The 43,509-nt window shown below is 44.9% G+C and carries 35 protein-coding genes; 8 read left to right on the top strand and 27 right to left on the bottom strand.

Annotated elements, in window-relative coordinates; genetic code table 11:
• From map to NTX76_02675, 6 genes are all read right to left on the bottom strand, one after another.
• On the bottom strand, nt 1-795 hold a 795-nt coding region (gene map, locus NTX76_02700), incomplete at its 3' end, for a type I methionyl aminopeptidase (GenBank protein MCX7338179.1).
• Nucleotides 796-867: 72 nt separating this feature from the next.
• Nucleotides 868-1,482, bottom strand: coding sequence for a 30S ribosomal protein S4 (rpsD, locus tag NTX76_02695; protein ID MCX7338178.1), 615 nt, complete (start codon nt 1,480-1,482; stop codon nt 868-870).
• Between the two features lie 47 nt (nt 1,483-1,529).
• Nucleotides 1,530-3,191, bottom strand: coding sequence for a CTP synthase (locus tag NTX76_02690; protein ID MCX7338177.1), 1,662 nt, complete (start codon nt 3,189-3,191; stop codon nt 1,530-1,532).
• 8 nt (nt 3,192-3,199) lie between these two features.
• A complete protein-coding gene (gene secG / locus NTX76_02685) occupies nt 3,200-3,595 on the bottom strand; it encodes a preprotein translocase subunit SecG (protein MCX7338176.1) in 396 nt (131 codons plus the stop codon).
• A 112-nt stretch (nt 3,596-3,707) separates the two neighbouring features.
• Nucleotides 3,708-4,250 (bottom strand): translation initiation factor IF-3, encoded by a 543-nt coding sequence (infC, locus tag NTX76_02680; GenBank protein ID MCX7338175.1) that lies wholly within the window; start codon nt 4,248-4,250, stop codon nt 3,708-3,710.
• Between the two features lie 136 nt (nt 4,251-4,386).
• Nucleotides 4,387-5,046 carry a hypothetical protein gene (locus tag NTX76_02675; protein ID MCX7338174.1) on the bottom strand — a complete coding sequence of 220 codons (660 nt, stop codon included), beginning with the start codon at nt 5,044-5,046 and terminating at the stop codon, nt 4,387-4,389.
• A gap of 263 nt (nt 5,047-5,309) precedes the next feature.
• On the opposite strand from NTX76_02675, the gene NTX76_02670 reads away from it, so the two are divergent.
• Both NTX76_02670 and flhB read left to right on the top strand, forming a co-directional pair.
• Nucleotides 5,310-8,849: a tetratricopeptide repeat protein gene (locus NTX76_02670; protein ID MCX7338173.1), complete on the top strand. Its 3,540-nt coding sequence runs from the start codon at nt 5,310-5,312 to the stop codon at nt 8,847-8,849.
• A gap of 185 nt (nt 8,850-9,034) precedes the next feature.
• Nucleotides 9,035-10,111, top strand: a complete 1,077-nt coding sequence (gene flhB / locus NTX76_02665) for a flagellar biosynthesis protein FlhB (protein ID MCX7338172.1) — start codon at nt 9,035-9,037, stop codon at nt 10,109-10,111.
• A gap of 123 nt (nt 10,112-10,234) precedes the next feature.
• Here the strand turns inward: flhB and NTX76_02660 are convergent, their stop codons facing one another.
• From NTX76_02660 to NTX76_02590, 15 genes are all read right to left on the bottom strand, one after another.
• Nucleotides 10,235-11,206, bottom strand: a complete 972-nt coding sequence (locus NTX76_02660; GenBank protein MCX7338171.1) for an alpha/beta fold hydrolase — start codon at nt 11,204-11,206, stop codon at nt 10,235-10,237.
• 40 nt (nt 11,207-11,246) lie between these two features.
• Entirely contained in the window at nt 11,247-12,632 is a 1,386-nt protein-coding gene (locus tag NTX76_02655) for a phosphomannomutase/phosphoglucomutase (protein ID MCX7338170.1), read from the bottom strand.
• On the bottom strand, nt 12,632-13,984 hold the full coding sequence (locus NTX76_02650) for a UDP-glucose/GDP-mannose dehydrogenase family protein (protein MCX7338169.1): 1,353 nt from the start codon (nt 13,982-13,984) through the stop codon (nt 12,632-12,634). Before NTX76_02650 ends, NTX76_02655 begins: the two co-directional genes overlap by 1 nt.
• A 9-nt stretch (nt 13,985-13,993) precedes the next feature.
• Nucleotides 13,994-15,529 carry a F0F1 ATP synthase subunit alpha gene (gene atpA, locus NTX76_02645; protein MCX7338168.1) on the bottom strand — a complete coding sequence of 512 codons (1,536 nt, stop codon included), beginning with the start codon at nt 15,527-15,529 and terminating at the stop codon, nt 13,994-13,996.
• Nucleotides 15,530-15,531: 2 nt separating this feature from the next.
• Nucleotides 15,532-16,095: an ATP synthase F1 subunit delta gene (gene atpH / locus NTX76_02640; protein ID MCX7338167.1), complete on the bottom strand. Its 564-nt coding sequence runs from the start codon at nt 16,093-16,095 to the stop codon at nt 15,532-15,534.
• A gap of 95 nt (nt 16,096-16,190) precedes the next feature.
• Entirely contained in the window at nt 16,191-17,462 is a 1,272-nt protein-coding gene (aroA, locus tag NTX76_02635; GenBank protein MCX7338166.1) for a 3-phosphoshikimate 1-carboxyvinyltransferase, read from the bottom strand.
• On the bottom strand, nt 17,447-18,100 hold the full coding sequence (gene nth, locus NTX76_02630) for an endonuclease III (protein MCX7338165.1): 654 nt from the start codon (nt 18,098-18,100) through the stop codon (nt 17,447-17,449). The genes aroA and nth overlap by 16 nt, the downstream gene beginning before the upstream one ends.
• A gap of 70 nt (nt 18,101-18,170) precedes the next feature.
• On the bottom strand, nt 18,171-19,421 hold the full coding sequence (locus NTX76_02625) for a condensation domain-containing protein (protein MCX7338164.1): 1,251 nt from the start codon (nt 19,419-19,421) through the stop codon (nt 18,171-18,173).
• Nucleotides 19,422-19,486: 65 nt separating this feature from the next.
• Nucleotides 19,487-20,626 carry an ABC transporter permease gene (locus tag NTX76_02620; GenBank protein MCX7338163.1) on the bottom strand — a complete coding sequence of 380 codons (1,140 nt, stop codon included), beginning with the start codon at nt 20,624-20,626 and terminating at the stop codon, nt 19,487-19,489.
• Nucleotides 20,623-21,567 carry an ABC transporter ATP-binding protein gene (locus NTX76_02615; protein ID MCX7338162.1) on the bottom strand — a complete coding sequence of 315 codons (945 nt, stop codon included), beginning with the start codon at nt 21,565-21,567 and terminating at the stop codon, nt 20,623-20,625. The genes NTX76_02620 and NTX76_02615 overlap by 4 nt, the downstream gene beginning before the upstream one ends.
• Nucleotides 21,542-22,411, bottom strand: coding sequence for an HlyD family efflux transporter periplasmic adaptor subunit (locus tag NTX76_02610; protein ID MCX7338161.1), 870 nt, complete (start codon nt 22,409-22,411; stop codon nt 21,542-21,544). Before NTX76_02610 ends, NTX76_02615 begins: the two co-directional genes overlap by 26 nt.
• Nucleotides 22,412-22,482: 71 nt before the next feature.
• Nucleotides 22,483-24,087 (bottom strand): ABC-F family ATP-binding cassette domain-containing protein, encoded by a 1,605-nt coding sequence (locus NTX76_02605; GenBank protein ID MCX7338160.1) that lies wholly within the window; start codon nt 24,085-24,087, stop codon nt 22,483-22,485.
• Nucleotides 24,088-24,421: 334 nt separating this feature from the next.
• Nucleotides 24,422-24,772 carry a tRNA-binding protein gene (locus NTX76_02600; GenBank protein ID MCX7338159.1) on the bottom strand — a complete coding sequence of 117 codons (351 nt, stop codon included), beginning with the start codon at nt 24,770-24,772 and terminating at the stop codon, nt 24,422-24,424.
• Between the two features lie 33 nt (nt 24,773-24,805).
• The gene (locus NTX76_02595; GenBank protein MCX7338158.1) at nt 24,806-25,228 is read right to left on the bottom strand and encodes a type II toxin-antitoxin system VapC family toxin; all 423 of its coding nucleotides are present in this window, start codon (nt 25,226-25,228) and stop codon (nt 24,806-24,808) included.
• 351 nt (nt 25,229-25,579) lie between these two features.
• Nucleotides 25,580-26,077: a DUF721 domain-containing protein gene (locus NTX76_02590; protein ID MCX7338157.1), complete on the bottom strand. Its 498-nt coding sequence runs from the start codon at nt 26,075-26,077 to the stop codon at nt 25,580-25,582.
• Between NTX76_02590 and NTX76_02585 the strand changes: the two genes are divergently transcribed.
• Entirely contained in the window at nt 26,076-27,107 is a 1,032-nt protein-coding gene (locus NTX76_02585) for an A/G-specific adenine glycosylase (protein MCX7338156.1), read from the top strand. The genes NTX76_02590 and NTX76_02585 overlap by 2 nt on opposite strands.
• Before the next feature lie 162 nt (nt 27,108-27,269).
• The gene (gene ileS, locus NTX76_02580) at nt 27,270-30,107 is read left to right on the top strand and encodes an isoleucine--tRNA ligase (protein ID MCX7338155.1); all 2,838 of its coding nucleotides are present in this window, start codon (nt 27,270-27,272) and stop codon (nt 30,105-30,107) included.
• A 161-nt stretch (nt 30,108-30,268) separates the two neighbouring features.
• Here ileS and NTX76_02575 read toward each other — a convergent pair whose 3' ends face one another.
• On the bottom strand, nt 30,269-31,753 hold the full coding sequence (locus NTX76_02575) for an MFS transporter (GenBank protein ID MCX7338154.1): 1,485 nt from the start codon (nt 31,751-31,753) through the stop codon (nt 30,269-30,271).
• Between the two features lie 182 nt (nt 31,754-31,935).
• On the opposite strand from NTX76_02575, the gene NTX76_02570 reads away from it, so the two are divergent.
• Both NTX76_02570 and NTX76_02565 read left to right on the top strand, forming a co-directional pair.
• Nucleotides 31,936-32,982 (top strand): bifunctional UDP-4-keto-pentose/UDP-xylose synthase, encoded by a 1,047-nt coding sequence (locus tag NTX76_02570; GenBank protein MCX7338153.1) that lies wholly within the window; start codon nt 31,936-31,938, stop codon nt 32,980-32,982.
• 260 nt (nt 32,983-33,242) lie between these two features.
• Complete coding sequence (locus NTX76_02565; GenBank protein MCX7338152.1) at nt 33,243-34,724, top strand: leucyl aminopeptidase; 1,482 nt, start codon at nt 33,243-33,245, stop codon at nt 34,722-34,724.
• A gap of 39 nt (nt 34,725-34,763) precedes the next feature.
• Here NTX76_02565 and lptD read toward each other — a convergent pair whose 3' ends face one another.
• Genes lptD through NTX76_02550 form a run of 3 tightly spaced genes read right to left on the bottom strand, consistent with a single transcriptional unit; the run spans nt 34,764 to nt 39,192 of the window.
• Entirely contained in the window at nt 34,764-36,989 is a 2,226-nt protein-coding gene (gene lptD, locus NTX76_02560) for an LPS assembly protein LptD (protein MCX7338151.1), read from the bottom strand.
• On the bottom strand, nt 36,989-38,095 hold the full coding sequence (locus tag NTX76_02555) for an LptF/LptG family permease (protein ID MCX7338150.1): 1,107 nt from the start codon (nt 38,093-38,095) through the stop codon (nt 36,989-36,991). The genes lptD and NTX76_02555 overlap by 1 nt, the downstream gene beginning before the upstream one ends.
• A complete protein-coding gene (locus NTX76_02550; GenBank protein MCX7338149.1) occupies nt 38,092-39,192 on the bottom strand; it encodes an LptF/LptG family permease in 1,101 nt (366 codons plus the stop codon). Before NTX76_02550 ends, NTX76_02555 begins: the two co-directional genes overlap by 4 nt.
• A gap of 123 nt (nt 39,193-39,315) precedes the next feature.
• Here NTX76_02550 and NTX76_02545 point away from each other — a divergent pair, with 123 nt between their 5' ends.
• On the top strand, nt 39,316-40,674 hold the full coding sequence (locus NTX76_02545) for a peptidylprolyl isomerase (protein ID MCX7338148.1): 1,359 nt from the start codon (nt 39,316-39,318) through the stop codon (nt 40,672-40,674).
• Nucleotides 40,675-40,683: 9 nt separating this feature from the next.
• Complete coding sequence (gene rsmA, locus NTX76_02540) at nt 40,684-41,559, top strand: 16S rRNA (adenine(1518)-N(6)/adenine(1519)-N(6))-dimethyltransferase RsmA (GenBank protein ID MCX7338147.1); 876 nt, start codon at nt 40,684-40,686, stop codon at nt 41,557-41,559.
• On the opposite strand, the gene NTX76_02535 is transcribed toward rsmA, so the two are convergent.
• Both NTX76_02535 and NTX76_02530 read right to left on the bottom strand, forming a co-directional pair.
• On the bottom strand, nt 41,531-42,166 hold the full coding sequence (locus NTX76_02535) for an ABC transporter substrate-binding protein (GenBank protein MCX7338146.1): 636 nt from the start codon (nt 42,164-42,166) through the stop codon (nt 41,531-41,533). The two genes, rsmA and NTX76_02535, sit on opposite strands and share 29 nt — an antisense overlap.
• Nucleotides 42,167-42,237: 71 nt before the next feature.
• Complete coding sequence (locus NTX76_02530; protein MCX7338145.1) at nt 42,238-43,266, bottom strand: aspartate-semialdehyde dehydrogenase; 1,029 nt, start codon at nt 43,264-43,266, stop codon at nt 42,238-42,240.
• Nucleotides 43,267-43,509 lie beyond the last annotated feature (243 nt).

Below are 43,509 nucleotides of genomic sequence, written 5' to 3'. Positions count from 1 at the left end.
TCCTGATGCTGTGACGCCGATGCTGTGTTCAAATTGGGCAGACAACGAACGATCACGTGTTACGGCTGTCCATCCATCCTCCAGGACCTTAACGCCGTATTTCCCGGCATTGATCATGGGTTCAATTGTGAAAAACATACCCTCTCTCAATTCGAGGCCTGTGCCTGGTTTTCCGTAATGAACAACGGTTGGGGCAGTATGAAAAATTTTGCCAACACCATGGCCACAAAAATCCCTGACGACTGAAAAGCCATTTTTTTCGACAAAGCTTTGGATTGTGTATCCAATGTCACCCAATGTGGCACCTGGGCGGACGATCTCTATGGCACGCATCATGGCCTCGTAAGTGCAATTGATCAGTTTTTCAGCCCTAAGGCCAACCTTGCCAATAGCGAACATACGGCTAGTGTCGCCATGCCATCCCTCAACAAGCGGAGTCACATCGATGTTGATAATATCACCTGTGACAAGTTTTTTATTCCCGGGAATGCCATGGCAAACAACATGGTTAACAGACGTGCAAATTGACTTTGGAAATCCATTGTAACCAAGCGGGGCAGGGGTGGCGCCATTTTGGATGATGTATTGATGACAGATTTGGTCAAGTTCATCGGTTGTTACGCCGGCCTTAACAAATGGGGCAACATGATCCAATGTTTGCGATGCCAGGCGGCCAGCCTTTCGCATTCCGACAAAATCGTTTGCCGTGTGGATAGTGATGCTTGCGGGGTCTTCCTCGTGAATATGGTGATTGCAATGCTCGGAATGAACATGATCGTGTGTGTGATGGGTCATATAGTTTCCTTAAATAAGCAAAAAAAACCCCGTATGAAACGGGGTTTGTGAATTCATTATGTCCAGATAGGCTTACCTGGAATAAAATTCGATAACCAAGTTTGGTTCCATTTGAACAGGGTACGGAACATCCGTGAACTTAGGTCCGCGAATAAACTTTCCCTTTAATTCTTTGTGATCAACATCCAAATATTCAGGAACGTCACGTTCTTTTGATTGAACAGCGATTTGAACGTTTGCATTTTCTTTCATGCATCCGACGATTTGAATTTCATCGCCATCTGATACTTTATAAGATGAGATATTAACGCGCTTACCGTTGACGCGGATATGACCGTGGTTAACCATTTGACGTGCTGCGAATACCGTGGAAACGAATTTCATCCGATAAACAACGGCATCCAAACGACGTTCCAACAGGTTGATCATATTTTCAGATGTATCCCCACGAAGGCGAACAGCTTCCTTGTAAATATTTCTGAATTGACGTTCGCTGATGTTGCCGTAGTATCCTTTTAGCTTTTGCTTTGCGCGTAGCTGAATTCCATAGTCCGAAGGTTTGGAACGTTGCTGCCCGTGCTGGCCTGGGCCATAATTACGTGAATTAAAAGGGCTTTTTGCGCGTCCCCAAAGGTTAACACCTAACCGACGATCTATTTTATGCTTTGCTTCTACACGTTTTGTCATGAATACTGCCTATTTCTCACTGTGCAATAAATTTTATAAGTACGAAATTATTGACACGAACTGCACTTTTTGTCAATACCTTCTTGGTCTACGGCGATCATATTATGTTGTAGGCACGCCTCAACAAATGATTTAAACAAGGGATGGGGCGAAAATAAGCGCGATTTCAATTCCGGATGAAATTGTACGCCCACAAACCAGGGATGATCGGCCCATTCAACGATTTCTGGTAATTTTCCATCCGGCGAAAGTCCCGAAAAAACAAGACCAGCTTGCTCTAGGCGTTCACGATACGTTGTGTTGACTTCGTACCGATGCCGATGGCGTTCGACGATTTCAGGTTGGCCATAGATTTTTTGTGCCAAGGATCCCTTTGTCAGGGAACAAGGGTAGGCGCCTAATCGCATTGTCCCGCCCAGATTGTCATCCTCTGTTCTGGATTGCGACCCAAAGGATGTTGACCATTCCGTTAACAGGCCGATGACCGGATCTGCCGTGGGCCCAAATTCTGTGCTTGATGCGTTTCGAATGCCAAGCACATTCCGACAGGCTTCAATCACAGCAAGCTGCATCCCAAAACAGATTCCAAGATAGGGGACCTTGTTTTCACGGGCATATTGAATGGCGCTAAGTTTGCCTTCGACGCCTCTCTCTCCAAAGCCACCGGGAACAATAATTCCATCGACATCTTTTAGTTTGTCGAAAACATCATCTATTTCGGAATTAATCCAAACAAGCTCTGCTGTTGTATGCAGGGGTAACCCCCCATGCATAATGGCCTGCATCAATGATTTATAAGCATCGGGCAATGAGACGTATTTTCCAACGATACCAATTTTTATCTTGTGTGTGGCTTTTTCAAAATTCCCAAGGACCGTATTCCATTTGGTCAAATCAGCGCAGGTATTATGAACGCCAAAATACTCACACACGCGGGAATCGAATCCCTCGTCATGATAGAGCAGGGGGACCCGATAGATATTATCAGCATCCAGGGCGGCCACAACAAATTCACTTTTGACGTTACAAAATTGTGCGAGCTTGCGCTTAGCCTCGATTGGTATGGGGCGGTCGCTTCGGCACAGCAAAAGATCTGGCTGTATTCCAACGCTTAGCAGTTCCTTTACAGAATGCTGGGTTGGTTTTGTTTTGAGCTCTCCGGCGGTTGCGATATACGGCAACAATGTCAAATGGATGAACATCGTCCGATCGCGACCCAAATCATTGCGTAATTGGCGGATCGCCTCTAAATAGGGAAGCCCCTCGATATCGCCAACGGTACCCCCAATTTCACAAAGGATGAAATCCGTTTCCTCGGTTCCATAGGTAATAAAGTTTTTAATTTCGTCCGTGATATGGGGAATGACTTGTACGGTGGATCCCAAATACTCACCGCGTCGTTCTTTTGCCAGAACGGTCGAATAGATTTTCCCCGTTGTGACATAATCGGCGGCTGTTGCAGGTACATCCGTAAAACGTTCATAGTGACCAAGGTCCAGATCGGCCTCTGTCCCGTCATCGGTTACAAAAACTTCCCCATGTTGATAGGGGCTTAATGTTCCCGGGTCGACATTTAAATAAGGATCCAATTTCCTGAGGACAACCGAAAATCCGCGCGACTGCAACAAAGCCCCAAGGGCAGCAGAGGCTATCCCCTTACCAAGGGAGGACGCAACGCCGCCTGTAATGAATATGTAACGTGGTAGCATAGCTGAGCCTACTTTCCTGGCACGCTTGGTTTGGCAGCAGGAACATCTGCGTTGGATTTTACGGCTAGACTAGCGGCACTTGTGCTTGGTTTTGGAGCCGGTGTGCTACTTGCCGGTGTTGCAATGGCAGCTGGCTTGCTGGCTGGCGTATCTAAAAGGGAAGTCGCCTCGCGTATTTGTGCACTTGTGATAACCGTCATTAGAATGCAATTTCCAATGAAAAGGGTTGCCAAAACGCCGGTTGCCCTGGTCAGCAAGTTCGATGCGCCGCGTGCTGTAAACATAGTTCCGGGGCCGCTTCCCCCAACAAGGGCGCTTCCCCCATCACTTTTTTGGAGCAAAATAACACCAATAAGTGCGAGCGTAATAAAGATATGCAGTGTCAGTAAAAATGAAAATGTCATGAATTAATCCTTTTTGTATCAACTTTTAGTAAGTTTTCAATCCTTGAGCCAACAGAAATGCCCGGCTCAAGGATTGTGAATTATCGAAAATCACTGATGGCGAGCACGTAATTTACTTTGGCGCCAATACCATTATCATCTGACGTCCTTCAAGTCTTGGTGATGTTTCAATCTTGGCTAGCTCGTCAAAGTCAGTTTTTACCTTTACAAGGACTTCCATACCGATCTCTTGGTGGCTAAGCTCTCTTCCTTTGAAACGCATGCTAATCTTGACCTTGTTGCCCTCTTCAAGAAAACGTTTGATTGCGCGACACTTTACATCCAAGTCATTATCATCAATCATTGGGCGCATTTGTATTTCTTTAAGCTCGACAATCTTTTGTTTTTTCTTGGCTTCGGCTTTTTTCTTTTGGATTTCGTATTTATACTTGCCGTAGTCAAGGATTTTACAAACAGGCGGATCAGCGTTGGGGGATACCTCTACAAGATCCAAGCCAGCCTTAGTGGCCATGGACATCGCATCAAATCGGGTTGTAACACCAATCATTTCTCCATTTTCATCGATTAAACGAACCTTGATAGATGTGATTTCTTGATTCACTCTTGGGCCATCATGTTTTGCGCTATCGCGACCACCATGAGCGTCATATTGCATACGCGCTATATCTCGTCTCCTTATTAATAGGCTTGTATTTTATTTCTGACTCTAACAAGAATATCGTCAGCAGTCTAGCTTCTTTGTGTGCGGGTTCACATCAAATGAGAATTGCTGCACAGATCCACTTGCCTCTTTATAGCGGCAAGCTCTCGTGCATCAACAAGGGGCGTCCGTTGACACCACTGAATCGCCCAATGAGCTGACCCAGGCTTGTTGGGCTTAGGGGATTGCCTCTAAGATTAATTGTTTTGAGGTTACGCGGCATCATGGAATCATGAATCAGCATGTCGGTAACATCATCCCCGATATTATTGTGTTCCAAATTCAGCGTTGTGATGTTGGCGAAATGAAGTCGCAGCCTCCTGGTCAGCAACAAAATCCCCTCCAGGCCGATATTATTGCATCCCAAATCCAATGTCGCTAAATTTCTGATGTGGTGGTTCGAATCCCATTCTAGCAAAGCGCTAATGCCTTCTTTTGTGATGCCTGCATTCCTTATCGTTAGGCTTGTTAGATCCTTGGTTAGGTATTGCAATAAATTACGAAGCCCCATATCCCCCAAGTACTGATCTGTAATGGTGACATTTGTACCAATCTGAACGGTAAGACTGCCGCGATCTGTGCTGATGGTTATTTGTTTTAGGGGGGTGATGGCAGATACTGTCGCATGGGATCCTCGCAATTCACTGTTTCTGCTGGATGCCCAAATGATGGCTCCGTCCAAGGACGATAGGGCACAGACCGCTAAAAGTGTCGCCTTTAGAAAGTGCGGGGCCGTGAGTAATTTTTCCATGATGACACTCCTCTAAAGCATTAAATTACAGAAATGGCAGAAAGGGGGGATAACTAATTAGCCCTTGAATCAAGCCCTTTCTGTGGCAGACCATAGATGATGCCACCGCAAACAACCATAGGAACGTCGTAGGGAAGATGTAGGGATGTGTCCCAGGTCTTTCGTTTTGAGAAAACCTGAAATAAAAAGACCCAAAAAACACTTGCGAATTTTTAATACTTGTGCTTTTTGTTATCAACAACAGCTTATCGCAGTAAAAAGACATGCAACGCCCCGCTGAATTTCCAGAAGTAATCTATGATGCTTTTTTAAGGACAATAAATGGGGTTGCCTTTTCTGCCCGTGAAATAGAAGTCATTGCCGGAATCCTTTTGGGGAAATCCACTCAACAAATCCCTGATATTTTGCCCATCGTTGACGAAACGGATCAGGGTATGATCCTTTTTGGGTGTAGACTTTCCGAAAAAACCGTTTCATCGCATATCGATAACATTTACGAAAAACTATCCCCATTATTAATGGTGCATAAGGACGAATTAAGAAGCAAAACAACCAAGAGAGACAAAATTAAATATGTTGTCGAGCGATCGCAGGAGCATAAATATCTCGAAAAATATTGCGTTGCTTTGCAGATTGAGAATGCTTTTTTACTGCAGCTGGAAAAGATTTTTCGAAAACAGCTGAATCAAGGCCAGCAGTCTGCCCAGAAAAAATCTACCATTGGTCGCTGTCAGATCCATTTCTGGGGCGGAGATTTGATAAGCGAGGATCCTTTCTACACCCACCTCGCCCGACACCTGAATGACAGAAAAAGCAAAAATGATCAAAAAATCATTACAACCATCCTGAAAAAAGTAACGACCGAGAAACCGGTAAACCCAGACAAAGCAGAAAACCCCGGCGCTGATTACATTCTTTATATCGTCCCTGAGGAACTGAGGGACCGTTTTAACAAAGCAGACGATCCGCTCATCGAAACCCTTTTTAAAAACACCAGCCACAGCTTGTTCCTACTAGATCATTGGAAAAACAAGAAACAAATCCCCGATAGTCTTAAAAATGCGGGATACGTCCGCATTGATAAACAAACCCCTTATTATGAATCTGTCTTTGAAATCCTCAAAAAGATGTTTCCGGATATCTCTATTGATGATGCGATTCTGGAATTCACCAAAGCTCGTGCTAGTCTCATCCCTAAAAAACCACCCTTCTATTCAAACATAAAAGCGATGGTTGGGATCGGTCTGGCCAGCTTTGGGATTCTTTGTGGGGGATGGATTTTGTATGTGAGCAGCGATAATCAAGAAAGTTCCATCAGGTCTGATTTGGTCATACCAGACAAAAGTTCGTTTCTAGAGCGACCCAACCTATCATCCCAAATAGAACAAAAACTGGCAGGGGGGAATACTATTAAAACAGTCGCCCTTGTTGGTATTGTGGGTATGGGCGGGGTTGGAAAAACAACGCTGGCTCGGCAGTTTGGGCGATCTCACAAAACATCCGTTGTATGGGAAATTAATGCTGAAACACATGGGCAGTTGATTCGTTCCTTTAAGGATCTGGCCTATTCATTTGCAAAAACAAAAGAACAAAAGGATGAGCTTGATTTTATCCAAGCCGTGCAAAACCAGGATGAAAAGGAAAAACAACTGCTTTCGTTTGTAAAAAAGCATCTAAAAACCCAAAAGCAATGGCTGCTTATTTATGACAACATGAATACATTTTCCGAAATTAAGGATTATTTCCCACAGGATGAAACTGTGTGGGGATGTGGAAAGGTTATCATTACAACCCGGGATGCAACATTTGAAAACTCTGCTTTTATCAATCCAAAAAATGTGATTCATCTGGATTCCTTGACGAAGGGGGAGGCCTTCAAGCTTTTTACGCGCATTTTGTTTGGGTGTGATCCGGATCAATTGAGTAAGGATAAACAGGAAACAGCGACACAGTTTTTGGAACAGATTCCATCGTTCCCCTTGGATGTGTCTACAGCTGCCTATTATATCAAAAACACACAAATACCCTATGATGAGTATCTGAAAAAAACTGCAGGATATAGTCAAGAATTTGAAAAATCCCAGGAATCCCTTGTAAAAGAGGTAAGTCCATATACAAAGACACGGTATGGGATCGTAGCCTTATCGATCCAAAAATTAATTGAACAAAATCCACAGTTCAAGGAATTGCTGCTATTGATTTCCCTAATTGATTCACAAAATATTCCCAAAAAGCTTTTAACATTTTATAGTGACGAAAAAACGATTGATCTCTTTTTGAGGCAGCTAGAAAAACAGTCTCTGGTTGTAAATGTGAATAACCACGATCAAATGACAGAGCCAATGATTTCGTTACATAGGAGCATGCAGGCGATTTGCCTGAGTCATTTATTGCAATCACTATCACCAGACCGGAAAGTGGCGATGATTCAATCAATCTCATCTTCGTTGGAAAACTACATGAAAAAGGTTCTGGATACCGAGGACTGTGAAAAAATGAAGACCGCCATTAGTCATTGGGAGGCTATTTTGGGTCACGCCCCGTTAATATCGGATACTATACAAGGGACACTTAAAGGACAACTGGGAACTATTTATTTTTACATGGCGGATTATAAAAAGGCAAAGCAAAATCTAGAAGAGAGCCAAGCTTTATTGAATCGGGATTATGATCAGAATTTCGAGAGAATTGCACGAGGGTTAAGTGATTTGGCGGAGGTAAACCAAGAAGCCGGTCAATTCGATGAAAATATTGCTTTGTTTGAACGGAGTCTTGCTATATACAAAAAGCATTTTCCTCAAAATCATATCTATATTGCAAGAGGCCTGGCACGTCTTGGAAATTTATACAAAAATATTAATCAGGACGAAAAAGCGATAAATTTATTAGAAAAAAGTCTTTCTATTTACAGAGCATATTATCCGGAAAGTTTTGCACAAATTGTTTGGGTTCTAACCTTTCTTGGAAATTCATACAGAAACCTGGGTCAGTACAGCAAAGCAAAACAATTACTCGAAGAGAGTTTAGCGCTTTATCAACAAAAAATACCAGAAAATAATATCGGAATTGCACGAATGCAGGGAGTTCTTGGGCGTATTTATATTGATATTGGGGATTATAAAAAGGCAGAAGTCTTGCTAGAAAAAAGCACATTGATTCATAAGAAAAAATATTCCAAAAATCATATGTACGTTGGTTGGTCTCTGGGGATATTAGGAAATTGTTATCGGTGCATGGGTCAATATAAGAAATCACAGAAAATCCTTGAAGATAGCCTCAGGATATATCAATTGTATTCCGAAACACACCTGGTTTTAGCCCGGGTTTTCTGGTACCTCGGTGAATTGCATTCAGCAATTGGAAATTACAATCAAGCCCACGATTGTTGCGAAAAAAGTCTAGAAATTATGAAGGAGCGCCGCCGCAACGTAGACCCCTTCGATATCTCTATGGCCTTAAGAGCAAAAGGAGAAATTTATTTTTTGCAAGGCGATTACGATGATGCTGAAAAATATCTTCAAGAATCATTAAGCATACTGCAGTCCAAACAACAGCCTAAACAATATATGCCCTTGGAAGACCTATCTGATCTCTATCTGAAAAAATCAGAAGATGCCACGGTCAATGGGGATGCCCAACAGGCAGCAGATCACAAACTTAAAGCAGCTGACTATATAAAGCAGTCCTTTGAAATTGCACAAGGTCACCTTCCACCCGATTCACCCCATGTTGCAAGGATCGCAGATAAGATGGCGAAATTGGGTGGGGATCCTAAATTAAGAATCCCCAAAATGCCATATTAAGGCTGATGTTTTAAGGTCTGGATTGCTTTGTCGGGCTGCGCCCTCCGCGCAAAGACGTCGCGGCGTGCAGCGCAAGCGACGAAGCAATCCAGGATTATCTGGGAAAACACAAGGTTTTTGGGGATTGTTACGTCGAACTCAGGTTATGATAAAGATTCCCTAATATCCTTCCTTCCGGTTAACGCATGGCTGATGATAACGAAAAAGATGATGACCAAAAAACGCAGGAACCAACGCAGCGACGTCTGGATGATGCGCAAAAGGATGGGCAGGCTCCGAATTCTCGCGAGGTCACCCACTGGTGCATGATCGCGCTTTCGGCAACCGTTTTATTGGGGGTGATGCCCAGCACAGCCAGAAATTTGGGGCAGATTCTGGTGCCGTTTTTATGTGCCCCGCATACATTTGTTGTGACGTACAGTACCCTCAATCAATTGGGATTTCACCTGTTGAAGGAGGTATCGATGGCCCTTTTGTTGCCCATGCTGATACTGTCCATCGGGGCGTTGGTGGTGGGGCTTTTGCAAACGTGGTCCGCCCTTTCGCTTAAAACGCTGGCGCCAAAACTGGATCGCCTTTCCCTGTCAAAGGGGTTTAACAAGATTTTTTCAAAACAGGCCTTGTTGGATTTTTTGAAAAGCTTGCTCAAGGTGATCATCCTGGGGGTGGCGCTTTTCTTTACATTAAAAAAACAACTTCAGCAGCTTGCACATTCATCGTGGTTTTCGATCAATGAACTGGGTACCGTGTTTCGTCAATCGATTCAGGAAATTTTTGTGGTTGTTTTGTGTGTTTTGGCTGTGATTGCCGGGCTTGATTATATTTATCAGCGGTTTCAGTTTACCAAAAAATTACGCATGACGTTGCAGGAGGTCAAGGATGAACATAAAGATTCCGAGGGTGACCCCGCCATTCGTCAAAAATTAAGACAAATGCGCCAAGAAATGATACGGAATCAAATGATGAAGGCTGTTCCATCCGCAACGGCTGTGATCACGAACCCGACGCACTATGCGGTGGCCATTGCGTGGGATCAAGCAGTGATGGAATCGCCAAAGGTTGTTGCAAAAGGAAAGGACCATGTCGCCTTTAGAATTCGCGAGATTGCCAAAAAGAATGACATCCCCATTATTGAAAACCCACCCTTGGCGCGTTCCTTATTCGACAGCGTTGACATTAACAGGGAAATTCAATCCCATCATTACAAGGCGGTCGCTGACGTTATAAAGCTTGTGATGAAGCTAAAGCAACGACGTTTTTAATGCCATAACCCCCGTCACACCGTAGCGTGACCAACGGGGGGGTCCATGGATCCTGCGATCAAGTCGCGGGAGGACGTGTGGGGGGAATGATCTGTATTAGGTATAACAACTCAAGGGGCTTGTCTAGTTCTGGTCGGTCAAAATGTCGATTAGATCCTCGTTGACTCGGTTTCTATCGGAATCAACATGTGGCGCGTGGGCTGAGCCTGAATACACGAATGTCTTGTAAATAAGCCCGCTATCATTAAGTTTTTTCAATCCCGCTTTTGTATCGACAGCCAAGTCTTGCGCCCCATACAGGACGAACAGGGAATCGGTTTTGATTTTTTTAAAGTCCACTTGGTCCTGCAATGTCCATAAAGCTTGTAGGCTTTGCAGGCTTATTGATGTTTGTGAAAAGGCTTGTTCGCCTTCTTTGAGATCGGAAAGATCTGAATACAGCGTTCGTCTTGGTCTGTCGTTTGTTCTTGTAATAGGGTGTGCCCATTTGAGTATTGTCGAAATAATGGGGGTGGAAAGCAGCTTTTTGGTCCCCTTGTCATCATCACAGGGCGCCAGATTTGGTGAAATCAGAACCAGTTTGTGAACGGGGCGTATTTGCGCCAAAAGACACGCCAAGACGCCACCATTACTGTGGCCAACAATGCTAACCTTGTCGGCAACCTCTGATAGTAAATCATAGGCATGCACAGCATCACGAAGCCAATCAGATGCCACAACATGTTGTGAGATGTGAAAATCCTGCAAGCCAAACCCCGTTAATAGGGGTGCATAATATGGCATTTGTTTTTGCTTCATGGAATCAAGCAACAAATGAAAATTATTGGGCCCAACCGTAAACCCATGAAGCACAAGTGTTGCATGCGGTATTTTTGTTGATGCTGTTTTTTCTGGGGTGACAGCGGGTGACGATGTAATGGGCAAGTAAAATTGAGGTGCCGATTCTTTGTATGCATTCACTTCATCGTCACGCGTGAATCGTGATAGGTACGTTTCATTAATCTTGGTATTGATGAATTCGATGTATTTGACGGTTCCGGTAGTCATCACATATAGCCCTGCGATGCTAATAAACAGTTTTGATTTAAAGTTCATATTTGGTTGCTCCTTGGTTTAGGGGTTTGTTTGTTTTGCATTAATCAACGTGTACGCCAAAGGGCTCTAGGTAGGATGCCAATTGTTGCTGTAACCGTTCCAACCCTTCGGCGGATTCGGATTCACAGCGCGCAACCAGCTTTGCCTGAGTATTCGATGCTCGTAATAACCACCACCCGTGGGGTCCCGTTACGCGCACGCCATCAATTGCATTAACGGTTGCGCCATCTTTTTGCAGCGCTTGGGCAATTTTTTCCACAACGGAAAATTTTTGACTGTCATCGCATGATATTCTGATTTCTGGCGTGTTAAAGCGTTTTGGGATGTGATCAAATAATTCTGACAGAGTTTGGTCGCTGTCATGCAAAATATTGATCAACCGAATGGCTGCATAAATAGCATCGTCATATCCATAATAATGATCGGCAAAAAAGATATGCCCGCTCATTTCTCCGGCCAATACGGCACCTGTTTCAGCAATCATTGATTTGATCAGGGAATGTCCCGTCCGCCCCATTAAGGCATTTCCACCATGGTTCGTGATGTCATCAAACAAAACTTGGCTGGCTTTAACGTCTGCAATAATTGTGGCGCCTGGATGGGTTTTTAAAACCGCGCGGGACCAAAGAATCATCAGCTGATCGCCCCATAAAATACGACCCTTCCCATCAACAACACCGATTCGATCTGCATCACCATCAAATGCAATGCCGGCATCGCAGTCGTTTTCTTGTACAACTGCAATCAGCTGTTTCAGATTTTCAGGAACAGTTGGATCGGGATGATGGGCCGGAAATGTCCCATCGATTGCGCCGTTAATGACGATCGAATCAACATCCAAAATCCCTGGTTTGGTTAGGACGTCTATTACGCGACCTGCGGCGCCATTCCCTGGATCCCAGGCAATTTTTAAACGACGTTTGTCAGAATTATAATCCTTTAACACTCTGTTGATGTATTTTTGTTCGATTTCTATTGTTTGGCAGGATCCGGGTGTTTCGGCGATCTTGCCCTCTAGCGTTGCTAGGTTTTGAATATCTTTGCCAAAGAAGGGGCGATTATGTAGCGCCATTTTGAATCCGTTGTCATCGGATGGATTGTGTGATCCCGTCACCATGATTCCGGCGTCAACCGTCAAATCTTTAATCGCGAAATACACCATGGGGGTTGGGCCAATGCCAACATCATGCACATGAACTCCACCCTGAACCAGGCCGCTTGCTAATGCTTCTGAAAGGGCAGGGGATGTTAGTCGGCCATCACGACCAATGGCTATTGTTTTCAAGCCCTGACTTGTCATGAATTCAGCAAAACAAAGCCCCAGTTTATAGGCATCATTTTCACTCAGGTTTTTTCCAACAGTCCCTCGAATATCGTATTCTCTTAAAATTTCAGTCTTAAAAAGATGTTTGTTAGAAAAATCCATTATGCGTTCCTTCTTCCTATAGAAATATAATCAATGCCGTTCATTTCGGCTGGTTTATAAATATTGCGCAAATCAATCATAAGGGGGTTGTGCCCTGCTGGTGTTGATAAAAGCGTTTTCACTTTTTCCAAATCCAGTGCCCTAAATTCATTCCATTCTGTCAAGATTACTACGCCATCTGTGCCCGCAATCGCATCATAGGCATCCGTTGCCCAATTGACACCTTCTAAACCATGGGCTTGAGATAAATGTTCACTGCCTGCATAATACAGGGGATCATATGCTTTTACGGTTATTCCTGCCTTTAGCAATGCCGGGATAATATCCAAACTGGGTGAGTCCCTTAAATCGTCTGTATTGGGTTTGAATGTAACGCCCAAGATCGAAACGACGCCATTTTCGGCCCGTCCCCTGGTTTTTAAGGCGTCTATAATTTTTTGAGCCATAGCGGCTTTTCGGTCTTTGTTTGATTGGATAACAGCATCAATTAAGGTTAGCGGCGCACCAGCATCGTGGGCTGTTTTGCTAAGGGCTAATGTATCCTTTGGAAAGCAGGATCCCCCATATCCAGGACCAGCATTTAAAAATTTACGTCCGATGCGTCCATCCAAACCGATGCCCTTGGCTAATTCCTGGACATCGGCGCCAACCTTTTCACATAAATCAGCCATTTGATTGATAAACGCAATTTTTGTTGCCAAAAACCCATTTGATGCATATTTAATCAGTTCTGATGTTTCGACTGATGTGTACATAATTGGCGTTTCAATGAGATACAGGGGTCGATAAAGGTGGGACAAAAGATATTGGGCTTTTTTGCTGTCGGTCCCAATGATCACCCGATCGGGTCGCATAAAGTCATTGATTGCCGATCCCTCGCGGAGGAATTCAGGATTGGATGCAACATCAAAATCAACGCTGTGTTTTAAATCTGGCCGGGTGGCTTCGATGATTTCGGCCAATTTGTGCGCCGTTCCAACGGGGACTGTGGATTTGGTAACGATGACTGTGTATCCATTAATGGCCCGGGCAATTTGTTCTGCTGCCTGATAGACATACGACAAATCGGCATGGCCATCGCATTGTCGTGCGGGTGTTCCAACCGCAATCATAACGACATCGGCATCAGATACAGCTGGGGCCAGTTCGGTTGTAAAGGACAGCCGACCAGACTTTTGTCCCTGACGGACCAAGGCTTCCAAGCCTGGCTCATAAATGGGAATTTTTCCCTGCTTTAGTGCTGCAATTTTTTGTTGGTCAAAATCAACGTTCGTGACTTGAAATCCAAATTCGGAAAAACAAGCCCCCGTTACCAGGCCAACATATCCCGATCCAATTACTGTAACATGCATAAAACTCTCTTATTTTAAAGCCGTGCCAAGGTATTCCGTTAATTTCTTTTCGTTTTCATCGCTTAATGTTTGTTTTTCCGTGATTTCTTTGACAACCTCGGGCAGGGCGATTTTAACGTCGCGCAAATACTTTTTTTCAAAATCCGCAATATCCGAAACAGCGATTGCATCCAAAAATCCACGGACCCCTGCGAATAAGGATAGCACCTGATCCGTGTTCGTCATAGGTGCATATTGGGGTTGTTTTAAAAGTTCTGTTAAGCGCTTTCCCCGTTCAAGCAATTTTTGGGTTGACGGATCGAGATCGCTGGCAAATTGTGAAAACGCGGCCATTTCCCGATATTGGGCCAGGTCAAGCTTAATGCGCCCGGCAACCTTTCGTGTGGCTTTCGTTTGGGCGGCAGACCCAACGCGGCTGACCGACAATCCAACGTTAACGGCAGGGCGAATTCCGTGATAAAACAAATCCGTTTCCAAAAAGATTTGTCCGTCCGTGATGGAAATGACATTGGTTGGGATGTATGCTGACACGTCGCCGGCTTGTGTTTCAACAATGGGCAGGGCCGTTAACGACCCCCCACCACAAGCGTCACTTAACTTAGCGGCGCGTTCCAAAAGTCGTGAATGCAGATAGAATACATCCCCCGGGTATGCTTCTCGCCCGGGGGGCCGCCGAAGCAATAACGACATCTGGCGGTACGCATCGGCATGCTTGGACAAATCATCGTAAATAATTAACGCGTGCATTCCACGATCCCGGAAATATTCCCCAATGGCGCACGCTGTATAGGGCGATAAGTATTGCAAGGGGGCCGGGTCTGATGCTGTTGCTGCAACAACGATTGTGTATTCCATGGCCCCGTGATCTTGCAAGATTTTAACAATCCGCGATACAGATGATCGTTTTTGCCCAATCGCCACGTAAATACAATACAGCTTTTGTGATGGATCCAAATTTTGATTGATGGTTTTTTGATTGATGATTGTATCAATGGCAATGGCCGTTTTGCCCGTTTGTCGATCGCCAATGATTAGTTCGCGTTGACCCCGGCCAATGGGAATCAGGGAATCGATAACCTTTATGCCGGTCGACATGGGTTCGTGCACGGAACGTCGTTGAATAATCCCGGGGGCTTTGCGTTCGACCTCTGCCATTTCTGTGTCCAAAAGTGGGCCTTTGCCATCGATCGGATTTCCCAGACCATCAAGGACTCGCCCCAGTAATCCCATGCCAACGTTCACATCGACAATTTTTCCAGTTCTTTCGGCAACATCCCCCTCTTGAATGGCATGGTCGTCACCCACGATGACAACGCCGACATTGTCGACCTCTAGGTTTGTGGCGATGCTGCGTATTTTGCCTCCGGTTTTCGAGGAAATAATATCAATCCATTCGCCTGATTGGGCGTTATCAAGTCCATAAATTCTGGCTGTACCATCGCTGACCATTAAAACGCGACCGGTTTCAGAGATTTTGAGATTGCTTTCAAAATTCTCGATTTTCTCTTTAAGGATTGCCGTAATTTCTGCAGCATAGGGTTGCATTATTAATTTCCTTTAAATAGCTGGGTAATATGATTAACTTGGGCTTTGTAGCTGGCGTCCAGGGTGATGTTATCTGTTTGAATCGCAAGGCCAGATAGCAACGATGGATCCTGTTCAAATGTGGGGTTGAGCTTTTCAGGAAAGATTTTGGACAAAACATCCATCAGGTGATCTTTTTCTGTTTGCTGTAATGGATAGGCCGAATGGATGGATAATTCCCTTTGATTGTTAAAATCAGTGACAATTTTTGTCAAAAGGCGATGAATAACTGGCAAGAAAGAAATGCGCCGTGCCTGAATCAGAACGTCCATAAAGCACAGAAACAGGGACGATAGGCTTAGCGTTTCCGTGACAATTTTCCATGCGATCGCCAGGTGTTTCCTGGGCAATCCAGAACCACTGAGCATGCGCTGCAATTCTGGGCTGCTTTTAAAAAAGCGGTCTACCTTTTGAAGGTCATCCAGAATTTCATTTGTTTTCCCCCGTGCTTCGCAAACAGCAAACAATGCCCGGGCATAGCGTCCAGGGAAAGATGTAAGGAGCGGGGTTAAATCTTTTCTTTTCATTGCACATTGCTAGAAGTCTAAAACTACATTCTATCATACCGCATTCCCATATTTTAAAAAGAAAATTTTAATGGGTGCGACGGAGGGGGTCATCTTTAAATCCCCGCCACCTGCTCAAAAAAATCAGGAAAGCTTGTATTAACGGTGTCGGTTTGATGAATTGTGACAGGTCGTGAATGCGCCAGGGCGAAAATGGAAAACGCCATTGCGATGCGGTGATCGTTGTTGGCAAAAATCTGGATTGGAGTATCGGGGCTTTCCCCAAAGGATTGCCCATGAATAATCAGCGAATCGGATTGGATTTCGGCCTTAATGCCGCACGCAGTTAAACCCCTAAAAATCCCATCCAGGCGATCAGATTCCTTGTGTCGTAGCTCGCCCAGGCCATGAAAGATGGATTGTCCCTTGGCAAATGCAGCAGCGACAGCCAGGATTGGATATTCATCGATCAGGCTGGCCGACATGTCCGCGGAGATTTCGATGGCCGTCAGGGGGCTTGTTTTGCAGATTAAATCAACGCAGTCTTCGCCACATCTGGGGGTTGTTGCTATAACCGTAATGGCCGCACCCATCTTTTGTAAGATTTCACAAAAGCCCCGCCGGTAAGGATTCCAGCAAATATCTTTGATGGTGATCAGGGAATCCTTGGTTAGTAAAGCCGCCACAATCCAAAAGGCTGCGGCAGAGGGATCACCCGGAATCTCTAATGCTGACACGGACACAGACGCAGACACTGGTGCGAATCCTTTTTTCCCCTGGACAGACGCTTGATACTCCCCATCAGCATTATGGGACACGGTAATCGGCATGCCCAAATGTGCCATCAGTCGTTCCGTATGATCCCGTGTTGGAATGGGTTCCACAACCGTGGTGGTTCCGTCCGCAAACAATCCAGCTAATAAAATCGCTGATTTAACCTGGGCTGATGGGACAGATTGGCGATAAACGATAGACGTTAGGGTGGCACCCCCCTGAATCGTGATGGGCAGATGATCCCCGTCCGGGCACAGGAATTTCGCCCCCATTTGCCTTAGCGGATCCATTACGCGTTTCATCGGGCGCCGACTGAGCGATTCATCGCCAGTAAGCGTCGATGAATGGGGCAGGGTCGACAACAATCCCATCAGCAGGCGCGCTGACGTTCCCGAATTCCCCATGTCCAAAGGGTGCCTCGATGGTTCCGTTAAGAATTTCAAGGCGTCCCTGGTTCGTGCAACATCTTCGCCAGAATTGAGGTTTTTGATTTCTAGTGGAACTTTTGTTAATGCCGCCAAAATCAAAACCCTATGGCTGATTGATTTATCACCGGGGACAAAAAATTCCCCCGTCATTTTTTCTTTTGGATGGATTGTTACAAAATTGCGCATTGTGCCCTGGTTTGGTAATAGTCGCATAAATCGCTGATAGGGCAAATCATACATTTTGGTTTTATGGCTGTACAGATATACCGCCCATGCAGAACAATCCAGTGGTGGGCATGATGCCGAAAGGGCGGGGGGACAATCGCCTCTAGTGTTCGTTCGACATCCTTTGGGGTTTTTCCGGGGGCTAGGCCTGTTCGGTTGCATACACGAAACATATGTGTGTCCACCGGAAATGTATCCTGATGAAATGCGACGCTTAAAACAACGTTCGCTGATTTGCGCCCAACACCGGGAAGCGCCTCTAGGCTGATGCGATCGGATGGGACCTGTCCATTATGTCTTTCGATAAGCAGTCTGGACAGCCCAATAATATTCTTTGCTTTGTTGTTATAAAGGCCGATTGTTTTGATGTATTTTTTTAGACCCTCAATCCCCAAATCAACCATTTTTTCCGGAGTGTTCGCCACTTGGAACAGGGATTCCGTGGCTTTGTTTACCCCCTTATCTGTGGATTGCGCCGATAGCACGACCGCAACCAGCAACGTATAGGGATCCGTATAGGTTAATTCTGTTTCGGGATGCGGGTTCCTTTTCTGCAATCGCTCAAAAAATTCATATGTGTGGGGATAAAAATGGGTCATTGTGCCATCCTTGTGTGATCTTTACGGCCCAATTTAACCCCAATCCGACGTCAGGAATAGAAAAAAGTATTTAACTGGATTGTTTTTCTAGATGTCCAATGTAATCCTCTATCATTTGTTTGGCCTGATCTGGTGATAAAAATCCCTCCTGGTAAAATATGCTAAGTGTGGCATTTTTGTCTTCTTGTTCCCAAATCCTAAAGACGAGGCTTTGTGGGGTTATTTTCTGGGCCTGATCATATCGACCAGTGCGCAATCGAGTGTTAATAACGGCACCTCCTAAATTTTCACTCAATACGGGAATATAATTAAAATAGAATGGAATCTTTGTGCATGTTTCAAAACTATGAAGTGGGGTATGATTTCTAAGGGCACCCCTTAAGAGTTGTTGATTTTTAACAAGCGCATCCTCCAATGATTCGGAATTTTCCTCTAAAATAGCCAAATTGATAAAATATCCCATAGAGTTGGAAAATGCCTTTTCTCTGTTCCCTAAGTAGACCCCCGTTAATATTCTTGGCTGATTGGTGAGCTGTCTTAGGGTGTAGCTAAATACAGAATACAAAAGTGTCATTGGAAACACCCCTTTTTGATGACAGGCTTTTTTGATTCTGTCCATCAACGCTGCAGGGATAACCCCTGTTTCTTCGAATTTTATTTTTGGTTCTCCTGAAACAAGAAGTGTTTCCCAGGATGGGTCAATCGGCTGAAATCCCTGGAAATCACGATGGACTTGTAGGACGTAATCGAGATAGGGTTTTGCCCTAAGGTCGATAATTTTCCTCTCAATCAACGATTGATATGTTGAAAACAGCTGCCTTAAAAAGACTTCGGCGCTCAATCCATCAACAATCAAATGCTCAAAATTCATGAAAAGAATAAACTCATCATCTGTAACCCGTATCAAATCAAGCTGAAACAAAGGCGCAGCGTAGGATGGAAATGTAGCTAGCTGGTTGAGCTTGGAAAAATTGCTAAGAATTTCCGCCTTTTCTGCTTCATCCAAATCTTTGATATCATGACACGGCAGCGAATACGCCATAGTTTCGGCGACAATTCGTTCCCACCGTGATTCATTATGATGATAACTAGTCCGCAGAATATCATGGGCCTGAATAACGATATTGATAGCCTGCTCAAGAAAAACAATATGGGATGGCGACCCCCCCCGAAATCGAACTTCTGCAGATAAAATCCAGGGGTTTTTCATCTCATACTTTTGGCAAAATGTCAGATATCCGTCTTCTTGTAGTGAAAGGGACAAATATTCATGCTTGGCTTTGAAATCATTAGTCGTAAATTCGTTTGTACTGGTGTTCATTTTATTGTTGCCCTTGATTGTATAACTTGCATAATTTTAACTCTCTCCTGTTCGTTCACATAAATTCAGTGCAAATGACGCTTGTTGAATTTCATGGCGGCATAAAATGTAACCATTGTAAATGCGCAAAGATAAAGGATGTCGGGATAGATATGGCCAAAACTAGATCCCTTATGAAGAATGGCTTTGAAGGCGAACAAAAAATGCGTCAACGGCAATGCCTCCCCAACAAGTTTTGCCCATTCTGGCATGCCATAAAAGGGAAAAGAAAATCCGGATAAAAGCATGGATGGCATCATATAGGCCCCATTTATCTGCACCAGCGTCGTTTGATTTTTTACCATCACGGAAAACAAGAAACCAATGATTAAAGTGTTGACTGTATAAAGGGATAAAAGAAGAAGGACAAGTAGGTAGCTTCCACGAACGGGAATATTGAAAATATAGGCGGTCGAGATCAGCAAGGAAACCGTAAGAACCATCCCTATGATAAAATTTGGCACAAGTTTTCCTAATATAGTCTCTGCAAATGTTAAGGGTGTCATCATTAAATTTTCCATTGTTCCGGATTCTTTTTCAGAAACTATAGAGGATCCAGCCAATATGGTAATGATCATGGCCAAAAGGGCCCCGATCAATCCTGGCACAATAAAGGGCTGCGTCCTGCCCTCTGGATTGAAAAGGGGATGTATCAAAACCTCAAAGGGGGCTGTTTCTTTTTCGAGCTTTAAAAAAGGACCCGTTAATTCTGTTTTAAATGCTATATTTCGTAATGCTATGGCAGCACCTGTGGCGTTTCCAGAATTCAAGGGATCGCTTTGATCTACCTCAATCAAAATTTGCGGGCTTTGTTGGCGTACCAATCGATTTGAAAAATCAGACGGGATTGTCACAGAAAAAATTATTTTATTGCTTTTAAAAAGATCCTCGATTTCTTGTTCATTTTCTGCTTCCTTAACAAAAGAAAAATAATTTGTCTCGTGAAGGGATTGCAAGAAATCGCGTGAGAACGGGCTTTTGTCGTAATCAATGACGGCTATTGGGGCATTTTTAACGTCAAGATTAACGGCATAACTATAAAGAAAAATTTGAAATAATGGCAATATGATCAAAAGAAAAATTAGAACGGGATTCCGCCATATCTGAATAAATTCTTTAATGACCAACGATCTTACCCTGTCATAATTCGGAAACAGTCCACTCATCCCCCATTTCTCCCTTTATGATCCAGCAACACCTTACCCAAAAACCCCTCCAGCCCACAAGGAACCTCGGAAAAAATCCCCAAATCCTTATGATCCATAACGATCCTTTGATGATCGGCAGGGTGTGCCGCAAAAAATAAAGAGGCTGCAGCCGGAACAATCCCCTTGATTCTTTTGTCTTGACCCAGCACAGCAACACAGTTATCCCGATCATGGGGGTGCACAGACCAGATATCCTGATCAATAAAGGGGCGAATATCCTGATCAATGCCGATCTTTCCATCATTCAAATAGACGATCCGATTACAATACCGCAGTTCATCCAAATAATGGGTTATCAGGATAACCGTTATCCCCTTATCGGTCAGCGACTGAACGCGGGCCAAGAATTCATGCCGCGCCTCTAGATCAACACCAGCTGTTGGTTCATCCAGCAACAGAATTTGCGGATGGTGCGATAAGCAAGCGGCCAATGATAATCGTTGTTTCCAGCCCCCGGACAAATGTTTGGTTAGTTGATTTTTCCGATGCAGCAATGAAAATTCATCTAAATAGCGATCCAGTTCCTTTCGGCTATAGCGGCATTCATACAGATCAGAAATGAATCGTATGTTTTCGCCAACTGTCAAATCATCATACAGGCTAAATTTTTGGGTCATATACCCAATAGAAGCCTTTATTTTCTGGGAATCCGTTATGATATTGGATCCAAGGCAAATCCCCGTTCCAGAATCAACCTTAACAAGGCCACATAGCATCCGAAGGAATGTTGTCTTGCCGGACCCATTGGGCCCTAGCAGGGCAACCATCTCCCCTTTGTTCACTGAAAACTGATCAATTGAAATCCCCAAATGGGGAGGGATATGTTTCTTCAAGGATCGAATTTCAATGACAGGCTGGTTGATAGCGGGCTGGTTATTTTGATAAAATTCTTGCATCATCAAACTCACGCTGCCGCCGCCACAGCTTTGGTATCAAAATTAACCCTGATATCAACGGGTTGCCCCGGACGTTAACCTCCACCATAAAGACCATCTTTTCCCGTTCTTTTGTGGTGTACAGAACGGGTGGTGTGTATTCAGCCTCTGGGCTAATAAATGAAACAGCTCCCTTGAGGGGGGTGGAATAGCCGCTGCAGGAAATCTCTACCACGGATCCGTACTGAATATGGGGAAGGTTCGATAGCGATACAAAAAACTTAACCTTCAAGCTGTCTTTTGGGAAAAGGGTTAATACGGGCGATCCGGGGGCCACGTATTCCCCTTCGTTAAAGTGTTTTTGAATAACCTTGGACGCACAAGGAGCATTAATGGATTTCATGCTCAAAACCCACCGAGCTTTCTTGAGGCTATAGCGTAAAGCCTCCAGTCGGGCTTGGCTACCCTCCGCGGATGCTTTTGCATCCTGGTAATTCTCCACAGAATCCTGTTTATTCCGGGACAGGATTTCCCGCCTTTTTAAAACCTCTTGCGCGAAGGCAAGTTTTGATTCTTCTTCCTTGATGTGATAGAGAATCTCCCCTTCGGATGCGTCTTCGTTTGCTTTCTCGAGCAAAGCCAGGGGTGCATTTTTATCAACATGGTCCCCTTCTTTGACCTTTAACGTTTCCAAAATCCCTCCAACAGGAGAACTAACCCTGATGAAAACACCCTCGACATATCCATAGTACGTTTGATAGGTGTTCGCAGGGGATTTGTGGATATGGATGGAATAGGCAGTGTACCCCAAGACAAGGAACAGGAGGGATGCAATCCCATATCGTTTGCGAGAGGTGAGCTTGGGCATGAGGATGCTGCGGGTTTGTGTTGGCCTTATCCTTTATGGTATGCGCAATACATTAAGGTTTGGTTAAGCAATCATTTCCCTTTTTTCTTTGATCCCTGACCTTTTTCTTTGCTCTCTGATTTTTTGCCCAATAATTCTTGGCGGTAGTCTTCTAATGATTTTGTATAGGGTGTTACGGAATGATCCTTGACCACCCAAAGGCGATCGACGGTTAGATTCAACAAATGCCAATCATGGGCAATCAAAATCACAGCGCCAGAGAAATCATTGATCGACATCATCAATGATTCGCGCATTTCAATATCCAAATGGTTTGTTGGCTCGTCCAGGATTAATAAGTGTGGCTTGGATAATGTGATTAGGGCAAAAACCAGCCGCGCTTTTTCTCCGCCAGATAAACTTTCAATGCGGACTTCGGCCTTGTCCCGGGAAAATCCAAAACGTCCCAAATGGGATCGCACCTGTGTTTCGTTGGCGGTTGCCATTAATCGACTGGTTTGCTGCAGGGCCGATGCTGATCGATCCAAATCCTCCAACTGATGCTGATGGAAATATCCAACGCGCAACTTTGGATGCATCGTACAAACACCCGTTAACGGTTGCAATCGACCGGCCAAAAACTTGGCGAACGTTGATTTACCATTGCCATTGGCGCCCAACAACCCGATTCGATCATTCGGCGCTATGTTGCCGCTTAGGTGATTGAGGACGATATTATCGCCATATCCCAAAGATACTTTTTCGAAATGAATAATGGGCGGCGATAGTTCCTCTGATGCCGGGAAATTCAGTTGAACCGTTGGATCGTCTGATACTATCGAAATGGAGCTTAATTTTTCAAGCGCCTTGACGCGACTTTGTGCCTGTTTCGACCGTGTCCCGGCACTAAAACGATCCACAAAGGCCCGAAGATGTTTGCGTTGAGCATCGACTTTCGCATTAAATGCCGCCGCAAACATTTGTTGTTCCGTATAGGTTCGAATATACGTGTCATAGTTTCCACCGTATCGGGTTATTTTCCCCTGCTGTAAATGGAAAATAATATCCACGCAGTCATTCATTAATTCCCGATCATGACTGATAATCAACAAACTGTTGGGGTAGCTTTTCAAAAATTCCTTTAACCAAATCGTTGCTTCCAAATCAAGATGGTTTGTTGGCTCGTCGAGCAATAATACATCAGGTTGCTGAAACAGGGCGGCCGCTAATGCCACACGCATACGATATCCGCCCGAGAATGACGACAGGGCCCTGTTTTGCTCCTCCTCAGAAAAGCCAAGACCTTTCAGGACAATGCTGGCGCGGGCTTCGGCACTATAGGCATCAATCTGGATCAGTCGTTCATAATAATCCCCGAGCTTGTTGGGATCCTGGCACGTTTCAATCGCATGAAACAGATCACTTCTTTCCTGATCGGATGCCAGCAAAAATTCCAACGGCGTTTGGTCGCCCCCGGGGACTTCTTGTTTGACGGTGATAATTTTCTGGCCTTTTGAAACTTCGGATTTGCCACCATCGGCATGAACTTCATCCAGGATAATTTTAAAGAGCGTAGATTTCCCGCACCCATTGCGACCAACAAGGCCAGCCCGTTGACCATCTGCCAGCTGAAGGCGAACATCGTCCAATAAGACTCTGCCACCGATTCGGTAAACTATATCGTGTAACGTTAACATAGTGACGTGTTCCTGATGCCCGCATCAAACCGATGTTCGGGGTGAATGAAAATATTAATTCTTTTGTTTTTTAATTTTTACCATAAACAGTGTCAAAAATCGCCCCATATAAGTAACTATGGTAAGATTTGTTCTGTTTAAGGAGAAAATTCATATATCGCACGGATATGCCCCTTTTCCCTGATTTCCCGCAACAACCCTCCCGTCACCCCATGGCTTGACCAGGAAACCCATAGGTTTCCCCATGTGGATTCCGCGCCACCGGTTGATCATTGGTCGCGGGAGGACGTGCGGAGGAAATCATTGGAAATGGGTATAGAATTCTTTATTTATATCAATGCATCTTTTGACCATTGGGTACTTTTGGATCAACGGTCACCAAGCATATTGCGCCATTATCATCAGCAAATCCGACAAGCAAGAATTGCGATAAAAACCCCGCGATATTCTTTTCGCCCAAATTAACGCAGCCCACAATTTGCCGGCCGACCAGTGTTTCTGGGGTGTAATGAGCGGTTACCTGGGCGGATGTTTGCAAAACGCCGATAGTGGGACCAAAATCTGCCCAAACCTTGAAAGCGGGTTTTTTTGCTCGTGGGAATTCTTCTGCTTTTACAATAGTGCCCGACCGCAAATCGACACGGTCAAAATCATCATAGGATAGTGGATCCTTGGCGTTCCTCATTTTTCTAATTCCTCAATTAATCAGTTAACTGTTTTATGCGGATGGTTCAATCATCCAGGGATTAATAATTTCGAGCCCTGGAATATTTTTGAAATCTTTTACATTACGTGTCACAAGTTTTTGATTGTGAACAAGTGCCGAAGCCGCAATCAATCCATCGATGGCTGGGATGGGGCTTAATGCAGTTATATATCCCCATTTATCAGACACGCATTGATCGATGGGGATGATCCTGCCTAAAAATTCTCGTGGAAGATCAATTTCAAGCCACTGGATAATCCTTTGTTTTTTTGAGGAATCGCCAATTTTTTCAACGCCTTTTCTAATTTCTCCAAGGGAAAGAACACTGAGTGAAAAATGACACATATCAATGTGCCTTAACCATGCAAGAACATTTTCATCTGGGCGTTGCCGTATCATCTCGGAAATCACATTTGTATCGAGCAGATAAATCATAGATCAATTTCGCGCATTAAGGTTGTGTCTCGGTCTGTTGTAAAAGTCGTCACTTCGCAAAGGGGTGAAGCACGAAAAAACGATGTAATATCCCTTTTGCATGAAATCAAGTCATGATATTGTCTGAGGCTCATCGCAATAATCTCACACTTCCCATGCCGAGAAATTATCTGGGGGGTATCTTTCGCCTGATTGATAAATTGCGTTAATTTCGCCTTTGCCTCTTGAACTTGCCACACATGCATTTTTTTACCTCTCTATAACTAGTCACACTGGTCATGTTATATCATTCATAGTAAATCTGCAAGTTTTTCTATCTTTTTGCCTCGATCATTTCCCGGGGTATGGCTCTTATGTTTTTCCATAAATCTGTTCCCCAAGCCCCCTTAGGGCATCCCTTAAGGGTTCGTAATCGATGGGTGATGTTGCATTGTCAACCAATCTTACGTCACCCTCTGCCAGAACTGGTTTCTTTTTTTCTGGTGTTACCGCCTTTGGAACAAACCCATGAAAAATACGAAGCTGTGTCGCGGCCTTGTACCCGTAATATTGGTTGATTTTTTCCAAAATCAAAGCCTCGTAATAGGGTAGTGTCGCTGCCATGGAACTGGTCGCCCGTAAATGTACGCACCCATTTTGCCGGGTATTCGGCGCAAAAACAATTTTAATGACCTCGCAGGAATTCGCCAACGTCTCCCCAACAATTTTTGGCCAATCCAAAATAATATTAACGCTGACAAATCCATATCGTTGACAAACCGGCCGCACAACAGATTTAATGCAGGATCCAACCGATTTCATGGATCCATATCGTCTTTTTTGTTCTGTTGGTGGGGGTACATTGTTCATGATATCAATCCAGAATCAAATTCGAATTCGTTTGCTGCAGTGGTATGACCAAAACCGGCGTGTTTTGCCATGGCGTGCAAACGCGGGGTGCGCCCCAAATCCGTACCATGTGTACCTAAGCGAAATCATGTTACAACAAACAACGGTTGGGACGGTAATCAATTATTTTAATCGGTTTATAGATCGCTGGCCCAGGATCGAAGATTTAGCGGCCGACACACTGGATGATGTTTTGGTGGAATGGCAGGGGTTGGGGTATTACAGCCGTGCGCGTAACCTTTACAGGGCGGCGCAGCAAATGGCAGCGATGGGGATTCCGTCGGATCCGGATGCTTTGCAGAAATTGCCCGGGGTCGGCGCGTATACGGCGGCAGCCATTGCATCGATTGCATTTGATCATCCGATTGTGCCCGTGGATGGGAACGTGATCCGTGTTTTTTCACGACTTTTTGCCATACAAACCCCCCTTCCAGCCTTAAAAGACGCGGTGTGGGGCGTTGCATCCTTGTTTGATCACCTCGATCGGGCCGGCGATTTCGCGCAAAGCCTGATGGATTTGGGGTCCCTTGTTTGTAAACCGCGGCAACCGTTATGCCAGAATTGCCCACTGGTCGGTATATGCAAGGCTTTTCAGGATGACATCGCGGCTGATCTGCCAAGGCGAATCCAAAAACCCCCAAAGCCAGAACGATTTGGGATTGTTTATTGTATGCTGGATGACCACGGGCGCATCCTGTTGGAAAGGCGTCCAGAAAAAGGGTTGCTGGGCGGAATGATGGGATTTCCAACAACGCCGTGGGAGGATGGGGCATGTCCATCGGGTGAATTGGGTGGTCAGTGGCAGACCCTGGACGAAGTCGTGAGGCATACATTTACCCATTTTCATTTAACGCTACATATAATGGTGGGGAAATCGGATGGCTGCCCGGATGGTATTTGGGCTGACCTGTCCGATTTGTCTGCTTATGCGCTGCCCACGCTCATGAAAAAAGTTGCAAACAAGATAAAAATTACCTACAAAACGTTTTAAAGTAATTCTTCTCATATTTATGTTTGATGCTAGGGCATGACCTGATCCGGGGTGTCCTGTAATAAAATCATTCAACCCCAACGCAACTCTTATTGCTATCGGGTGCCTGAATATCCTATAAAAGATATATCTTTTCACATAGTATGGCGCCGTCACAAACCAATGGATCACAAAAACCTGGATTATAAAAACACTGTTTTTTTGCCCAAGACCAATTTTTCAATGAAGGCTGGTCTGGCAAAGCGCGAACCAGAACTGATCAAATATTGGCAGGATATCGATCTGCACAGAAGGTTGCGGAATACGGCCAAAAATAAGAAAAAATTCATTCTGCACTTTGGCCCCCCTTATGCCAATGGGCATATCCATATTGGGCATGCGCTAAGCTATATCTTAAAAGATATCGTAACGAAAACCTATCAGATGAAAGGGTGCGATGCGCCATTGGTTCCAGGATGGGATTGCCACGGTTTGCCCATTGAATGGAAGGTCGAGGAAAATTACCGCGCTCACGGCAAAAAGAAAGAAGAGATTCCTGTCCTAGAATTTCTGGCTGAATGCCGGTCGTTTGCATCAAAATGGATTGGTGTTCAAAAAGAAGAATTAAAGCGCCTGGGAATTATCGCTGATTGGGACGATCCTTATAAAACGATGGATCCAAAGACAGAATCGCGGATTGCAGAACAAATCCTGAAATTCCATATGAATGGTTTGTTATATCGGGGATTAAAACCGGTTTTATGGTCGGTGGTCGAGGGTACAGCCCTGGCCGAGGCCGAGGTCGAATATCGTGACCACACAAGCCATTCTATTTATGTTGCGTTCAAAATCGTTAAAGCATCCATCCCATTGCTAGAGGGCGCATCCATGGTTATTTGGACGACGACGCCATGGACCTTGCCGGGTAACCGGGGCATTGCTTATGGCCCAGAATTTACATACACCCTGATCGAGGTGATCGATGGAACGGATCTGATTGCAGCCGGGAAACGCTTTGTGATTGCGCATGACCTGGTCCAGGAATTTGTCACCAAGACGGGTATTCAGAATTACGCATCGATTGGCACAGTCAAGGGGGGCGAGCTTGCAGGGACGATTTCCGCCCATCCATGGCGCGGCCATGGGTATGATTTTGATGTCCCCCTGATCCCAGGCGACCACGTTACAACAGATTCGGGTACGGGTTTGGTTCACACAGCCCCCGGACACGGTGTCGAGGATTTTGGTGTGGGACAAACATATGGCCTAGAGGTTCCGGCAACAGTTCAGGCGGATGGCACGTATTATGCCCACGTTCCCCTGTTCGCTGGTGATCATGTATACAAGGTGGCCCCAAGGATTCTGGAAGAATTACGGAACGTCGGCGCCCTGTTGCATTCTGGTAAAATCACCCATAGTTACCCCCATTCATGGCGGTCAAAAACTCCGCTGATTTACCGCGCAACATCCCAATGGTTTGTTGATATTGATGCCGTGCGACAAAAAGCCGTGGATGCGATTCATGGGGTCGAATGGTTCCCGGCACAGGGCAAAAACCGAATCCTGAGCATGGTGGAAAAGCGCCCTGATTGGTGTTTGTCGCGTCAACGGACATGGGGCGTGCCTATTGCATTGTTTGTTCATCATGAAACGGGGGAGCCACTGCGTGACCCTGCGGTAAATGGCCGAATTGTCCAGGCAATTGCTGACGAGGGGATAGAGGCCTGGCAACGCCATGATTCATCCTACTTCCTTGGCAGTAAATACAAAGCCGACGATTACGAAAAGGTTAGCGATATCGTTGATGTTTGGTTTGATAGCGCCTGTACCCACCATTTCGTTTTAGAAGATCGACCAAACCTAACATGGCCCGCTGATTTGTATTTCGAGGGATCGGACCAACATCGCGGATGGTTCCAATCGTCCCTGATTGAATCGTGTGGAATTACAGGGAAAGCCCCCTATCGTCAGGTTGTGACGCATGGATTCGTTCTGGATGAAAAGGGATACAAAATGTCCAAATCATCCGGGAACGTGGTCGCGCCGGATGAAATCGTCAATACCCTGGGGGCGGATCTTTTGCGCCTTTGGGTTGTTGGGTCCGATTATACTCAAGATTTGCGTATCGGCAAAGAGATTTTGAAATACCAGGAGGATATCTACAGGCGTCTTAGGAATACCCTGCGGTATTTGTTGGGGGCCCTGAATGGACATTCGGATGACGAGACGGTTTCGCATGATGATCTTCCAAGTCTCGAAAAATATATACTGCATCAGTTAAAGAATTTGGAAACCCTGCATCAGCAGTGTCTTGTTGACTACGATTTTTCCGCGTTCTATACAGCGTTGCACACGTTTTGTGCGATGGATTTGTCTGCCTTTTATTTCGATATCCGAAAGGATAGTTTATATTGTGATGCGCCGGATTCACTAAAGCGACGATCCACCAGAACTGTTATGAATCATGTCTTTCTAAGTCTGGTGCATTGGTTGGCTCCGGTTCTAAGTTTTACAGCCGAAGAAGCCTGGCATGATTACAAGGGCGACCAAAAGACCAGCATCCATGAACAACTGTTCCCTGAATTGCCGGATGATTGGTTTGATGCTGATCTTGCCAACCGGTGGGAAACAGTTCGAACGATCCGCAAGGTCATCACCAATACGCTGGAATTGGAACGGTCAGCCAAAACCATTGGATCCAGCTTGCAGGCCCAAGTCGTTGTTTATGGAACCAGCGAAGTCGCTGCGTTGTTTGAATCTTTGGATGTTGATTTGGCAGAATTATCAATCACGTCAGGGGCCAAAATGGTGATTGCGCAGCCACCAGCCAGTGCCGTTACAGCGGATGATTTAGAGGATATTGGTGTCATAGCCAGCCTGGCAGAGGGTGCGAAATGCCCACGCTGTTGGCGAGTGTTGCCAGAGGTTGGGCAAGCGACGATGTCGAATTCACGGGCGGTGACCGAACGCCCCCATCCGGATTTATGCCATCGGTGCGAGGATGCGATTGGGGAGGGATAGGGTATATACCCGTCTTTTTCTTGTCGGTTTATAAGAATTACCCCGTCCTCCCGCGATCAAGTCGCGGGAGGACGGGGGAATGTCCTGTTTGATGTGAATTTCATGCTAACCGAATGCCATTGTCTTATATCGAACTCAGATTACTTAAGATCCATTTCTGATCAATGATGTTCTTTTTGCCATTTGGAATAAGCCTTTGTAAGGATCATATCATTCCTTAGGTGGTAATTTTGTCTTTCTTCTTTCGTCATGCCCTCGTCATAAGCCTTAAATAAGTACACACCTATTAAAGACACCCCGGCTGCACCTGCCATTACTAATAATAAGATGTTAATGCTGTCAAATTTCTCGCAAACATATGCCGTTAATAGAAGCGCCACCATCTTAGCAAGAACCAAACCCCACATATGAGATTTTAAGCGATGCTTTAATGGGTATGATTTAATAAAGATAGGTATAACAGGAACAATTCCTACCGCAAAAATATAAAAAAAGGATTGTGTAAAAATTATACTCGATGGAGACGACAACAGCCATGATTGAGTACTAAAAAATAAGCAACTGACAATACCTAAAGCGTAGAGAGTTTTTAGTGTTTTCCTTGGGTCAATTTTTAGAGCAAGCAAACCTACAGCAACTTCACAAACTATGGATCCCAACAAAAGACAGGTGCTATTTAATAAAATTTTAGAAGTGCTCCACCCAAACTGTTTTTCTAATATCGATGGTAGATAGGCGAATTGTACATAAAAAAACATCCCTACATACGTGTGCGCCAATCCTTCAGCAAAAATATTTCTAAACACATACGTTTGATTGATGTTGGTTTCTTTTTCTTTGTTCCGTTTCGTATAAGCAAAATTTAAAAACTCAGGTGTTTCTTTTAAATCTTTTCGAGCATAACCTCCCAAAACAGCAATCGTTCCCCCTACTATAAACGCTATCTTCCATCCAGCTACTGGGTCAATAAGCAAACTCAACGAACCAACAAGGCACGCAAATAACCCACCAAGGGAACAAGAGCATTCAAGAATTGTTGCCAAAAAATAACTTTTAGGCGCTGACACTATTTCTGCGACATAGACATCCGCAGATCCATTTTCCCCTGATGTCATAATAGATTGAATCGAACGAATAGTAAAAAAGCATATGGTTGACATTATGCCCCACTGGGCATAGGTAGGTATAAAGGTCAAGAAAATACAACAAACAGACATAAACATCATGGTAGTAATGAGCACAATTTTTCTGCCGAAGTTGTCGCCAACATAGCCCCAGACCAATGCCCCAATAGGCTGCACACACAAAGGCATAAGAAACGTCATTGGTCGCAAGATATGTTCGTATCCGGTATCTTGTGGCAAAAAAACTTTATTCAATACGATAGCTAAGTGCACACCCAGCATAAGGTCAAAATATTCCATGAAATTGCCCATGAGCACCAGAGCGATGGATTTCTTTAATGGGGCAGGAAGAGGTTGCATTTCTTGATAGTGGTTATCGCAATCGGAAGTCACATCGAACACCTTTCGTGGTTCATTATGCAGCGTATTTCGACAGTTGCACTCGTCATGGGGATTTAGCAGCGAAAGACGCCATAATTCGCGCTGCCATCCTCCTGTTGTTGTCTCAGCTTTTACTCGCATTTTATTTTATTTGCAAGTTATTTTTCAAAGGCTATTCAACAAAACTATATCAACAAACAAAATTTACGTTGCCTTAGAATGACCCCTATTTATTTTGATGAAATATGAGAGATCTTAGGATATCATCTGTCAACGCCGAACGTGAGGTGCGGCATGTAGTCTCCAACAAATTAGGAATTTAAATGTCTAAAAAAGTTTTGATCCTTGGTGTTAATGGCTTTATCGGCAGCACCTTAACGGAAACCATCCTTAAAAAAACCGACTGGGAAGTTTTTGGAATGGATATGGACAGCAACAAGCTGGACGGAAGTCTTGGCAATCCGCGCTTTCATTTTGTCGAGGGGGATATCACCATCAACAAAGAATGGATCGCATATCACATCAAAAAATGTGACACAGTTTTGCCATTGGTTGCAATTGCAACGCCCGGGTTGTATGTGACCGACCCATTGAGGGTGTTCGAACTTGATTTCGAAGCCAACCTGGAAATTGTGCGCCAATGCGTAACCTATAAAAAGCGGGTTATTTTTCCATCGACATCCGAAGTTTATGGGATGTGTCCGGACGAAGAATTTAACGAAGAATCGTCAAACTTTGTGTTGGGGCCAATCAACAAGCAACGCTGGATTTATTCATGCTCCAAGCAATTGCTCGATCGTGTTATCTATGCCTATGGCGTGCACAGTGGGTTGGATTATACGCTTTTCAGGCCATTTAACTGGCTGGGGCCAAAGCTGGACAGCATCTATGCCCCAAAGGAAGGATCATCCCGTGTCGTCACACAATTCATCCATGACATCCTTTATCTTGGGGAAATTAAATTGGTTGATGGCGGACAACAACGACGATCATTTACCGATATCGATGATGGTGTTGCGGCGTTGTTAAAAATTATCGATAATGTCGATGGCAAGGCAAGTGGACAAATTTTCAATATTGGAAATCCTGATAATGATGTATCAATCAAGGAATTGGCTTATTTGTTGATTGATTCGATCAAGGGCTATCCTGACTATAAAGCAATCGCCGACAAGGTCATTGTTAATGATGTGCAATCGGGCGATCATTATGGTGTTTATTATCAGGATATCCTAAGGCGCGTGCCATCCATCAAAAATGCACAGGAAATATTAGGCTGGTCCCCAACAACACCATTAAAAGCATCCCTGATGAAGACGCTGGATTACCATTTGGGGCGCCCAATGGGTGAATTAGATTCAGCAGATTAGGTTTGTTGCCGGTACAGGCGACAGGATTTTTTGCTCGGAATCAGTGGATTTTGGGTATACACTGATCACTAAAGTGTTTTTCTGTGTGTAATAGATGTGTTTTTGGATGGCCACGCTCGCTCTGCTCACTCGCCATGACGTTATTGTTGTCATGGCGAGAAGGGCGAAGCCTGACGTGGCCATCCAGAGAGCCATTCTGTTGTCTATTAACCATTAAGAGAAATACTATAAATTAAAATTCTAAAAAAAGGGTTTATTGTATGCATATTTCATTCTTGAAAGAAAACACCGGATCCAAAGAAACGATCATCCTGGGGGTTTTTGAAGAAAAAATTCAGACAGCGGTAGTGCAACAGCTTGATCAACAAGCAGGCGGAACCTTAACGCGGGCGCTATCCAAAGGGTTGTTTACGGGTAAAAAGGGAGAATCGCTTTCTATTCTGGCATCGTCGGGCATTGATTATCATCAGGTCATTTTGGTTGGATTGGGCAAGGCGGAAAAATTAACCCCCCAGGTGTTACAAGAGATTGGCGCAAAAATAATGGCTATTCTTGGCAAATGTCAGGATTCGCGGGTTGTTGTTGATTTGCATGATTTGGCTATGATGAATCCATCGGAAGCCGTCGCCCATATTGCCGTCGGGGCATATTTGCGATCATGGAAATTTGATCAATACAAAACCAAGAAAAAAGAGACGTCCTTGCTAAAGGATCTCGTGTTCATTACTGGGGATGTTGCTATCAGCGAATCCACCTTTGCGCCCCTTAAAAGCATAGCAGAGGGTGTGTTTTTGACGCGTCATTTGACATCGGAACCACCGAATGTTCTTTATCCAGCTGTTATGGCTGAACGTGCTCTCGAGCTCAAGAAACTAGGAATCAAGGTCGAGGTCCTGGGCGAAAAACAAATGCAGAAATTGGGGATGAATGCTTTGCTTGGTGTTGGCCAAGGCAGCGTTAACGAATCCCAGCTGATTGTTTTGCAATGGATGAATGGTCCAAAAGACCAGGCGCCGATTGCCTTTGTGGGCAAGGGGGTCACGTTCGATTCTGGTGGAATTTCCATAAAGCCATCCAATAATATGGAGGACATGAAATACGACATGGGTGGATCAGCGGTTGTGATGGGTTTGTTGAAAGCTTTAGCGTTGCGCAAGGCCAAGGTGAACGTCGTTGGGATCATGGGAATGGCCGAAAATATGCCATCAGGTTCGGCGCAACGTCCGGCAGACGTGGTGACATCTATGTCTGGTCAAACGATTGAGGTTGTCAATACCGATGCCGAGGGGCGTTTGGTCCTGGCTGATGCTTTGTGGTACGCGCAGGATCGGTTTAAACCACAAGCGATGATTGATTTGGCAACACTAACGGGTGCTGTTCACGTTGCCCTGGGTCACGAATATGCGGGATTGTTTTCCAACGATGATAGTTTGGTTGAAAAATTAACGATGAGTGGTCAATCTGTTGGCGAGGGCGTTTGGCGCCTTCCGTTGGGGGATGCCTATGACAAAGATATTGATTCCGATATTGCTGATGTCAAAAATGTGGGATCAGGTCGTGGAGCCGGCAGCAGTACGGCTGCGCAATTCTTGAAACGGTTCGTTAATGATGTTCCGTGGGCCCATCTTGATATTGCTGGTGTTGCTTGGGATAAAAAGGACAAACCCCTTAGTGACAAGGGTGCGACCGGCTTTGGTGTGCGTTTGTTGAGTGACTTTTTAGTAAAGCATTATGAGGGATAGGATTGTTGCCTTGGGCCGGACGACGCACACACGTTCGGCCTAAAAATGTGTCAGCATCGATCCCGGATATTGCGTGGTTGTGCTTGGGGTGAATGACCCCAGATTTTTGAATGTTAACTGCACCAAAAATCCAGAATCGGGTCTGATATCTCTGTCTGAATAACCGGTTTTGTAAATCCCAAAATCCACACGAAAACAATCATTCTTATACGAAGCCGATGCAAAGCTAGCAAGGGATGCGCCACCACGATTGTGCTTAAGGTTGCGAATCTGGGCAAATGATAGCGACCAATTGTCTGTCATTTCACCGCGGGCCTGCCAATTGAGCTGGGACACGGATTGATGTTTTTGCGTTGCTTCTTTGTTTAGATAGACATACCCCGTATCAAGGCGTAGTTTTTTATCACCCAAGCTGACCCCCATTTCCGAATAGCGTGGATGGCCGTTCGCGGGTTTGATCGCCGTTCTATAGCGGGCCGTTAACCATGAAATCGGCTTTATTTTAAGGCGAGCTATATAATCAGATTGAGCGTTGTCTTCCCCCAGGCCCGTTGGGATGGCTTGATGATGATCCAATCTTTTTGTTTGCCCAACAAACACATTAATCAGTTTTTGATCGGGGAAATGCACGGTGTTGTCCAGCCCATAAACACCACGATAGCCGGTATCCACCCGATCAATGCCGCCATAACGATTTGGCCGGAAAAGCGATGTGTCGTCCAGCTCAAAGGATGTTGAATCTTCGTTAGGGATATTTTTTCTGTTTGCCGAATAAGGACTTGCGACCACCATGCCCATTGGTTGCATCACCCATTGGTTTTGATCAAATCGCCTGACCAAAGGATAGCGCCAATCAATGCTGGCCTGGGGCAGCAATCGCCCAACGACGTTTTCTTTTTTATCACGATAATTCCGCACAAAGTAACCGTCTCCTCGCATGGTTAATCGTGGTGTCACAAGCTGCCCCGACGATGTGATGTGCGGTGATTTCCAATCAACCCCAAGGGATACGCGTTGCATTTCACTGCCTGTTTGTCGTTGAATTGGATTCTCGCGTGATAATGACAGCACATTCGCATCAACTCTAAGAATTCCGCCAATCTTTTTTGGCTCCACTTGTGTGGCATAGACAGCCTTTGGTAGGACCATTGGCGTCGTTTTTGGCGTATCTGTTTGAAAGGCGAACGCCCTTATCCCCAAATAACTGTTCCAAGAAAACTGTTCCACCATGGCCGTGGATGTTAGGTTTTTGTTTTGCATAAAGGACGGCGTCTGACGCGTGATGGGATACCGCGATAAATACGTTGTATCGCTTGCCCGATTGACATCCAAAAACAGTCGTCTTTCATCGCTTTGATGATAATTGACCATGCCAGCCACATGCCAGCGGTCCGGCTTTGGTGCGCGTGGACCGTTAAAGGGGATTGGTTGACTGAGGGGTAGGCCATGCGTGCGGGTATAGCTTCCCGCCAGTTTGGATTCGCCATCCCTGAATCGGTGGCGATATTCGCTGACGATAATGGGTCCCTGTTTTGACGTTAAAATTGGCGTCATTGTTAGATCGCGGTTGCCGGCAATGCTGTAATAAACGGGCAGGCTGATTATTCCGCCCAGATCCCTTGTCGACCCATAGATGGGGGTCAGGATTCCTGATTTCCTTTTGACGGTTGGATCGGGATGGTAAAAATACGGGGTATAAAATACAGGGACACCCTTTATTTCCAGTCGCGCATTGTTATAGGTGACGGTTTGATTGTTTTGATCATGAGTGACTTTTTCGGCCCGTATTTGCCAAAAGGGGGACGTTTTTTTATTGGTCCGACAAAATGAACAGGGGGTATAAACTGATTCCTCGGCCGTTGACAAGCTGCCATTTTCCCGACTCCCCGTTTCTGCAGATAGGTATTCCCGATCCTTTGTGATCATTTCCATCGCTTTCATCATGCCCTTTTTGAAATCATCGCTAAAGGAAACGGAATCAGCCGTTAAAATATCACCAGACGGTTCTTCAAGGTACACATTACCACTTGCCGAAAGCGTGTCTGCATCCTTGTTGTAGGTAATTGCGTCGGCATATAGGGTACGTGATCCGTTCGGAAAAACTTTTTGGGTAACCACCACATGGCCGGTTGCCGTAACTGTTGATTGTGTTTCCTGATATGTTATTTGGTCTGCTTTTAGTTGAAGGGGGGCAGGGGGATGCTGTTGGGCGCACAAATTGCTGGGTCCAAGAACTATAGCGATCAATAAACCCCAAACAAACATCACGTATCCTCGGTATGAAGTAAAAACGCCGTACTCAGCATGATCGTGACAAGGGGGGAAATCCACACAGCCAGAAGCACGGGTAATTTTTCTGCTATACCGAAAGCATAAACAATATCATTGGTAAAATGTATAACAAAAGCACTTAGTACGCCAATGCCAATTAACCGGGAGGAATTGCGGTATCGGGTTGGGTGCAAACAAAACGTTGCAGCCAAAAGGACCATGGCGATTATTTGCCCCAATTTGGCAATCTGGCTGTGCCAATATAATAAGTATCGCGTTGATGATAATCCTGTTGCCTCTAGTGAATTGATAAAGCTGGGGATTTCCCAAAAGGACAGGGTTTCTGGTTTGGTGTAATTGTTTCTAATGTTGTCCAGCGATATATCGGTTGACCTTTTAAAGGTGTTACCAGGATGCGCAACATCGTGTTCGTCCCAATATGTTCCACTTTCGATATCCCATGCCCCATCAATTATTTTTGCCATTGGCGCATCGTATCGCCCTTTGTACTGACCCTCATTGTCAAACTCATAAAAGCTTACGTGATGGAATTCATTTTTTTCTAGATCAAAAGTTGCTGTTCTTATAATGGTTTTCGATCCGTCTTGGGGCCCCGCTTCCCTAAGCCAAAGGCCACCTGATGAAATAGACAGGGCGCTTTTGGTGGCCCTAAAAACAGCATTTTCCAAAAAATCGCACCGGGATGCCATTGCAGATGCAAGGGGGTTGACCAGAATCAAATGAACAAGCCCCAGAAGTGTTGTTAAAACACAGGCCCCTGTAACAAGTTGCCAAACAGAAACACCCGATGCTTTTGCTGCTGTTATTTCTTGTGTTTGATTGAGCCTCCAAAAACTCATGATGGTGGAGAAAAAAATAATAAACGGTAAAAGGGTTTGCAGATGCGTTGGCAGCTTTAGCAAAATCATTTCCATGATGATTGAAAAACCAACATGGGGGCGGCCCATTGTGCGGCGAAGAAGTTCGACCCCTTCGAATATTCCGACGATCGTTAAAACCCCGGACAGGCATACAAAAAACCAGAACAAAAGATTCCGACTAAAGTATCGATTCAGTGTGGAAAAAACATAGTTAATCATGTGCGTCGTTCCCAGCCATCTTGTAGCAAGGCCAAAAGTCCAGCAATGAATACTGCCATCAGGGCATAGGATAGATAGATCAGTTTTGGATGATGGGTGCTCATATTCACTGTCCCGTAAACACTAGCATAAACCAGAATGGTGGCCCCAATGCCCATAACCACCCTGTGGCGTTGCTGCCGACGTGGAAGGGCCGCCCCACTTAACATGAAAAAACAGGCAATCAGTGCATCAATGATGGCAAATAATGGCGTGATCAGGCGTTGGTGGGCTTCTGTGCGCATTCTAGCCCTAAGCAGGGGATCATCGGTATCCTTAGGGTTAAAAAGATGAAAGGTCGATAATTCATAGGGTTTTATAGAACGCGGATCCGCGTTGGTGATCGCATCCGATATATCATAGGCGAACGTATCAAAGGACAGAAAGGTGATTTTGCCTGTGGTCGGATCTTTTTCCTGACGATTCCCTTTTTTTAAAAGAAGGATCAGCCGTCCATTCATTTGTTTGATGGATCCTAATTCCGCAATCACTGTGTAACTTGTCCCTGTTTTTTCTTTGGATGCTTTTTTATCCTCGTGATGAATTAAGATGCCCTTTAATTCATTTTGCGGGGTTCGTTCCCGCACGTAAACAGTGGTGCCGCGAATGGGGTTGAACATCCCCTCGCGGATCATGGATGTTGAAAATTGATTTCTGATCTGATGTTCTTGATCCCGGAATTTTTGAAACGAAAGGGGCATGATATAAAGGTTGATCAGATAAATAAAGCTAGCCGCCAAAATTCCCAAACAAATGATTGGCGAAGAAATCTGCCGGTTACTGAATCCAGAGGCGCGCATTGCCAGTAGTTCATGCTCTGTAATCATTTTATAAAAAACGTAAAATCCGGTAATGAGCACACAAATCGGCAAGACTGTTGCTATTAAATCCGGTATTAAAAAAATAATGAGCGAGAAATATCCAAAAAAAGATACATTGTGGTTAACGATCACCTCGATAAAACGAAGCGACTGCGTCAGCCAAATGACCCCCATCAAGATTAATGTTAGGGATGAAATAACCGTACCCATCTTTTTAAAGATATATAAAAATAACATGCTCATGTTTTTGTGGAATGTGATCTAAATAAAGGTTATATATAATCGTAATTGGTTGGCGGTATTGTCACATAGGAATGATGAACCAGTCAACTTTCATAATAGTTTTATTCTGAGTGAGTTATGTTTAAAAAAATATCTTTCTATACGGTCGCGTTTGTTTCAATTGTATCTTTTGTGAATGCTGGTTCGCAATCTTCGTCTGATAATACAGCAAAGATTGCCATTGTTGTGAATAAAGATGTTATCACAGCACAAGACATTGCCGACAGAATCAGTCTTGTTCTGTTGACGTCTGGGATGGAAAACACCCCCCAGAACCGGGATTCAATTACTCCGCAGATCAGAAAAAGCCTGGTCGATGAAAGAATTCAATTGCAAACAGCAAAAGAACAAAAAATTATTGTAGCGGATGTTGAAATTCAAAATGCGCTGGAAAATATCTCAAAAGACAATAATATGACTGCTGCTCAAATGACAGAAATGTTTAAGCAGCGCGGCGTCCCCATAAAAACACTAGAAGATCGTCTGCGGGCACAAATAGCCTGGAGCCGCGCAATCCGTGATGCATTTACAGGAATGGTTCATGTGACAGAGGCAGATATTGATGATGCCCTGAATAAGGCACAGCAAGATAAGGACAAGGATCAATATGAAGTCCTAGAAATCTTTTTACGGCTTGATCAGGCGAACCAGGAAAATTCAGTCCTCAAGGAAACAAGAAAAATTTACGATCAATTGAAAAATGGGGCATCGTTTCGGGTTATGGCGCGCCAATTTTCCCAAAGCACGTCGTCGATCAATGGGGGGTATATTGGTTGGTTGGTAAAAGGCAAGATTGATCCAGCCATTCAAACGGCCGTGGAAAAGCTGGCAGTTGGGACTTTTTCCGAACCCGTTCGGGTTGGCATGGGATACAAGATTGTATTTTTGAAAGATCACAGAAAGGCTGGGGCCGCATCCTATGGGGAAACAAAAATCAGCTATCGTCAGGTTTACATTCCGGTCAGCGATCCGATTACCGAAGAAACCCAGCAACGTGTCGAGGCGCATATCCAGGAACTGCATAAGATCAGCAATTGCGAAAAGTTAAGCGCAAAAGCAAAGGAATTTGGATATCGGTGCGAGGTATCTCCAAAGGCTCCGCTTAACGCCATGCCTGAAGGGTTGCAGGCCCTTTTCCACACGGTAAAGCCGGGACAGTGTTTAAAACCCATCCGGACAGAGGATCATATGCTTGTGACAATGGTATGCTCGCGTGAGGAGGCGGCCGTCAAATTGCCAACCCGCCTTGAAATCAAAGACATGCTCGAGCAGGAAAAATTCAGCAAACTGGCAAACCGTGAATTTAATAAGCTCAGGAGCGTCGCATTCATAGATGAAAAGGGGATTGGTCAGTCTGCTGTTCCGGCGACCCCTTTAAAAAAGACGCAGATTGTTGGGCCAAAAGACGCCATCAAAGGCGTGGCGGCAGCCGGGTAGATTATCAAAATGAACACAAATCTCCCCCCTCTTTCCCAAGTCATTAATCAATATGGTTTGTTGGGCAACAAGGGGCTGTCAAAAAGTCTGGGTCAAAATTTCCTTTTGGATCCCGGGATTACGCGTCGGATTGTGGCCGTTGCTTTGCCGTTGGAGGGGTTCGATGTGATCGAGGTTGGTCCCGGCCCTGGTGGGTTAACGCGGTCAATTTTAGATGCCAATCCAGATCATCTTTTTGCCATAGAAAGGGATTCGCAGTGTATTTCCGCCTTGCAGGGTTTGATAGATCTTCACGGCGATCGCTTAACGATCATCAATTCCGATGCAAAAAAAGTCAAGGCCCAGAAACTATCAACGAACCCGATCAAGATTATTGCCAACCTTCCCTATAATGTGGGGACGATGCTTTTGTTGCAGTGGTTGTCTGACCTGGGGCAAATTCAATCGATGACGTTGATGTTCCAACGAGAGGTTGCATTGCGTATCACAGCGATGCCCGGGACATCGGATTATGGTCGCCTGTCGATACTGTGTCAATATTTGTGCACCGTGCACAGAGTATTTGATCTGCCGCCGCAAGCATTTATACCAGCACCAAAGGTTCATTCGTCCGTTGTGCATTTTGTTCCAAAGGTGCTTTCAGCGGATGAAAGAACGCTTTTACCCTTCATCGAAAAAATAACGGCTGCCGTGTTTACGCAGCGTCGCAAAATGCTTCGCGGGAGTCTAAGGGGAGTCTTTTCAGAGGATATTCTGATGGACGTTTTGGAGGGTTGCTGCATCGCCCCAACCGAACGCCCCGAAAATCTGACGATTTCCCAATTCTGTCAACTGGCCGCTGCGTTGCTGAATGCGTCTAGCCAACTTGGCCAGCAAGAAACTTGATAAATCGCTCTGGATCACCTTTTCCCTCGCCGGTGAAAAGGCTTCCATATTCGCTTCTAAAGGCAATTCGTTGGCTCAAGTTTTCAAAAAGGACATCGGTGACAGCCAGCCTGGATCCCGTTCCCTCGATAATCTTGATGACATTCCAATCCACTTTTGCTGGTTCGCCTCCCCCCTCTTTTTTTCGGAAGGTGCTTTTGACCATCAATGTTCCATCCGCCTGTTTAACATATGATTCAAGAACGGTTGGAATGCTGTCCTTAAAGGCGGCAATCTTATCCTTTGTTGAATAAACCTGGACCAATCGCTTTTCAAAAACGTCCTTAAATCTTGCGAACTGATCGGGGGAAAATTTACGAACATGAATACCCAATGCAAATCGTGCGATTTCGTTCACATCAAAGTTTTCTTTTAAAATACTACCCAGGGCATCTTGGGTTGCATTTTCTTTATTAACGGCCACCGTTCCCTTGTCAATCAGGCCCTTGATAAAGACGATGGATTCCTGTGGGCTTGGTAGTTCATGTTTTGAAATTTTTCCACCCGCAAAGGAAACAGTTGATGTTAAGGCGATAACAAATAATAGTCTATAAAAAAAATATACCATGGTGTTTCTCAAAGTCTTTTCTGTTGCTTAATTATAGTATGGCTGCCATTCGTTAATACTTCATTAAAGCCCTATAAATAATCATGAATCAAATGTTCGGCGATTTGAACGGCATTTAACGCCGCCCCCTTGCGCAGATTATCCGCCACAATCCATAAAGACAACCCAAAGGGCACCGTTGTATCTTGTCGGATTCGACTGACATAGACGGGATCCTCCCCGGCACAATCCACAGGGGTTGAATAAATATCGTCACCGGGGCAGCCGACGATTGTTATTCCCTTTGCGGACTTTAGGCTTTTGATCGCTTCTTTTTCGGTGATTGCTGATTCAAATTCAATTGTGGCGGCCATGGAATGACCCACAAACACAGGCACGCGCACACATGTCGCCGTCAAGCGGATTTTGGGATCGAGGATTTTACAAATCTCAGAAGACATTTTCCATTCTTCTTTTGTGTAACCATCGGCCATAAGCTGATCAATCACTGGAATAACATTGAATGCGATGGGCTTTGTAAATTTTTGGGGACGCACAGAGGTGTTCATGAAAATCCCCTTGCTTTGGTCGAACAGTTCGTCCATGGCTTCTTTGCCGGCCCCTGATACGGATTGATAGGTTGATACGACGACTCTTTTAATTGGCGCGATATCATGCAACGGCTTTAACGCCATAACCAATTGAATGGTCGAACAATTTGGGTTGGCAATAATGCGGCGTTTGCGAAAATCTTTTAGGCTGGCAAGATTAACCTCCGGCACAATAAGGGGGATATCATCATCCATTCGGAAATGGGATGTATTGTCAATGACGATGCAACCCGTTGCTGCTGCCTTTGGTACATATTCCGCAGAAACTGCCCCGCCCGGCGAAAATAGCGCCAGCTGACATTGGGTGAAATCAAACGACGCAAGGGATTGTACGGTCAGAACATCGTTATCCCCATAGGACACAGACCCCCCGGCGGATCGGTCCGAGGCAATCGCACATATATTGTGTGCTGGAAAACCCCGTTCAGCCAAGACGGTCAACATGACACGCCCAACATTGCCCGTTGCGCCAACAACAGCAATTTTATAACCAGACCCTTTTTTATTCATATTCTTTTATTTATTACGCCACGAAAAATTGACCACGTTTTATGAGCTACTGTATCAATACTTGGGCCGCTTTCCAATCGTTAATTTGGGGCGTGTGAAAAGCTTATACATAAAATTCTATTAAAACTTTAAATACCTAATTGAATTTAGGCCAAATATTCTCTTGTCTTTAAGCTTTGTTCTCTTGTAATCCATATTACAGCACCCATATAGTTCTTACAGTCAGATTACTCTGCGTCAGGA

It is taken from the genome of Alphaproteobacteria bacterium, from assembly GCA_026400645.1.
GTDB lineage: Bacteria > Pseudomonadota > Alphaproteobacteria > Paracaedibacterales > CAIULA01 > JAPLOP01.
Note: the sequence above shows the minus strand (reverse complement) of the source record. Positions and strands in the feature narration are given on the sequence as shown.

Bases quoted from the DNA above. Each gene is read 5' to 3' on its own strand.
- NTX76_02655 (MCX7338170.1), bottom strand. From the start codon at position 12,632: ATGGATTTTTCTAACAAACATCTTTTTAAGACTGAAATTTTAAGAGAA.
- NTX76_02620 (MCX7338163.1), bottom strand. From the start codon at position 20,626: ATGAGTGGACTGTTTCCGAATTATGACAGGGTAAGATCGTTGGTCATT.
- nth (MCX7338165.1), bottom strand. From the start codon at position 18,100: ATGACCCATTTTTATCCCCACACATATGAATTTTTTGAGCGATTGCAG.
- NTX76_02535 (MCX7338146.1), bottom strand. From the start codon at position 42,166: ATGGTATATTTTTTTTATAGACTATTATTTGTTATCGCCTTAACATCA.
- NTX76_02595 (MCX7338158.1), bottom strand. From the start codon at position 25,228: ATGATTTATCTGCTCGATACAAATGTGATTTCCGAGATGATACGGCAA.
- NTX76_02605 (MCX7338160.1), bottom strand. From the start codon at position 24,087: ATGTTAACGTTACACGATATAGTTTACCGAATCGGTGGCAGAGTCTTA.
- atpA (MCX7338168.1), bottom strand. From the start codon at position 15,529: ATGCAACCCTATGCTGCAGAAATTACGGCAATCCTTAAAGAGAAAATC.
- NTX76_02660 (MCX7338171.1), bottom strand. From the start codon at position 11,206: ATGAACTTTAAATCAAAACTGTTTATTAGCATCGCAGGGCTATATGTG.
- NTX76_02670 (MCX7338173.1), top strand. From the start codon at position 5,310: ATGCAACGCCCCGCTGAATTTCCAGAAGTAATCTATGATGCTTTTTTA.
- NTX76_02570 (MCX7338153.1), top strand. From the start codon at position 31,936: ATGTCTAAAAAAGTTTTGATCCTTGGTGTTAATGGCTTTATCGGCAGC.
- aroA (MCX7338166.1), bottom strand. From the start codon at position 17,462: ATGCGCAATTTTGTAACAATCCATCCAAAAGAAAAAATGACGGGGGAA.
- rsmA (MCX7338147.1), top strand. From the start codon at position 40,684: ATGAACACAAATCTCCCCCCTCTTTCCCAAGTCATTAATCAATATGGT.
- NTX76_02590 (MCX7338157.1), bottom strand. From the start codon at position 26,077: ATGAACAATGTACCCCCACCAACAGAACAAAAAAGACGATATGGATCC.
- infC (MCX7338175.1), bottom strand. From the start codon at position 4,250: ATGCAATATGACGCTCATGGTGGTCGCGATAGCGCAAAACATGATGGC.
- NTX76_02565 (MCX7338152.1), top strand. From the start codon at position 33,243: ATGCATATTTCATTCTTGAAAGAAAACACCGGATCCAAAGAAACGATC.
- NTX76_02610 (MCX7338161.1), bottom strand. From the start codon at position 22,411: ATGCCCAAGCTCACCTCTCGCAAACGATATGGGATTGCATCCCTCCTG.
- atpH (MCX7338167.1), bottom strand. From the start codon at position 16,095: ATGAAAAGAAAAGATTTAACCCCGCTCCTTACATCTTTCCCTGGACGC.
- NTX76_02555 (MCX7338150.1), bottom strand. From the start codon at position 38,095: ATGATTAACTATGTTTTTTCCACACTGAATCGATACTTTAGTCGGAAT.
- NTX76_02650 (MCX7338169.1), bottom strand. From the start codon at position 13,984: ATGCATGTTACAGTAATTGGATCGGGATATGTTGGCCTGGTAACGGGG.
- NTX76_02625 (MCX7338164.1), bottom strand. From the start codon at position 19,421: ATGAACACCAGTACAAACGAATTTACGACTAATGATTTCAAAGCCAAG.
- rpsD (MCX7338178.1), bottom strand. From the start codon at position 1,482: ATGACAAAACGTGTAGAAGCAAAGCATAAAATAGATCGTCGGTTAGGT.
- NTX76_02530 (MCX7338145.1), bottom strand. From the start codon at position 43,266: ATGAATAAAAAAGGGTCTGGTTATAAAATTGCTGTTGTTGGCGCAACG.
- secG (MCX7338176.1), bottom strand. From the start codon at position 3,595: ATGACATTTTCATTTTTACTGACACTGCATATCTTTATTACGCTCGCA.
- ileS (MCX7338155.1), top strand. From the start codon at position 27,270: ATGGATCACAAAAACCTGGATTATAAAAACACTGTTTTTTTGCCCAAG.
- flhB (MCX7338172.1), top strand. From the start codon at position 9,035: ATGGCTGATGATAACGAAAAAGATGATGACCAAAAAACGCAGGAACCA.
- lptD (MCX7338151.1), bottom strand. From the start codon at position 36,989: ATGTTTGTTTGGGGTTTATTGATCGCTATAGTTCTTGGACCCAGCAAT.
- NTX76_02545 (MCX7338148.1), top strand. From the start codon at position 39,316: ATGTTTAAAAAAATATCTTTCTATACGGTCGCGTTTGTTTCAATTGTA.
- NTX76_02675 (MCX7338174.1), bottom strand. From the start codon at position 5,046: ATGGAAAAATTACTCACGGCCCCGCACTTTCTAAAGGCGACACTTTTA.
- NTX76_02575 (MCX7338154.1), bottom strand. From the start codon at position 31,753: ATGCGAGTAAAAGCTGAGACAACAACAGGAGGATGGCAGCGCGAATTA.
- NTX76_02550 (MCX7338149.1), bottom strand. From the start codon at position 39,192: ATGTTATTTTTATATATCTTTAAAAAGATGGGTACGGTTATTTCATCC.
- NTX76_02585 (MCX7338156.1), top strand. From the start codon at position 26,076: ATGATATCAATCCAGAATCAAATTCGAATTCGTTTGCTGCAGTGGTAT.
- NTX76_02615 (MCX7338162.1), bottom strand. From the start codon at position 21,567: ATGATGCAAGAATTTTATCAAAATAACCAGCCCGCTATCAACCAGCCT.
- NTX76_02600 (MCX7338159.1), bottom strand. From the start codon at position 24,772: ATGAGGAACGCCAAGGATCCACTATCCTATGATGATTTTGACCGTGTC.
- NTX76_02690 (MCX7338177.1), bottom strand. From the start codon at position 3,191: ATGCTACCACGTTACATATTCATTACAGGCGGCGTTGCGTCCTCCCTT.